Origin of the sequence: Commensalibacter communis, from assembly GCF_947179015.1 — a bacterium.
GTDB lineage: Bacteria > Pseudomonadota > Alphaproteobacteria > Acetobacterales > Acetobacteraceae > Commensalibacter > Commensalibacter communis.
Window position 1 is genome coordinate 1 of sequence record NZ_CAMXCM010000003.1, and the last position, 57,671, is coordinate 57,671.

General features: G+C 35.1%; 50 protein-coding genes and 1 other RNA gene (1 of these 51 running past the window's edge). 27 read left to right on the top strand and 24 right to left on the bottom strand.

The genetic code is table 11. The features are described from left to right. The first annotated feature begins 831 nt into the window (after positions 1-831). On the top strand, positions 832-1,449 hold the full coding sequence (locus PQG54_RS06740) for a hypothetical protein (RefSeq protein ID WP_271790272.1): 618 nt from the start codon (positions 832-834) through the stop codon (positions 1,447-1,449). Between the two features lie 77 nt (positions 1,450-1,526). Here the strand turns inward: PQG54_RS06740 and gluP are convergent, their stop codons facing one another. The 7 genes from gluP to queG all read right to left on the bottom strand — a co-directional run bounded on the left by gluP (position 1,527) and on the right by queG (position 8,098). Then, positions 1,527-3,215: a glucose/galactose MFS transporter gene (gene gluP, locus PQG54_RS06745; RefSeq protein ID WP_271790271.1), complete on the bottom strand. Its 1,689-nt coding sequence runs from the start codon at positions 3,213-3,215 to the stop codon at positions 1,527-1,529. A 168-nt stretch (positions 3,216-3,383) separates the two neighbouring features. Then, on the bottom strand, positions 3,384-4,022 hold the full coding sequence (bluB, locus tag PQG54_RS06750; RefSeq protein ID WP_271790270.1) for a 5,6-dimethylbenzimidazole synthase: 639 nt from the start codon (positions 4,020-4,022) through the stop codon (positions 3,384-3,386). Between the two features lie 99 nt (positions 4,023-4,121). Continuing rightward, a complete protein-coding gene (locus tag PQG54_RS06755) occupies positions 4,122-4,775 on the bottom strand; it encodes an MlaC/ttg2D family ABC transporter substrate-binding protein (protein WP_271790269.1) in 654 nt (217 codons plus the stop codon). A gap of 15 nt (positions 4,776-4,790) precedes the next feature. Continuing rightward, positions 4,791-5,552: an MlaA family lipoprotein gene (locus PQG54_RS06760; protein WP_271790273.1), complete on the bottom strand. Its 762-nt coding sequence runs from the start codon at positions 5,550-5,552 to the stop codon at positions 4,791-4,793. 366 nt (positions 5,553-5,918) lie between these two features. Beyond that, complete coding sequence (locus PQG54_RS06765; RefSeq protein WP_271790268.1) at positions 5,919-6,749, bottom strand: TerB family tellurite resistance protein; 831 nt, start codon at positions 6,747-6,749, stop codon at positions 5,919-5,921. Positions 6,750-6,815: 66 nt separating this feature from the next. Continuing rightward, on the bottom strand, positions 6,816-7,046 hold the full coding sequence (locus tag PQG54_RS06770; protein ID WP_271790267.1) for a ribbon-helix-helix domain-containing protein: 231 nt from the start codon (positions 7,044-7,046) through the stop codon (positions 6,816-6,818). Next, positions 7,043-8,098 (bottom strand): tRNA epoxyqueuosine(34) reductase QueG, encoded by a 1,056-nt coding sequence (gene queG / locus PQG54_RS06775; protein WP_271790266.1) that lies wholly within the window; start codon positions 8,096-8,098, stop codon positions 7,043-7,045. Before queG ends, PQG54_RS06770 begins: the two co-directional genes overlap by 4 nt. Before the next feature lie 225 nt (positions 8,099-8,323). Between queG and PQG54_RS06780 the strand changes: the two genes are divergently transcribed. Beyond that, positions 8,324-8,911 (top strand): CC0125/CC1285 family lipoprotein, encoded by a 588-nt coding sequence (locus PQG54_RS06780; protein WP_271790265.1) that lies wholly within the window; start codon positions 8,324-8,326, stop codon positions 8,909-8,911. A 48-nt stretch (positions 8,912-8,959) separates the two neighbouring features. Here the strand turns inward: PQG54_RS06780 and PQG54_RS06785 are convergent, their stop codons facing one another. From PQG54_RS06785 to metE, 3 genes are all read right to left on the bottom strand, one after another. After that, complete coding sequence (locus tag PQG54_RS06785; RefSeq protein WP_271790264.1) at positions 8,960-10,282, bottom strand: OprD family outer membrane porin; 1,323 nt, start codon at positions 10,280-10,282, stop codon at positions 8,960-8,962. Positions 10,283-10,300: 18 nt separating this feature from the next. After that, positions 10,301-11,473 carry a DUF1624 domain-containing protein gene (locus PQG54_RS06790; RefSeq protein ID WP_271790263.1) on the bottom strand — a complete coding sequence of 391 codons (1,173 nt, stop codon included), beginning with the start codon at positions 11,471-11,473 and terminating at the stop codon, positions 10,301-10,303. 123 nt (positions 11,474-11,596) lie between these two features. Next, the gene (gene metE / locus PQG54_RS06795; protein WP_271790262.1) at positions 11,597-13,912 is read right to left on the bottom strand and encodes a 5-methyltetrahydropteroyltriglutamate--homocysteine S-methyltransferase; all 2,316 of its coding nucleotides are present in this window, start codon (positions 13,910-13,912) and stop codon (positions 11,597-11,599) included. A 133-nt stretch (positions 13,913-14,045) separates the two neighbouring features. On the opposite strand from metE, the gene PQG54_RS06800 reads away from it, so the two are divergent. Further along, positions 14,046-14,939 carry a LysR family transcriptional regulator gene (locus PQG54_RS06800; RefSeq protein ID WP_271790261.1) on the top strand — a complete coding sequence of 298 codons (894 nt, stop codon included), beginning with the start codon at positions 14,046-14,048 and terminating at the stop codon, positions 14,937-14,939. A gap of 4 nt (positions 14,940-14,943) precedes the next feature. On the opposite strand, the gene PQG54_RS06805 is transcribed toward PQG54_RS06800, so the two are convergent. Both PQG54_RS06805 and PQG54_RS06810 read right to left on the bottom strand, forming a co-directional pair. Then, a complete protein-coding gene (locus tag PQG54_RS06805; protein ID WP_271790260.1) occupies positions 14,944-15,711 on the bottom strand; it encodes a Holliday junction resolvase-like protein in 768 nt (255 codons plus the stop codon). Between the two features lie 148 nt (positions 15,712-15,859). Then, positions 15,860-16,630: a Holliday junction resolvase-like protein gene (locus PQG54_RS06810; RefSeq protein ID WP_271790259.1), complete on the bottom strand. Its 771-nt coding sequence runs from the start codon at positions 16,628-16,630 to the stop codon at positions 15,860-15,862. A gap of 90 nt (positions 16,631-16,720) precedes the next feature. On the opposite strand from PQG54_RS06810, the gene PQG54_RS06815 reads away from it, so the two are divergent. Both PQG54_RS06815 and PQG54_RS06820 read left to right on the top strand, forming a co-directional pair. Further along, positions 16,721-17,200: a DUF2938 domain-containing protein gene (locus tag PQG54_RS06815; RefSeq protein ID WP_271790258.1), complete on the top strand. Its 480-nt coding sequence runs from the start codon at positions 16,721-16,723 to the stop codon at positions 17,198-17,200. Between the two features lie 116 nt (positions 17,201-17,316). Beyond that, positions 17,317-19,845 carry a tetratricopeptide repeat protein gene (locus PQG54_RS06820; protein ID WP_271790257.1) on the top strand — a complete coding sequence of 843 codons (2,529 nt, stop codon included), beginning with the start codon at positions 17,317-17,319 and terminating at the stop codon, positions 19,843-19,845. An 18-nt stretch (positions 19,846-19,863) separates the two neighbouring features. Here the strand turns inward: PQG54_RS06820 and PQG54_RS06825 are convergent, their stop codons facing one another. Continuing rightward, on the bottom strand, positions 19,864-21,258 hold the full coding sequence (locus tag PQG54_RS06825; protein WP_271790256.1) for an aminotransferase-like domain-containing protein: 1,395 nt from the start codon (positions 21,256-21,258) through the stop codon (positions 19,864-19,866). A gap of 72 nt (positions 21,259-21,330) precedes the next feature. On the opposite strand from PQG54_RS06825, the gene PQG54_RS06830 reads away from it, so the two are divergent. Beyond that, positions 21,331-22,230: a hypothetical protein gene (locus tag PQG54_RS06830; protein WP_271790255.1), complete on the top strand. Its 900-nt coding sequence runs from the start codon at positions 21,331-21,333 to the stop codon at positions 22,228-22,230. Positions 22,231-22,284: 54 nt separating this feature from the next. On the opposite strand, the gene PQG54_RS06835 is transcribed toward PQG54_RS06830, so the two are convergent. Further along, entirely contained in the window at positions 22,285-23,343 is a 1,059-nt protein-coding gene (locus PQG54_RS06835; protein ID WP_271790254.1) for an alpha/beta hydrolase, read from the bottom strand. Positions 23,344-24,353: 1,010 nt separating this feature from the next. Here PQG54_RS06835 and PQG54_RS06840 point away from each other — a divergent pair. The 3 genes from PQG54_RS06840 (at position 24,354) to pdxT (ending at position 26,596) form a co-directional block, all read left to right on the top strand. Continuing rightward, a complete protein-coding gene (locus PQG54_RS06840) occupies positions 24,354-25,028 on the top strand; it encodes a hypothetical protein (protein WP_271790253.1) in 675 nt (224 codons plus the stop codon). A gap of 103 nt (positions 25,029-25,131) precedes the next feature. Continuing rightward, positions 25,132-26,019, top strand: coding sequence for a pyridoxal 5'-phosphate synthase lyase subunit PdxS (gene pdxS / locus PQG54_RS06845; RefSeq protein WP_271790252.1), 888 nt, complete (start codon positions 25,132-25,134; stop codon positions 26,017-26,019). A gap of 1 nt (position 26,020) precedes the next feature. Beyond that, positions 26,021-26,596 carry a pyridoxal 5'-phosphate synthase glutaminase subunit PdxT gene (gene pdxT, locus PQG54_RS06850; protein WP_271790251.1) on the top strand — a complete coding sequence of 192 codons (576 nt, stop codon included), beginning with the start codon at positions 26,021-26,023 and terminating at the stop codon, positions 26,594-26,596. Between the two features lie 73 nt (positions 26,597-26,669). Here pdxT and PQG54_RS06855 read toward each other — a convergent pair whose 3' ends face one another. Then, positions 26,670-29,315 carry a glycosyltransferase gene (locus PQG54_RS06855; RefSeq protein ID WP_271790250.1) on the bottom strand — a complete coding sequence of 882 codons (2,646 nt, stop codon included), beginning with the start codon at positions 29,313-29,315 and terminating at the stop codon, positions 26,670-26,672. 120 nt (positions 29,316-29,435) lie between these two features. Between PQG54_RS06855 and PQG54_RS06860 the strand changes: the two genes are divergently transcribed. Next, entirely contained in the window at positions 29,436-30,242 is an 807-nt protein-coding gene (locus PQG54_RS06860; RefSeq protein ID WP_271790249.1) for a polysaccharide pyruvyl transferase family protein, read from the top strand. Between the two features lie 1,336 nt (positions 30,243-31,578). Here PQG54_RS06860 and PQG54_RS06865 read toward each other — a convergent pair. The 3 genes from PQG54_RS06865 to PQG54_RS06875 all read right to left on the bottom strand — a co-directional run bounded on the left by PQG54_RS06865 (position 31,579) and on the right by PQG54_RS06875 (position 33,945). Next, entirely contained in the window at positions 31,579-32,448 is an 870-nt protein-coding gene (locus PQG54_RS06865) for an arginase family protein (RefSeq protein ID WP_271790248.1), read from the bottom strand. A gap of 19 nt (positions 32,449-32,467) precedes the next feature. Beyond that, positions 32,468-33,067, bottom strand: coding sequence for a TetR/AcrR family transcriptional regulator (locus PQG54_RS06870; protein ID WP_271790247.1), 600 nt, complete (start codon positions 33,065-33,067; stop codon positions 32,468-32,470). Between the two features lie 65 nt (positions 33,068-33,132). Continuing rightward, the gene (locus PQG54_RS06875; protein WP_271790246.1) at positions 33,133-33,945 is read right to left on the bottom strand and encodes a tetratricopeptide repeat protein; all 813 of its coding nucleotides are present in this window, start codon (positions 33,943-33,945) and stop codon (positions 33,133-33,135) included. 250 nt (positions 33,946-34,195) lie between these two features. On the opposite strand from PQG54_RS06875, the gene tgt reads away from it, so the two are divergent. Together tgt and PQG54_RS06885 are read left to right on the top strand one after the other, a co-directional pair. Further along, positions 34,196-35,329, top strand: coding sequence for a tRNA guanosine(34) transglycosylase Tgt (gene tgt / locus PQG54_RS06880; RefSeq protein WP_271790245.1), 1,134 nt, complete (start codon positions 34,196-34,198; stop codon positions 35,327-35,329). A 165-nt stretch (positions 35,330-35,494) separates the two neighbouring features. Then, on the top strand, positions 35,495-36,109 hold the full coding sequence (locus tag PQG54_RS06885) for an ankyrin repeat domain-containing protein (protein WP_271790244.1): 615 nt from the start codon (positions 35,495-35,497) through the stop codon (positions 36,107-36,109). Between the two features lie 182 nt (positions 36,110-36,291). Here the strand turns inward: PQG54_RS06885 and PQG54_RS06890 are convergent, their stop codons facing one another. Continuing rightward, entirely contained in the window at positions 36,292-36,903 is a 612-nt protein-coding gene (locus tag PQG54_RS06890; protein WP_271790243.1) for an SMI1/KNR4 family protein, read from the bottom strand. A 249-nt stretch (positions 36,904-37,152) separates the two neighbouring features. Here PQG54_RS06890 and PQG54_RS06895 point away from each other — a divergent pair, with 249 nt between their 5' ends. The 3 genes from PQG54_RS06895 (at position 37,153) to PQG54_RS06905 (ending at position 38,439) form a co-directional block, all read left to right on the top strand. Continuing rightward, entirely contained in the window at positions 37,153-37,290 is a 138-nt protein-coding gene (locus tag PQG54_RS06895; protein WP_271790242.1) for a hypothetical protein, read from the top strand. 37 nt (positions 37,291-37,327) lie between these two features. Further along, a complete protein-coding gene (locus PQG54_RS06900) occupies positions 37,328-37,795 on the top strand; it encodes a hypothetical protein (protein ID WP_271790241.1) in 468 nt (155 codons plus the stop codon). Between the two features lie 179 nt (positions 37,796-37,974). Next, positions 37,975-38,439, top strand: coding sequence for a hypothetical protein (locus tag PQG54_RS06905; RefSeq protein WP_271790240.1), 465 nt, complete (start codon positions 37,975-37,977; stop codon positions 38,437-38,439). A gap of 6 nt (positions 38,440-38,445) precedes the next feature. Here PQG54_RS06905 and queA read toward each other — a convergent pair whose 3' ends face one another. Both queA and PQG54_RS06915 read right to left on the bottom strand, forming a co-directional pair. Then, entirely contained in the window at positions 38,446-39,495 is a 1,050-nt protein-coding gene (gene queA / locus PQG54_RS06910; protein WP_271790239.1) for a tRNA preQ1(34) S-adenosylmethionine ribosyltransferase-isomerase QueA, read from the bottom strand. 79 nt (positions 39,496-39,574) lie between these two features. Further along, the gene (locus PQG54_RS06915; RefSeq protein WP_271790238.1) at positions 39,575-40,051 is read right to left on the bottom strand and encodes a hypothetical protein; all 477 of its coding nucleotides are present in this window, start codon (positions 40,049-40,051) and stop codon (positions 39,575-39,577) included. Between the two features lie 133 nt (positions 40,052-40,184). Here PQG54_RS06915 and PQG54_RS06920 point away from each other — a divergent pair, with 133 nt between their 5' ends. Together PQG54_RS06920 and PQG54_RS06925 are read left to right on the top strand one after the other, a co-directional pair. Then, positions 40,185-40,721, top strand: a complete 537-nt coding sequence (locus PQG54_RS06920) for a hypothetical protein (protein ID WP_271790237.1) — start codon at positions 40,185-40,187, stop codon at positions 40,719-40,721. A 200-nt stretch (positions 40,722-40,921) separates the two neighbouring features. Then, positions 40,922-42,055: a tetratricopeptide repeat protein gene (locus PQG54_RS06925; protein ID WP_271790236.1), complete on the top strand. Its 1,134-nt coding sequence runs from the start codon at positions 40,922-40,924 to the stop codon at positions 42,053-42,055. 70 nt (positions 42,056-42,125) lie between these two features. Here PQG54_RS06925 and wrbA read toward each other — a convergent pair whose 3' ends face one another. The 3 genes from wrbA to ssrA form a co-directional block, all read right to left on the bottom strand. Continuing rightward, a complete protein-coding gene (wrbA, locus tag PQG54_RS06930; protein WP_271790235.1) occupies positions 42,126-42,728 on the bottom strand; it encodes an NAD(P)H:quinone oxidoreductase in 603 nt (200 codons plus the stop codon). Between the two features lie 185 nt (positions 42,729-42,913). Then, on the bottom strand, positions 42,914-43,462 hold the full coding sequence (locus PQG54_RS06935; RefSeq protein ID WP_271790234.1) for an SspB family protein: 549 nt from the start codon (positions 43,460-43,462) through the stop codon (positions 42,914-42,916). Positions 43,463-43,509: 47 nt separating this feature from the next. After that, positions 43,510-43,815, bottom strand: a transfer-messenger RNA (tmRNA) gene (gene ssrA / locus PQG54_RS06940). Positions 43,816-43,940: 125 nt separating this feature from the next. Here ssrA and PQG54_RS06945 point away from each other — a divergent pair. The 10 genes from PQG54_RS06945 to PQG54_RS06990 all read left to right on the top strand — a co-directional run. Continuing rightward, the gene (locus PQG54_RS06945; RefSeq protein ID WP_271790233.1) at positions 43,941-45,323 is read left to right on the top strand and encodes a hypothetical protein; all 1,383 of its coding nucleotides are present in this window, start codon (positions 43,941-43,943) and stop codon (positions 45,321-45,323) included. Between the two features lie 102 nt (positions 45,324-45,425). Next, a complete protein-coding gene (locus PQG54_RS06950; protein ID WP_271790232.1) occupies positions 45,426-47,477 on the top strand; it encodes a hypothetical protein in 2,052 nt (683 codons plus the stop codon). A 264-nt stretch (positions 47,478-47,741) separates the two neighbouring features. After that, on the top strand, positions 47,742-49,067 hold the full coding sequence (locus PQG54_RS06955; protein WP_271790231.1) for a hypothetical protein: 1,326 nt from the start codon (positions 47,742-47,744) through the stop codon (positions 49,065-49,067). A gap of 88 nt (positions 49,068-49,155) precedes the next feature. Then, positions 49,156-50,082 carry an FAD-dependent thymidylate synthase gene (gene thyX / locus PQG54_RS06960; protein ID WP_271790230.1) on the top strand — a complete coding sequence of 309 codons (927 nt, stop codon included), beginning with the start codon at positions 49,156-49,158 and terminating at the stop codon, positions 50,080-50,082. Positions 50,083-50,109: 27 nt separating this feature from the next. After that, entirely contained in the window at positions 50,110-50,250 is a 141-nt protein-coding gene (locus PQG54_RS06965) for a hypothetical protein (protein WP_271790229.1), read from the top strand. Positions 50,251-50,445: 195 nt separating this feature from the next. Next, on the top strand, positions 50,446-52,719 hold the full coding sequence (locus PQG54_RS06970) for a Hint domain-containing protein (RefSeq protein WP_271790228.1): 2,274 nt from the start codon (positions 50,446-50,448) through the stop codon (positions 52,717-52,719). A 175-nt stretch (positions 52,720-52,894) separates the two neighbouring features. Beyond that, the gene (locus PQG54_RS06975; protein WP_271790227.1) at positions 52,895-53,701 is read left to right on the top strand and encodes an SDR family oxidoreductase; all 807 of its coding nucleotides are present in this window, start codon (positions 52,895-52,897) and stop codon (positions 53,699-53,701) included. A 12-nt stretch (positions 53,702-53,713) separates the two neighbouring features. Beyond that, positions 53,714-54,118 (top strand): dihydroneopterin aldolase, encoded by a 405-nt coding sequence (folB, locus tag PQG54_RS06980; protein ID WP_271790226.1) that lies wholly within the window; start codon positions 53,714-53,716, stop codon positions 54,116-54,118. A 657-nt stretch (positions 54,119-54,775) separates the two neighbouring features. Then, positions 54,776-55,963, top strand: a complete 1,188-nt coding sequence (locus tag PQG54_RS06985) for a tyrosine-type recombinase/integrase (RefSeq protein ID WP_271790225.1) — start codon at positions 54,776-54,778, stop codon at positions 55,961-55,963. Between the two features lie 436 nt (positions 55,964-56,399). Next, on the top strand, positions 56,400-57,671 hold the 5' portion of the coding sequence (locus PQG54_RS06990) for a Hint domain-containing protein (RefSeq protein WP_271807711.1). Its footprint extends 717 nt past the window's final position; only the first 1,272 of its 1,989 coding nucleotides appear in the window; it begins with the start codon at positions 56,400-56,402; the stop codon falls past the right edge of the window.

The window sequence follows — 57,671 nt, forward strand, 5'->3', positions numbered from 1 at the left end:
GTGGGTAATGCATACGTGCTAATTCCAACAGATCTAGGTGCTATAAAACTCCTCGCTTGTATCGGTAAAATACCACCATCTTGTCCAAAATCATCCAAATCATCTGATAAATCCTCACCTTTTAATAAATCACTCATTTATTACTACCTTTAAGTAAATAAAATATAAGAATTTGTTAACTTTTATATTAGAAGTTTTCATTCTTTATTATTCGACTTAATTTATTTATATTTATTATTTATTATACTTTATTTGTAGTTTGTATCCTGAAATATAAAAACCTAACTACTCGTAATATATACATAATTATAATAGAGTCAAAACAAATTTAAAAATAATTAAATTTTATTTCCATTTTGATTCAAAAATAAAGAATATTTATAATATGTAAAATATATATATTATATTGATAGTGTATCGTTTTATTTTTCCAGCTCTCTAAGATTTTATTATAAAAAAAATAAGCTTTTTGATTGATTGTACATTTATTGTTAATTAATGATGAATTATATTTTAATTTTTTTAAATTTTTAAAAGAATTTTTTTTATATAGGTTATTAATTTTTTTTGAATCTATTAAATATGCTGTATAAAAGTTATTTATTAGTTGATAAGCTTTATATATTCAATAGGATATACGATATGAGTAGTTACCGTAATTTAGATATATTTTGCATAATAGAAATTAGCAGAAAAAAATAAAGTAAATTAAATGAGTGTTGCTCTTGTTATAGAACGTATATTTTTAAGTTTATATATAATGTTTTTTGTATTAATAATGATTTAATTATCAAATCAAATAAAAATTATAAAAAAAGATTGGAGGAGAGTATGGCTGGTATTATTTCTATGATAGAAAATAATGAACAAAATAAAAAAGAAACCGTTGCGACAACGATTCGTATGACTGAAGAGATTGCTTCTCAAATTGAAGGATTAGTCGATTACCTTGAAACTTCTAAAAATGAAGTAATGGTCAATCTATTAAAAACTGGATTAGAACAGGCATATCAATATATCAACACCATGGATGATGATATCATAGAGTCAGAAGATAATGTTATAAGATATTTTCTATTTAATACAAATAAAGGGAATAATGTAGCAGATCATGCGCGCATGATGGATGAGGAGCGCATTGAAGCCTTTAGCTCTCCGTGGAAAGAGAGTATTAAAAAAATTAAAAAAGATGATATTGTTTTTTTATATGCCAACGGAGAAGGAATTGTTGCTTATGGTAAGGCAAGTGGCATAGTACAAAATGGATATCGTTATGATGATCCCAAGCAAGACGGCAGTTGCTATCAAGAATTAATTGACTTTAAAAAACTTTCTAAACCAATAAAGGCTTCGGAGATATATAAAGTTTTGGGCAAGAAAGTACCTTTCTTAAAAACATTATATATTCTTAAACACGGTGAAAAATTGTGGAAAATTATAAAAAAATAGAAAGTTGTTATTTTTAATTGATGTTGATAGGGCTGGGTTTTACTGGGCAACAAAACATTGCCCAGTAAACGATAAATCTATGATTGCTCTATAACAGTTTTAGAAGGCTTTGCTCCGCTAACGCCATAGTATAAAATATATACATAACAAAGAAGTGGTAATAAGAAAGCGTGGTGTAATCCAATGCTATCAGCGATAAAACCCTGAGCAAATGGAATCACTGCCCCTCCGACAATAGCCATTACCACTAAACTTGATGCTTGTTCTGTTAAAATTCCCATTCCTGTAATAGCTAAAGAGAAAATCGTCGGGAACATAATAGAGTTAAATAAACCAATGGAGATAATAGAATATACAGCAACATTTCCAGAGGATAGCATGGTAATAACTAATAAACACAGATTAACAATTGCACAAAGAGACAATAATTTGCGTGGGGATATTTTCACCATTAATGCTGATCCTATGACACGTCCAACCATCGCACCTCCCCAGAAAAAAGCGACATATTGGGAGGCAACTTGTTCAGTCATCCGACCAATATCAGGTAATGTTAAATAGCTTATCATAAAACTGCCGACTGATACTTCGGCACCAACATAAAAGAAAATTCCTAATGCACCAAGAACAGCATGAGGATATTGAAATACATCTTTAAGAGAATGAGGTGTGTTTTTGCTTTCTTCTGCTTGATCTTTATTTTCGGGAAGCTTAAAGATGGCCACGAAACCAGCAAGTAATAAAAGAATAATACCCAAAATTGCATATGGTTTTTGAACTGATTTGGCTTGATTATTCCGATATTCTTGCATTTTTTGTTTAGCTGCGGGCGTTATTTCACTTTTTAACTTTTGCAGCATATTCGTTTGGTTAGGATCAAGTGAAGTTGTAACAAGACCATCCATTGATTGCACTAAAGCATCGGCAGGTAATTGCTCTAATTTTTCCGCTGGAATATTACTGAGAATATATAACTTTTGTTCAGTTGGTATATCGCTTAACACAGTTCCCAATATTTCAGGGGGAAGGCGATTAGCTTGTTCTAATAGTAATTCATTCGAAAGTTTGTTAAAAATGAAAGGTGGAATATTTTTTAAAGCATAGGCAACATTCTCAGGCTTTGCTTGATTGAATGCAGATTGAATATCCGTGGTTGGTTTATTTTCAAGTGTAGAAATTAATTGAATTGTTTCTGGAGCTGTTGCCACATCTTTTGGTAAAGTATAAGAAGCACCCACTAGAATAAGAATACCACCAAGATAGGGAGCTACAGTGGTTCCCAAAGCATTAAATGCTTGAGCCAAGTTTAGTCGGCTAGAGCTGGTTTTCTGAGAGCCTAATAAGGTAACATACGGATTGGCGGCAACTTGTAAGATTGTTATTCCAGTTGCGAGAATAAAAAGTGCAAGTAAGAAAATGTAATAATTAGAGGAAATAGCCGCAGGCCAAAACCCAAATGCGCCAATTGCCGCAATAATAAGACCAGTGACAATGCCTTTTTTATATCCGAGCGAGGAAACAATTTTCCCTCCTGGTATAGACATTAGAAAATATGCACCAAAGAATGTGAATTGGACCAACATGGCTTGGGCATAGTTTAATTCAAATACGGTCTTTAAATGTGGAATAAGAATATCATTTAGACACGTCAAAAATCCCCACATGAAGAAAACGGTTGTCATGACGCTTAATGCGACAGGATAGTACGTGAATGAATTTTGACGGGCTTCGAAATTGTCAGAAGCCCCTGATGAAGAATTGCTCATAATCGTCCTGTTTCTATATTTTTATAAAATTGGAGAATTAAATTCGCTCGTTATATATAAATTATAGTAAGCAAAATAATATACATATAGAAAAACATATAAATTGAAAAATCAAAAGATATTTATAAGATCAATTAGAGATTATTTATACGTGATGTTCTTACTAGTCTATTTAACGATCCATTGCTGTCGTTCAGGATTACGCTTTTCCCAACCTTTTTCCTCTAGTTCTGGAGTTATATTCTGAAATTGAGGATAGCCTACACATAAATAGGCAATAAAATTCCAATCCTCTGGAACCGTTAAAATAGACTTCACTTTTGCAGGAGGCAAAATAGAAACCCATCCAACCCCAATACCGTAAGCTCTGGCAGCCAACCAAAAACTAAAAATTGACATAACGGTTGAATAATTTGTCGTTTCTGGCATGGTCTGCCTTCCTAATCCCTTGCCCTGTGCGGGGTTTATTTCTGAAAAAACAGCAATATGATGTGGAGCATCATTCAGACCAGATAGTTTTAGATTTGAGTACATTTGTTGTTGTTCAGAAGCATATTCTTGCGCAGCTTGTTGATTACACTCTTGGAAAAGCGAGTAAATTTGCTCACGTAGGGCAGGGGTTTCAACCTTTATATATCGCCAAGGTTGGCTGAGTCCGACTGAAGGTGCTAATGAGGCAACGTATAATAGCTGGTTAAGGATATGATTATCAACGGGTTTTGATTGGAAGTGTCTGACATCTCTGCGCCAAGAAAAGAGTTGCTCAAGCTCTTGAATAAAATCATCTGAAAATTGAGGAGTAGGCATAAATTTATATCCTCTGTGCTTGTAAAGGTTGAAACGAAAAAAGCCAGGATAAGAAACTTCCTGGCTTTTGATTAAATATATAGCTTTGGAGCCAAGCTATTATGGGTGTTTTGAAATTTGACGTTTTAATGCATCAATTAATGCAGAGACATTATTACCGTGACGAGCAATAAAAGAAGTATAATCACCTCTTTGTGTCACTGATAAAGAGGCATTTTCGCCAATAATATCAACCACTCTTGGGGATCCGCTTTCTGTACTGATAACCCATTGTATCGAGACATTTGGCTGTTTTGGACGATGAAGAATGGTTTCAATTGAGAACCTACCACCTTCAACTGTAGAGACTTTGCCAATGTCAAAAGAAACGCCTTTATATTCGCCCAAACGGTCAGTGATAGAATTGATTAATACCTGGTGAAATAATTGAACATATTCTTTTTGTTGTTCTGGTGTTGCGATACGCCAAAAACGACCAAGGCAAAATTTAGCGATTGTGTCAACATCAACATCTTGATTTAAAATTGTTAAAAACTGTTCTTTCTTCTCTTTTGCGGATTTATTGCTATTCACAACAGAAACCATTTTATTACCTGTGGCTTCGAGCCATTGTCTTAATTCTGTGCCTGAATAAGATTTTTGTGCGTGTGCACCTGGAATAGCAAGAGGAGAATAAGGAACTATATTACTGGAAAATAATATACTTGAAACTGTGGCTATAGAAAAAAGAAAACGACAAGAGTAAATCTTCATTATATAATTCCTAACTTATTTTATATACCAAGCTGGCGTTGTGGCTCTGTGGTCATTGATGAGCTCTTTGATCTCAGCACTTTGTTGTTGTTGGTATGCGCTACGAATAGTTGCATAAGGATCCAACGAATCTCTTTGTAATTGATCCATTGCATCAAGATAGTCCGCTCTAGAGCTAATTACACCTAGGATATTATATGCCCAGTTAAAAGTAATCAAGCCATATCCTCTGGGGACATAGTTAAATGGCTGTAAACCAACAGCGATAATAGAGCCACCTGCTTCACGAAAGCTTGATGGTCCCATAAAGGGTACAAATAAATAAGGACCTGATTTGATTCCCCAAGAAGCCAAAGTCATGCCTGGGGTCGTATCATGATGTTCATACCCAACCATAGAGGCAACATCGATAAAACCACCAACACCAGCAACCATATTGATACACCAACGAGCAAAGGTATCGCCAGCACGTCTTGGTTTGCCAGCGCCAACATCAGAAAAGAACACAACAGGCTCATTCATTGTTGTAATCATATTGCTCAGAGATTTGCGAACTACTTTTGGCACAGCCCAAACATACGCTTTGGCAACAGGGCGAAGAGTATATTTATCAACTGTGGTCGTGAGATTATACATTTCACGGTTTGTAGGTTCGTATTTATCATTATTGCGTTTATATTCAGCCAAGGCTTCTGGATCTTTGGGAACTGGTGCCGTACATGCACTTGCGAAAAGAGATAAACCAACAGTCAAAGTAATATAAGAGAGACGACGCATTTTTTGTTTTTTCTTTGTTTGAGGCTGTAAAGAATGAGAAATATTACTGTTATTCAAATCCATTTTGCCTCTCAAGTGGTTTTATTAATTCCATAGACTATATCAAATATACCCAGTCATATCGTGCGATAGGCTTTGATTATATTGATATCTAATTTTTTGCACAGATTGCGTTTTGACCATAGCAGATTCATCTCTAAACAACAGAAAAAAGGTTGTGGGCAGAATAAAAAATAAACGTATCTTAACGAAATGTTGTACTATAATCACATTATTATTTTAGATTTTGTTGTAAAATATTGATATAAAACAAGAAGCGGTAAACAGAATCGTAGATATATTAACAATAAATAATCTGTTCAATAATTATAAACCACGATTTCGTTTGATATAATCCCAAGCAGCATTGATTTTAACAATTTTAATTGCTGATTCTGCCATCTCAGCTTCAGTTGCGCCTTTGGCAGCCATGACATCAGGGTGATGTTCGCGAACCAGCTTACGCCATTGATTGCGTATTTCTTCATCAGTGGCATTGCTGTGGATTTCAAGTGCTTCATATGGGTTTTGTTCTTCGGCTACACTGCGCAGAGAGCCACCGTTCATCATATAATCCCATGCCGACTGCGGCAATTCAAAGATTTTATAAACCTGACGTAAGAATTTTTCTTCTTCGGGATGTAATGGGGTTGAGGGATCTGAATCTGCCTTGGCAATGGCGAAAAGGAGGATCAGAAGATTTTCAAGTTTGCTTTTTTCATCTTTAAAAGCCACCGCCAGCTCTTCTGCAAATTTTGGATAATCGTCAACCCGTTGGCGTGCTTGGTCAAACAATTTTCCAATGGCGGGTTGCTGTTGAGCTGGTACTGCAAAGAAGCGTTTAAAAGCATCGATTTCTTTACGATTGACAGATCCATCACATTTGGCGATCTTTGCGGACAGAATAATCATACACAAGGCTAAGGCTTGGTCTTTTTTTCCTGTACTAACCGCCATTTTGACAGCAATATAACTTGCGGCACCCATAAAGTCAGGCGAGATTTTACGTTTCCATTGTTCTGTCCATCCACCAGCAGGGGGATCTAACAATGTATTTTTGTCTGCGGCATGTCCTAAGGCTGCACCCAGTAAGGCACCCATAGGTCCCCCCGCAGCAAAACCAGCAACAGTACCAAAAACTTTTCCAATAAACGCCATGTGCTTAACAATAAAAATTATAAAGAGAGTGTAAGTCTACTATTTTTGCAGCAAAAGGCAATATGTTTATCGTTCGCCTGTTGAAGACGCAAACGCCAATGCTGCCAATCGTAAAGCCGAAGAAAGAGGGCGATTTGGGTCTCGGTCTGTATCAATAGACATAATCAATGCAGACAAAGAGAGTTGTTGTTTTTGAGCAGATTGTTCCAATAGTTGCCAAAATTCTTTTTCCAAAGCCACACTGGTTTTATGACCAGAAAGGCGTAAGCTGCGTTTTTGTAAATAAGGATTGCTCATGATTTTAACTGTTCTATGGCCCATTGGGCGGTTTCTTGGATAATCGCATTGTCGTGGTTTGCCCATAATTGGGCATGGCATAGCAAGGATTGCTGTTGAGAATTGCCTAGTGCAATCAACACATTCCGAATAAAGCGTATATATCCAATTCGTTTGACGGGCGATCCAGAGAAAAATTGTCTGAATTCTTCTTCGGTAAAATGGGAAAATTCTTTTAATAGTGGTTTATTCAGCTCTTGGCGAGCTTGTAATTTGATATGGCGACTATGTTGAGCAAAATGATTCCAAGGGCAAACCGCTAAACAATCATCGCATCCATAAATACGATTACCAATGGATTTTCGAAATTCGATGGGAATAGCACCACTATATTCAATGGTTAAATATGAAATGCAGCGTGTCGCATCCAGTTGAAACGGTGCAGGGAAAGCATTGGTGGGACAGGCTTGTAAACATTGGTTGCAACTGCCGCAATGGTTTTTAGAAGTTTGAGAGGGCGGTAGTTCTAATGTCGTCAAAATCTCCCCTAAGAAAAGCCAGCTGCCAAATTGACGCGAAACTAAATTGGTATGCTTGCCTTGCCACCCCAGTCCAGCTTGTTGCGCCAAAGGTTTTTCCATAATGGGGGCGGTATCGACAAATACTTTGACTTGATCGGTTGGAGTTATAAATGGTTTAGCTTCTTTGATGATATATTGTGCCAAATGTTTTAACCATCCTTTAATCATGTCGTGATAATCTCTGTGTCGTGCATAAACAGAGATATTCCCTATTTCGGGATGGTTTAAGTTGGCTAATGGATCAATGTCGGGGCCATAATTAACACCTAAAACGATAGCAGATTTGACTTCTGGCCATAAATGGTCTGGGCTGGATCGCTGAAAGGAACGATCTTCTAACCATTGCATTTCTCCGTGGCGTTTCCTATCAATAAATTCGTTTAACTGTTGTGCTTTTTCTGGTGACAGTTGTGCTTTGCAAATACCAAACTGATCAAATCCCAGTTCAAATGCTTTATTTCGAATAAGTTGCGTTAAAGATACAGGTAACATAAGAAGGCATAAAATATCAGAAAGGTTTGAAAATGTAGGTATAATACGAAAGCTATAAACTATCAGAATTAAAGGCAAAGAAAAACAAAAGAGTTTATTGCGATTGTTGAAATAATTGAAAGAATAAATATATTGTAAAACAGCAAATAATATGAATACCTTATTATTTATTAGTATTTTTTTATAAGTGATAATTTTCCATTAAATGTAAAGGAATGATTAAGGATGAAGTTTTTTTCTTTTTTACCAGCACTCGCCGTGGTGGTGGCAATTTCTGGATGTGCATCGGACACTCCTTTACCTTTTAATCAGCTGGGGGATTTCAGTGCATATCCCTTAAACAAGCAAACGTTTCGTATTTCTTATACTGCAAATGATAATATTAGCTATGCTGCTGCGCAAAATATTACATTGATTAAAGCTGCTCAAACAACAATTCAAAATGGATACCAATATTTTATTGTTATGAATAGCTCTAGTAATGTTCATAAAAAACCACAAAGAGAAGTGACTTATGCAGGTGGTGGATATGGCGGTGGATATTGGGGCGGCGGTCCAGGATTTTGGGGACCAGGTGCTTGGGGGCCTGGCGCTTGGGGACCACCAGTGTGGAATGACCCATTTTATGGTGTGCCACAAGTGGTTACAACAGGACCCGCAGAGATCGCATATAACATAGAATGCTTTGCGAACGAACAGACCGCGCCACAAAATGCTTATAATGCAACATTAATTTTGACAACAATTGGTCAAAAATATGGTGTAAGCCCAACTGGTCAAGTGATTATTCAACAGCCAGAACAGCATAAATAAGATTATAACTTAAGGAGCAACTTGTTTAATATAAATAACAGTTGTTCCTTACCATACAACTGGATATTCCACGGCTACTCTGAATTGATTGGTATTAATTTCTGATTGAGCTTTGTTCGCTTGATGAATACTGTGTCTGGCAGTAATATTCAGCTTCTTCGCCCAGCCTTTTAGAACGACATATCTAGCCATCAGCTCATGCTCCCAATGTTTGCCGTTTTTGCCATATCCCAACCAATAATAGGCACTTTTTTGTGTCATCTTCGTGCCATCAATCCCTGTTCCTCTGATAAAAGCAGAGCTTATAGAAAGACCATGAATACCGATCAGGGATAAATCCAGCTCATAGCTGACTTGCCAAGATTGTTCATGTGGGCCGTTAAAATCAGATAATTGCGTTGCATTGGGCAGCCAGATTGCGCCTCTGGTGACATAATCAAAGGGTGTATTCCCGTGGACTTTTTGATAAGCAGCAGAGAATTTATGCACGCCGAGTTGATAAGTCGCAGCTAAACTGGCCGTATTATTATTAATTTTTCCCGCATAGGATTTGCCTGTATTATGACTGTGATAAAATTGCAGATCCAAGATAATCATTTGATGATGCGTTAAATGATGTTTGTAATTACCGTTTATATAATAAGTCATCCAGCTATTATGATACCGCCCGACATAAGATGTCAAAGAAAGTTCTTTAATTCCAGTATAAGTTCCACCCACAAAATCAAATGATTTTCCTTTTCTAAAGGATGGGTTTAAATAATTGACGATCAGATCATTATGATTTTTGGTCGCATTACGATCGGCATTAGCAGTAAAATGTCCTATTTGTAGGGTTAGTTTCTTAACTTCGTTACTGGTTACCAATAGTCCTGTAGATGTTTCTGGTAGTAACCTTGTGTCAGAAGAGCTAAATATCGGTGTTTTGGGACGCATTATACCGTATTTAGCAACTGTAGAATGCAGCCTTACTTTGGCGGCACCCCCTGTGCGATTGTAAAAATCTTGCACGCTGCCATCAGCATTTTTTCGTAATAATCGAATGCGCCCCGTGCGTCCTTTGGCTTGTAATTTTAATCCTGTATAGCTTTGAGCATCAATGCCGAACCCGACGAAGCCAGGGGTAAAGCCAGACTGAAAACTGGCCATTAATCCATAGCCCCATTCGGTTGCATAATTGGGGGAGGTCTTAACGTCTGGATATTTCCTCGTGTCGTAAACGGTGCGATTAACAATAGAAGTTACACTGTCGGCCCAGAAACCATGTTTCTTTTCTGCTTTTGTTTCGCTACAATATGCACAATTACATCCAATGGAATGTAAAATCAGAAAAGGAGGAACCAATATTTTTTTTGTATGTCTCTTAAGCATGTCTGGCTCTGTTCAACACTATAAATATTTTAGCCAATGAATATGTTTATGCGTCGCTTTATAGTTGGAAAAGAAACGCACGAATGGGTATAGTAAGAAAATTAAGGCAAGCCAACAAGCCCATAATTGCCAAACTTCATTAAACCCAAAATAATCCCCTTTGTTTTTACCAAATTGATATACAGTGCCAAGATACATAAATTTCAGAACGAATAAATGGAGGATATAGAAAAATAATGGAACGCTGCCAAAGATTGCTGCGTATTTCAATATAAAAGCATGTTGAAAACGTTCAAGGAAAGACAGTAAGAAGAAACCAATACTTAACGTGATTAACAGAAATAAGAAAGAAGGTGGGTATTTAGTAATATTAAAAAAACTCATGAGGGTTTCAGTCGTCGAGCTGCCATAAATCCATGGATGATCTCCGTAAATATTTGTCATTCTGATAATGATAAAAGACGATAAGAGTAACAATGCGCTAAGTTGTAGATTCTTTTGGCGTTGCTGTGCAGGAAAAGTGGATTTAAACCATGATCCACAATAATATCCAATGGAAATAACACCAATCCACGGTAAGACAGGATAAGTGGTACGAAACGTCAGTATATCCCCAATATTTACCCAAACACGATCATGAATGATTGCCCATGGTATATATAAGGCAGACTCATTCGAAAAATGAATATGATCCAAAAGATTATGTCCAGCAATAATGATGATTGCTAGGGTAAGCAATATGGTTCTTGGCAGCCAGATGAGTGCGGATAAAGCGATCATACTTAACCCAATTGCCCAAATGACTTGTAAAAACAGTCGATGGGGTGGGAATTCAAACGTCCAAGCAAAATTAATCACAGTGATTTCTAATACAACCAGAAACAATCCACGAATAAGCAAAAAACGACTGACATCGCTTTTATGCTGTTGTTTTTGTCCATATAAATAAGCCGATAAACCCGTCAGAAACACAAAAATAGGGGCACATATATGGGCAAGCGATCGGCTGAGATATAAATCCAGAGGCGTTATCGAAACATCCATCGGGTCAGAGACTTGCAAATGCAAGAAAAAAGTCTCTCTGACATGATCGATAATCATGATGAGAATAACGATCCCTCGTAACATATCAACAGATTTTAAGCGTTGTGATATCGGTTGAGAAGATTGCTCTATTTTATTATTTAACATACCCAAACTATTTTCTTCTTAAAATCAATCATTGATAGGGACTCAAATTTTAGTTTTAATATACTATTTCTTTGCTTTTATACGAAAAAGCAAAGAAATAGAAACCATAGAATAATTTAACGATTAATGTGTCGTAATCGATGCATAAAATTGGTCATTAATGGTGTTTTTTCGTAGATGTTTCGCTGCACTTACCATATGTTCAAGGGCAGGAATGACCTCTTTCCACTGACGTGTCTTCAACCCACAGTCTGGATTAATCCATAAATGTTGCACAGGGATTAATTGTTTGGCCTTGTCCATTAATTGAATGATTTGCTCGGTTGAAGGAATATTGGGGGAATGAATATCATAGACGCCTGGGCCAATGCTGTTTGGATATTTAAATTGTTCAAAGACTTCCAGTAGCTCCATATTAGAACGAGAGGTTTCAATGGTAATCACATCCGCATCCATAGATGCAATTGCGGCAATAATATCATTGAACTCAGAGTAACACATATGCGTATGAATTTGTGTTTCATCTTGCACACCATTGGCCGTAACACGAAAAGAGTCAATCGCCCAATTCAGATACTCATTCCATTGTGAACGACGTAAAGGCAGACCTTCACGTAATGCAGCTTCATCAATTTGAATGATTTGAACACCCGCTTTTTCAAGATCCAAGACTTCAGCTCTGATCGCCATGGCGAGTTGATAGCAACTTTCTGATCTGGGTTGATCGTCTCTGACGAAAGACCAATTCAAGATGGTAACGGGGCCAGTCAGCATTCCTTTGACGGGTTTATTGGTCAGGGATTGTGCGTATTTAATCCATTCGACGGTCATTGGAATTGGACGGGAAATGTCTCCGTATAAAATAGGAGGTTTGACACAGCGTGATCCATATGATTGCACCCAACCATGTTGGCTGATGGCATATCCGTTCAGTTGCTCGCCGAAATATTCAACCATGTCATTGCGTTCTGCTTCGCCATGAACAAAGACATCAAGCTCTAATTTGGTTTGTTGTTCAATACAAAAGGCAATTTCTTTGTGCATTGCTGCTTCATAGGTTTTGAAGTCAATCAATCCTTTTTTGAACTGATTTCTAGCTTTACGAATATCAGCAGTTTGAGGAAAAGATCCAATGGTGGTGGTCGGAAAGTGTGGAAGATTTAAAATGGCTTGTTGTTTTTTAAATCGTTCAGCATAATTGCTTTTGCGTTGTCCTAATTCTGGGGTAATTAAAGAGCGAACATGACGCACGGCTGGATTATGAGTGCGATCAGAATTTTTACGACTATTGATTGCAGATTGATTGTCATCTAGGGCTTGTTGGACAGAGGCTTTTCCTTGATTTAAGGCGGTGGCAAGAATATTGATTTCCTCTAGTTTTTGTAATGCAAACGCCATCCAAGATTGGAGTTCTGAATCTAATTTTTGTTCATTGTTTAAATCAACAGGGACGTGTAGCAAAGAACAAGAAGGCGCAATCCATAAACGATCGCCTAATTGTAGAGAAATGGGTTCCAGCCATTGTAAAATAGCATTTAAATCACTTTTCCAAATATTACGTCCATTAATAACCCCCAAAGAGATTATTTTATTATCTGTAATGGCGTTAATGAGGGGGTTAATTTCGTCAAAGCCATTGATGGTATCTAAATGAACGGCTTGTACAGATAGAGATGCCAATAAAGGAAGGTTCTCTTTTAACTGTCCAAAATAAGTGGCGATTAGGATATTGATGTTGGGCGTATTTAACACTTGATAGGTCGAAACAAACGCGTTTTTCCAAGCCTCAGAGAGTTCAGTGACTAAGATCGGCTCGTCGAGTTGTATCCATTGCACATCATGTTCAGCAAGCGTTTTTAAAAGTTGTTGATAGATTTCGATTAGTTGAGGCAAGAGGCTAATTTTATCGCGATTACCATAGGTTTTGCCAATATATAAATAACTGACAGGTCCAATCAGAACAGGTTTAACATGAGGGTTAATCTGTTGGGCCTCTTTAATTTGTTGTAATAAATGTTCTGGATTTAGCGAAAATTTTGTGTCGTTGGTAAATTCAGGGACAATATAATGATAATTCGTATCAAACCATTTTGTCATTTCCCCTGCAAAACTATGATTATCGTCTGTAATATCATTGACAGAACGCCCTCTGGCAACGCGGAAATATTGATCTAAGATTGTATCATTTTGTTTAACTGAACGGGTTGGGATATTTCCTAATAAAAAGCTGGCATCCAGAATATGGTCGTAAAAAGAAAAATCACCTACTGGGATATGATTTAAATGATTTTGATGCTGCCAGTGGGTTTGTCTTAATGCTTTACCTGTTTTGATGAGGGCTTCTTGAGGTTCAGAACCATTCCAATAGGCTTCCAAAGCGAATTTGAGTTCTCTTTTAACACCGATCCGCGGGAAGCCAAGATTATGTGTGGTCACCATGAGTTTATTTTCCTGTATAACGTGAATTACAGGCATGATAGGCAAGGTAAACTAGAAATAAAAATGATATTAATTCATTGAACTATGCATTATATTCATAGTATGGTTCGTGATAATCAACAGGGATAAAAATATGCTGGAAATTATTCATTTAGAAATTATTCAAGAGCTCGATAAACAAAAATCTTTGACCAAAGCTGCTGAAACATTATGCCTCAGCCAATCTGCATTAAGCCATACGATAAAAAAACTAGAACAACAATTGGGTGTGGCATTGTGGGTCAGGGATGGTCGATATTTGCGGTTAACTCAAGCAGGGCTGTATTTATTATCGTTATCCAGTCGTATTTTGCCACAGCTTAATCATGCGGAAATGATGATCCAGCAATATGCCGAGGGTAAAGCGGGCAATTTACGAATTGGATTGGAATGTTATCCTTGTTATCAATGGTTGTTAAAGGTCGTTTCCCCTTATTTAGAAGCATGGCCAAATATCGATATTGATGTAAAGCAAAAATTTAAATTTGGTGGGTTGGATGCGCTGGAAAATTATGAAATAGATTTGTTAGTAACGCCTGATCCTATTTTTAAAGAGGATTTATTGTTCCAGCCTGTTTTTGATTATGAACAGATTTTAGTTGTCGGTAAAAATCATCCTTTAAAGGATAAGAAATATATTCAACCTACGGATTTATTGAACGAAATCTTAATTACATATCCTGTGCCAGCCGATCGTTTAGATATTTACAGCCAATTTCTGATTCCTGCGGGAATAGTGCCGCATCAACATAAAACGATTGAGACAACCGATATTATCTTGCAAATGGTTGAAAGCCATCGTGGTGTAACAGCTTTGCCTTTGTGGTTGGTCAAAGAAAATATGAAGCAATTCAAGATTGCACCCGTTCGTTTAGGGAAACATGGCATATCCAAGCATATTCATGTGGGAATACGTAAAAAGGATCAAGAGTTGTCTTATATTCAATCTTTTATAGATCAAGCAATGGCGGTGGAGTTATACGGATAATTGCTTATATATCTTGTATATCGACCCCTAAGGCATTTAATTTAATGGTTAATGCGGTGCAAGATCGTCCAAACAAAATAGATAAATTATTTAAGTTAAAACCTTCGGTAATTTTGTTTATCATCATGTTCTCTTCCTCTTTTGACCAAGTTTTAGAATGTCGAGGATATTCTCTTCTTCTTGCCATTATTTCTGATGTTGCTTCACTTTTATCATATTTTTTATCTAACTCGGACAAGTCTAGTGGCTTAACAACATCTATATTTGTTTCAATCTGATTGACTGCTATTTTGCTTTGTTGAATTGTAAGCTCATCATATTTATAGGTTTCAAACTTGACTTTGCCTTTTTGAACTGCCTTTTGGATGGCATCTTGCACTTTGGATAGGGATGCTTGATGGTTCGATTTGACTTCAACAAAAATGATTTCTATATCATCAATTGTTTTTTGACCTTCACGATATGCTTCTAAATTATTAAAGATAATAAAATCAATGGGCTTTCCTACAAATGTACAATCAGCAGCCATATATGGAAACCCTTTGTGAAAGGGGCAAAATATTTCGCTGATATTACCTTTGAGTGTATATCGAGATCGATCAAGTGCTTGTTTAGTTTTGATTTTAAGTTCATTATCATATGCTATTTTTAATTCATATATTTTTTGTTCATAATCTCGTTGGATCTCTGATACATTGTTAGCAATTTGAGCTTTCTTTTGTATTAAAATAATAATTGATATCAATAAAATAATAATAATTATACTCAACATATTTTGTAATATTCCTTTTATTTATATAAACTTATTGTTGCAACTGTGTATATAATTTTATAGGAATATAAACAATTCATTATTTTTATATAACGATTTATTTAAAACGATATTTAGTTTGTATGGACAGTCAAAATTAATGGTTACCTTATAAATAATTGTAGTATTTATCAATCAATGTTGCTTTGGCTTTACTTACAATGTTATCGTCATATTTATAGACTTTAAATCTGATTCTTTTGTTGGCAATAGCGTGCTGAATAGCATTTTGGACTTTGGATAAATCAGGTGAGTTATTTGGTTTAATACCAACAAGAATAATTTCTATATCATCTACGCTTTTTTGACCGTCACGATAGGCTTGTAGATTATTGAACACAATATAGTCAATAGAATTGCCCACAAAACGACAATCCCGTGGATTATAAGGAAAATCGCTTTGAAAAGGGCAGAAATGTTCACTTTGTTCTTTTGTAAAACGATCGCGGGAATGATTTGAATCTGAATAAAGTTGAAATTGAACTTTTTTAGCCAAGGCAGTATGCTCTATTGCAGTTTGCACCTTAGACAGATTTGCCGAATAGGTTGCTTTGACTTCAAAGAAAACGATTTCTATCTCGTCAATTTCCTTTTGACCTGCACGATATGCCTCTAAATTATTAAATATAATATAGTCGATAGGATTTCCAATGAATATGCAGTCTCGCGCTTTATAGGGAAATCCCTTTTGGAAAGGGCAAAAGAGTTCGCCCAATTCTCTTTTAAAACTATTTCTGGAGCTGGTTAAGGCTTGTTTGGTTGCTTTTACTGTTTTATCTTTATGCTTTATTTTTAGATACTTAATTGTATCTAATTGCCCTTTATATCGTATCAATAAAACAATGATGACGATTAAAGCGATCATGATAATAATGTTCATGTGATATTCACTCTTTTTTTATATCTATTTTTAACAAGATGACGATATAGTTTTCTGAAAATTAAAACAATTTGTTAATGAGTGAAATATATGATGAGCTTAATAATAGACGGCATTATAATTGGAATTGGTGCGACCATTGTCTTGGATATTTGGGATGTGATATTTGGGTCTTTACCAGGACAGTCCAGAGCCAACTGGGCACCCATAGGGCGATGGGTTTGGAATCTAAAAGACGGTAAATTATTCAATGATACGATTGATGAGTTAACGCCTTATCAACATGAACTGGCATTAGGTTGGATTTTTCATTATGCGGTAGGGATTATCTATGGCGTTATTTTCGCGCTTTATGGCGGCCATGAATGGTTTGCCAATCCAACTTTCCTTCCAGTATGGATTTGGGGGATTATCACATTGGGCGCAGGCTGGTTTATCCTTCAACCAGGCCTAGGACTTGGCTTTGCAGCGTCTAAGTTACCCAATGCCTGGACTGTCCGTGTTCTTGGGCTGGTCGCACATACATTTTTTGCTGTGGGAATGTATGCAACGGCATTGTTGTTGGAATAGTTTATGATTGAATATGAAGTTATAAATTATTTCGATTATTTAAATCTTTTTTAAATTTATAGCATATCCAGCATGCAGTATGCATTTTAAATTTTGTAAAGGATAAAGTGAGCTCTATGAACGATCAAGATAATACAAGCGGTTATGCTTTGAAGCAATTAAATATTGGGAATTCTTGGTATGGAAGAGGAGATTTAGAACAAGCTTGTATATATTGGCAAAATGTTCATAGAGAAGACAGTATAGAAGCATATGCGAATGCAAGATTAAATCTGGGGATTGCGTTTCTTGAAATGGGAGACACACAGAGTGCTGAAGTTTATTTAAATCAAGTTCTAGAACAAGATGGCTTAAAGTTTTATATGGCTGCCCAAGTTACTCTCGGTCCACTATTTTCAGAGAAAGGGGATATAAAGCAAGCTTGTAAGTATTGGCAGAATGTGCCTCGAGAAGATAGTGTAGAAGCATATGCTACGGCTCGATTAAATCTGGGGATTGTTTCTCTTGAAAAAGGAGACATGCAGAATGCTGAAGTTTATTTAAATCAAGTTCTTAAAGAAGATGATGTAAAAATTTATGCAGATGCACAAGTTGCTTTAGGTAAGCTATTTGATGATAAAGAAGATGTAGGGCAAGCACGTATTTATTGGGGCAATGTTAATCCAGAGGATAATAAAGAAGCATATGTTAGAGCTCAATATAATTTAGGAAATTCGTTTTTAAAAGAGAACAATATAAAACAAGCGCGTGTTTATTGGAACAACATTGAACGTATTGATAAACGTATCTATGCCCAAGCGCAATTTAATCTAGCGAATTCTTACAGTGGAGAAAATGATCTAGAACAAGCTAGTCTTTATTTGAAAAGGATTAACCCTGAAGATGACGCGAAAATATATACTAAAGCTCAATATAATTTAGGTAGTTTTTATTCTATAGAAGGAAATTTAGAACAGGCTTGTGTTCATTGGAAAAACGTCTTTAAAAAGGGAAATGCAACTGCTTATGCTTATGCACAATATAACTTAGGTAGTTTTTATTCTCGAAATGGGGATATGCAAAAAGCACGTGAATATTGGAATAATGTTTGTTTGGAAGATGATAAAAAAACATATATGCAAGCGCAATATGCATTAGGGTATTCTTTTTGGATTGAAAAAAAAAGAGAAAAGGTAATTGAGTATTTTCAGAAAATTGGTCCTGAAGTTGATAAGAAAATATATGCCCAAGCACAATATGGTTTAGGTCAGTTATTTTTAGATAAAGAGGATATTAAACAAGCACGTATTCATTGGAGCAATGTTAATCGAGAAGATCATGAAGTAGTATATGCTAATGCTCAGTACGAGCTAGCTCTATCTTCGCAAGATATAAATCTTACAATTGTTTATTGGGATAATTTTTTAGAGTGCCAGAACTTATTTCAAAGTGATACTTATATTAATGGTTTAGGTGTTTATATTAAACAAAAAATTGTTATCTGCCTGAAAAATAATCGATTACACCTTAATAAAAAGAATATAGAAAAAATATTTATTCTATTTGATTATCTTTGTAAATATACGATAGATATTCAACAAAAGTTACATATTAATTTTAAAGATTTTAAAGATAAAGAAAATTGTTTTGCTCACTATACTAGAGTTGAGGTTGCAGAGAAAATTATCCAAAATGGTAGCTTTCACTTAGGTATTGCAAATTATATGAATGATCCAACCGAAGGGAAAATTCTTCTTAATGAATGGAAAATACCGCTTGATTACAATGACAATAGCATGGCTTTTTTAACCAGTTTTACTTTTAACGAAAATTCATTAAATCAATTTAGATTATATGGGAAACAAGATGGAAAAGATGGTTCTGGGCTTTGCTTAGTGATGAATCATCAGTTTTTTGATTCTGCTTTTGATCCACAGAGGAGTTCTTTTAGTAATATGAGCTTACTAGCCGATAGTGCATCCTCAACGGCTAATAATTTTATCACAAAGGAAAAAGAAAATAATGCATTGTCAAATAATGACCTTAAAAAGCAAAGCACTCGTAAAAAATTACAACTATTTCGTTGTATTTATATGAATCCAGAAACAGATTACATTAGTATAGCGCATCGTAGTGAACTCTCATTTTATTTTGATGATACAATCAAAAAACCTGACACAATTTGGAACGAGTATATTCAAACAATCAACCAGATAACAACTGATATTAAAGAATTGTTTGTTCAAATAAAAGATAAGGTTGAACAAATTAAGAACGTAATGGAAGAAGAGAAAATTTCTAATCCAGATGAAATTTACAAAGCAATAGCGACAGTTTTACTTCCTATCATTTATTTAACCAAACATGCTGCTTTTGAAGAGGAGGCTGAATGTCGTATTTTATATGTGACATCTATTTTGGACGATGTCATAAAAAAGGGTGGAGATAGAGTTTACGTTGAATATGGAACAAATCTTGCCGATCAATATTCACAAGATGGGCAATCTCAAAACTATTTAGAGAGAATATATCTAGGTCCAAAAGCAGATCCAAGAGCTGAATTGAATCTAAAGAAATGCTGGATTGATAAAATGCGAGAAAAAGGAATGGCGAATAATGATATTAAAATTCCAACTATTAAGAAATCAGATATGCCCTTAGCATAGGATTCGATTATATCATCCTTAAAACTGTGAGAAATTAAACCGAATTTCCCCAGCTTTTCCACCGAATTCTTCACCTTTGGCGATGGTGATTTTTTGAGTTAACCAGCTTTGCAAAATCTTTGGTATTTTTTTAAGTTTATCCTCATGAAACTTTGCATAACAATATAATCCGCCTTGCGGTGGGGTAAAGGATAGATCATTATGATGATTGGTTTGCAACCACTCACATAATAGCTTTGCTTTTAAAGCAAGTTGTTGTTGTAAATGGCTACAATGTTGATCCTGTTGATGTCGTAAATAATGCTCGGCTAACAATTGAGGCAAAACACTTAATCCACCATCAATTTGCTGGCGAATATGTGCCAGTTGAGCAATAATGGATTTCGGGGCAATGACCCAACCTGCACGAATATTCTTGCCCATATATTTTGACAAAGACCCCATATAAATAACCTGTTGATGCGTGTCAAAAGCCTTGATAGGCGTGATATTCACATTCGATGAAAAAGACAACATGCTACACGCATCATCTTCGATTAGTGGGATCTGATAGTGATGACAATATTCTAGTATTTGTTGCTTCCGTTTTTGATCCATACAAGACCCCGTGGGATTTTGGAACAAAGGATTTAAAAACACCATTTTAATTGGATGTTTTTGAACCAACGCTTTTAAGCCTTGTAAAGTTACGCCATTTTCATCCATAGGCAACGCACAAATTCGCAACCCAGCAGCTTGAAAGATTGGTAGGCGATAAAAAGAAGAGGGAGCCTCTACACCAATGCGATCTCCAGGCTTTAATAGGGTTTGAGAGATCAAAAATAATGCTTGTTGTGTGCCAGTAGTGATTAATATTTCAGATAAATCAACTTTTAATCCCAATCGTTTGTGCATATGGTTTTGCACTGCTTGACGAAAAGAATAAAGCCCAAGCTGCGCTGTCTCATCATCTTGTTCCAACGACAAAAGGTCTTTGATGGGTAAATTTGTTAAGTTCAAATCAGGCAGTAAATTTGGTGAAAGATCCCCCGTTGCCATATCTTGGATTGATTTTTGTTGTTCGATGCATTCTTTGCGCAAATGTTGAACTTGTAAAACATAATCATCTTTGGGAAATTGTGTATAAGCCGACTTTAAAGGTTGCCAATTCATTAAAGGATGTGTTTGTAAACCCCATTTATCTGGATTAACAAAAGAGCCACTTCCAATCTTACGAATAATCACGCCTCGATCGGTTAATTCATTCAAGGCATGAATGATCGTTGAACGATTAACTTGTAATAACACACTCATTTTTCGTTCAGAAGGCAATTGTTCCCCTGGCGATAATTGCCCATTTACAATCGCTTGTTCGATTAAATCAATGACTTGTTTATATAAGGGGTGGGTGGAAGATACAGGAAGATGCCACATGGTATTTGTCTATCATATAAAAATAGTATAGGTAAAATGAATCTCTTTAATTAAAGTTATAACATTTTTCAAATGACTGGAAATTTGGTGACTTATCAACCCGATAAAAGAACATCAATTATACTAAATTTTATTATTGTTGGTGCGGTTCTCTATTTCTGTGGTGACTTGATTTTCGATATGGTGCGTGACGTATTTTATCCTATAGCTTACCCTGAAGAAGCACAGTTTTACAAGACTAACATATTGTCACCAAAAGATGAGAAAAATCTGATTTTAATAATCAATCGGGGTTCAGAAATTGTTTCTAGCCGTTTAGTTGGAAAAGAAAGTTTTTTTGAAGATATTATTCCTTTGGATAGTCGTGATGATCTAATAGTTAATCATTCAGGTGAAAAATTAGAAATTCGTTCTGTTCGTTATAAAAAAGGATCACTTAATTTAGATATATCATATGATTCATTTATTAAAGAACGAATAGGAAAAGAAAAATGGAATCATGCTCTAATTACATTTTTTGATGATGGTAAATATCCAACAACACATGATGGTTATAACGATCAAATTGGTTACAATACGGTAAAAATTTTATGGAATAAGAAAATATATGAACATGCTTTGCATTTAGTATTCGTACAAAAAGAGGATATTCAATATCAATATGGTAAACATGGACGTGGTGGTGGTGCCGGTATTGCCAAGAAATACTATTTTACATCCTCAAAAGATCCCAAAATTCATGTTAATTTTATTACTGAGGTTATTGCTGCGGATAAAGTGAAGAGTAGTTCGGATTATCCTAAATTTTTTGCCAGTATAGAGATTTACAAAGAGGATGATGAAAAAAACCGGATTTTAGCTGATGATCGTCGAAAAAAAGAACAAGCAGAGCAACAACGTCAAGATGAAGAAAAAAGAAAACAACAAGAGCGCAAAGCAGAAGCGTTAAAGCAATTAGGTATTCAAGAGTAACTTGAATTTACACAACATCATATCTTCTTAAGATGCTGTGTAATATTATTTATTCTATTTCAAATAATGATTGAAAAAATCGGTTAATTTTTGAAAAGGAATTAACCCAACACGATCATATAAATCCACATGCCCAGCATCAGGAACGATATAAAGTTCTTTTGGTTCTGCAGCTTTTTTATAGGCATCTTCACTGAATTCTTTCGAATGAGCATGATCGCCAGTAATGAACAAAAGAGGGCGAGGGGAAATGGTTTCAATATCATTAAATGGATAGAAATTCATAAATTTGATATTGCTGGTCAGGGTAGGGTGCGTATTAGTTGCTGGATCCTGACCTTTGGGAATAAACTCACCTCTTGGGGTTCTGTAAAAATCATAGAATTCCTTTTCAATCGGATTAGAATGCTCATTGATTTTTTCAGGCGTTCCACTGGTATATTCAGTTTTCCCGCCCTGAAACTCAACATAACGTTGGTCAGCAGTCCGTTGTAATATTTGCTTTCTTTGCTCCAAAGTCAAAGAATGGTTTAATCCGTGACGATTAGCAGCCCCCATATCATACATGCTGACGGTTGCAATAGCTTTTAAGCGAGGATCAATTTTAGCTGCACTGATCGCAAAACTACCGCTGCCACAAATCCCTATAACGCCGATTTTATCTTTATTTACAAAAGATTCATTACCAAGGAAATCAACGGCGGCACTGAAATCTTCGGCATAAATATCTGGGGACACAGCATTGCGTGGTGTACCAGCACTTTCCCCCCAAAAAGAAAGGTCTAAGGATAAAGTTACGAATCCTTGTTCTGCCATTTTTATCGCATATAAATTGGCACTTTGTTCTTTGACCGCACCCATTGGGTGTCCAACAATAATGGCCGGATGTTTGATGGTTTTATCAAGGTTTTTAGGTAAGAATAAATTACCAACAACATTCATATGATATTGATTTTGAAAAGTCACTTTTTGGCTAGTGACTTCATGGCTTTGATAAAAATTATTGGCTTGATTGGACATGTCTGCACCTTTGACGGATAAAAAAGGATAGAGGCACAATATGCTGAATAGACTGATAAAAAGTAAGTTTCTGAGTGAATATCGCGCCATCATTGACGATCCTTTTGAATGGTAAAAACTAGATTCTGTTACCATCCTAGAATTGAGAGTATACTCTCAGTCAATAGGTGTCGTAGAGAATTAGGAAAAACAATAGAATTGTATATATTTTGAAATGTTTAAAATATATGCTAAAAATTTAATAAAATATAGAGATTATTATCAGAGTTTCAGTAACAATCTATTTGTCTACAAAATTTTATCCGTATGATAACAGTCTTATGAATCCTGTTCTGCTGGCTTCATGGTGATTTGTACCAGTGTTTATAATGATTAATTAGCACATGTGAAGACAATGTTTCGTTCGATTATGAAACAATAGTTCAGTTTTGCAATGATATAAATAAACCAAATTGTATTCGAGAGTAGGAGGTGGCAAAGACATGTCACTAGAAGCCATAGTAAACTCAAGCAGAAAAACTGATAGTCTCAGCTTTTCCTAACACTAAGTTGATAATATCTAAAATATAAGAAATTCTTGAATGTTATTAGGCTAATAATAATTTCATAGCATTTTAATAATAATTTTATATCAAAATAGCTTACATAACATTTATTCATTTTAAAATATGTTTTGGTAAGTGATTAATATTATATTATTTACTCATTAAAATATATTTCTTTAATTGTTCATTTTAATTTTTATAAATAGAGTCCTGAATATTTCATTGTGACTGAGTAAGTTCATTTATTGATTTAGATCGACTATAAAATGACTTATAGCATTGGTAAAATTCAGTTTAAATTAAATCATCAAAACAATATGTAAATTAATGATTTTTCGCATATTTTTTTATATAAATATGAAGTTATAAACATTTATATAACAAGTGGTATTTGCAGAAAAAAATAGATTTTTTAGTAATTATCTATATTAAGGTGAATATACTCAATAATCATAAGATTTTGATGATACTTTAAAAGTGTTCCAAATAGAATATTCAAAAAAAAATAGTTTTTGGGATATAGAGGATTAGCTATATTTTCTAGGTAGGAATAATTTTATGGCATTTTTAAAAAGATTAACGGCTTCAGAAAAAAAGATAATCACATCCGATTGGAAGAGTGTGTTAAAGAATTATCAAAATTACAAAACATTACATCTTATTAAAAGAAACGGTCCTATTTTAATAGGGGTTTATTTACAACCAGTTTATGCTGGAGAACATTATGTTCCTGTTTTTCATACACATTCTTTGATGACTGTTGCTCCTACTATTGGGCTTAGTTCTCTTATTTGTTTAAAAGGGAAAAAAGGAGCCAATGAGTCAATAAGTGTTTTAAGACACGCCTCTGAATTTGAAAAGCTTGTTTCAGCGTTTAAGAAACAAGTGCCGTTGGCTTTTGTAAGAGAACTTTATTGCCAAGCATTAGACCAATATTATCAACATTTTATTACTATAGATAAAGGGTATTCAATTCATGTAATGACAGAAAATATATTGCTCTTATTTTGGTGTCAATATGATAGGCAGGCTATTGAGCAGAGAATTAATAAATATAAATCTATTATTCAACAATGGCCTGATGCTGCAAAAATTCGTTTTTCTAGCGAACAGGGATGGGAAAAATCTATACATTCATTAATGTCATTGGATAGGTTACAAGAAACCGTTCAAAAAGAGTTGTTAAAGTTTAAACTAGATCAGATTGAAGATAACGGGTTGATTATTGATTAATGTAAATACACCAAATTGGATGGGTAAAAAACAATCCAATTGGTTGTTGTCATTTCTCTCTTTTTTCTGCATGATAGGGTCAATTCTATTATTGGAGAGAAAAATGAATAAAAAGATTGGTTCTGATACCGTAAAACGCGGCATGGCTCAAATGCAAAAAGGCGGCGTGATTATGGATGTTGTGAATGCTGAACAAGCAAAAATTGCTGAAGCAGCAGGCGCAGTTGCGGTTATGGCATTGGAACGTGTTCCTTCTGATATTCGTGCTGCCGGTGGAGTGGCTCGTATGGCTGATCCAACTATTGTTGAACAAGTCATGAAAGCAGTAACCATTCCTGTGATGGCAAAGGCTCGTATTGGTCATATTGCCGAAGCACGTATTTTAGAAGCAATGGGCGTTGATTATATTGACGAAAGTGAAGTCTTAACCCCAGCAGATGATGAATTTCATTTATTAAAAAGCCAATATACAGTGCCATTTGTTTGTGGTTGTCGTGATCTTGGCGAAGCACTCCGTCGTATTGGTGAAGGTGCTTCTATGCTTCGTACCAAAGGTGAACCAGGCACAGGAAATATTGTTGAAGCCGTTCGTCACATGCGTATGGTACAAGCTCAAGTCAGAGACGTTGTTGCGACCTCTGATGATGAATTAATGGTTGTTGCCAGAGATATGGGGGCGCCTTATGAACTCTTAAAACAAATCAAAGATTTAGGTAAACTTCCAGTTGTGAATTTTGCAGCAGGTGGGATTGCAACTCCAGCAGATGCAGCATTAATGATGTCTTTGGGTGCGGATGGTGTGTTTGTTGGTTCAGGTATTTTTAAATCTAACAGCCCAGAGAAATTCGCTCGTGCAATCGTTCAAGCAACAACGCATTTCGAAGATTATAAAATGATCGTAGAACTTTCAAAAGGTTTAGGTGAGCCTATGAGGGGAATTGAAATGAAGAACCTAAGCGGTTCAGACCGTATGCAAGATAGAAGCCAATAAAATGAAAAAGAAAGTTGGAGTTTTAGCCCTGCAAGGGGCGGTCAGTGAACATATCAGTCAGATCAATCAACTGGGTGGACAAGGCATTGCCGTTAAAACTCCAGCTGATTTGGCACAGGTTCAAGGGCTAATTATTCCTGGTGGTGAATCAACAGCGATCAGTCGTTTGATCCAACAAGTCAATTTATATGAAGCAATCCAAGAATTTGCAAAAACCAATCCAGTATTTGGAACGTGCGCAGGATTAATCCTGTGTGGTTCTGGCATTACCGATGGTGGAGAGAAATTGAAACCACTAAACCTGATTGATATTGCCGTAACACGCAATGGTTTTGGTCGTCAGGTCGATAGCTTCGAGGTTGATTTAGATATCGAGAACGTTGGCAAAGCTATTCCATCTGTTTTTATTCGTGCGCCTTTTATTGACTCTGTTGGGCAAGGGGTAAAAACTTTGGCGACTTACGAGGATAAAATTGTCATGGCAGAGCAAGGCAATATTTTGGTATGCTCATTCCATCCAGAACTGACCGATAATAACCAAGTTACGGGATATTTTATGTCCAAAATTATCCCATAATATTTTGTTTCACATCTAAAATGATTTAAATGGTTAATAGTTGTATTACTATTAACCAAATACGATAACAATTTTATTTCTTTAAATACTTTTTAAGTAAATTTTGTTTACTATTCTGTTCAATAGTTTCCAAGATACTATTAAGTTTACTATCGAGGGCTTTAAATTTTTCCTCGGCACAATTGGCTCTTTGTTGGGATGTCAGAGCTTCGATTTTTTCATTCAGCACATTGAAACGGTCATTAGCCCAACCCTCTCTTTGTTGGGACGTTAGAGCTTCGATTTTTTCATTCAGTACATTGAAACGGTCATTAGCCCAACCCTCTCTTTGTTGCGATGTCAGAGCTTCGATTTTTTCATTCAGCATGTTTAGGCTATCAATAGTTACGCTCTCTTTGCGTTCAGATAAGAGGGTATCGATTTTTTCATTTAATATATTAAAGCGATCATTAGCCCAACCTTCTTTTTGTTGTGAAAATAAATTATTTAATTGCCGTTTAATAGCATAAATTTCATTGTATTGAGACTGGGGCTTACAGCGGTTTAATTCATTTTCCAAATAAACAATTTTGTCGTATAAGGCTGGTACTAGTCCCAATACATAGGACGTTTTTCCATCTGGATCAATAAAGGGGCGGTAACTACGAAAAAGGTTTTTTGAGTTATCTCCACTTAAGAACATTCCAGTACTTAATACACGATAATAAAATAAAGATTCTGGAACAACTTCTAAATGATATCCTTTGGATACTGCTTTGGCAAAGAATTCCCAGTCCTCATGTCCAACACCATAATCTTCAGTAAATCCTTCTAGATCATCAAATACTTGTTTTTTAATGAATGCATTTGCATCTCCAAAACAGTTTAGAATACTTCCTGTATTCAGATCCCCACCCATCGGTAGCCAATATGTTGTCGTCTCTTCTAGATCAGATGGATATTGCGTTGAGTAAAAAATTTCACTTGGTGTCGTGAGGATATCGCATTTAGAATTCAAAGCTGCTCGCACAAAAGTGGTTATTTCATGAGGTTTAGCAACATTATCATCATCCATAAATAGTAAATATTCACCCTGAGCATGTCGTGCAGCAAGGTTACGCGCTGCACCAAGATAATTATTGGTGCTTTTGATTATTTTCCAGCCTTTTTTGTTAAAATAAGGTTGAATTGAGTCTAAATACTGGTGTGTTTCTTTACCTCTACTACCATCATCAACCAGAATAACTTCGAAATTTTCATAAGTTTGATTTTGCAAAGATGTGATGGCTTGTTTTAATAATTTAGGACGGTTGTAATGGGTTAAACAAACACTTACTTTTGGGGTTTGTGTAGGCATATTTAGTGAAGGTAAAGCAGTAACTGGTTTATTTAATTCCTTTAGCCAAGTTTGATGAATTGCGTTTAAATCCTGAACCAGTTCCGATTTAACCCGTAAGGATATTAATCTATAAGAAAGCTTTTTATAGAGTTCTACAGGCGTTGTTTTAAATAAGATGTTTTCACGTTGATCTTGTTTTATTAATTCAGGAATCCCACCAACATCAGCAGCAATAAAATTAATTTTATGCAATAAGCACTCGTAAATTGTGTAAGGAGAGTTTTCAACTAAAGAAGGGATAACCACAAGTACATTCTTCTTTTGGATATAGTCATATGCTTGTATTCGATTGTAGGTATTGAGAATGTTGATTTTTTTTGTTAAATCAAGTTTAAGAACTTTCGATCCGGTTGAGTTCTTAATTTTATCTGCTCTTTGTGTGGTACTCCTTTTCTTTTCGTTCAATAGAAATTGCTTGAGCTGTGTGGGATTAATGTTTTCAGAAATTTGGGTTTGTATATGTTTGATTTTATCATTGATATAAGAAACAGAGTCAACACCTTGGATGCCAACATTTTTTCCAAGGAAAGTAATTCTAGAAATTGCTTCAAGTTGTTCCAAAGTCAGTAATTCTAATGATTTTAAGAAAATATCCAAGCCTTTTGCGGTTTCTAAATGACCAAAGAAAACAATTTCAACTTTTTTAGTATTATTTTCCTGTAAATCTTTTTTTGATTGCAAATAGGATTCTTTGCTAAGTTTATTTTCCGGTACATTGGGTTTTTCTGGTAAAAACGGTTCACAGTTTAAGATGACTTGGCTTTTTTTGGGAAGCTTCCACTTTCTATTAGTCATCCAATTAAGTAAATATTGTGAAGAGCTAATGACTTCATCTGCCATCTCTACAACTTTTTGTTCCATGAAGTAGAGTTCAATATGATCTCTCTCAGACGGAAGCTGATAATTCCCTTCATTAGTCCATAACGTTGAACCTTGTGTATTAATAACGAAGCTCGTATTAAGAAAGTTTAATCCATGTTTTTTAGCCAGTAAGCTATAGTAAAGTTGAGCCTGCCGTTCACAGCTGATAATAGTTTGATAATTATTATTTTTCTTTAACCAAAGATAGACAAGATAACTAATATTTCTAAAGTGTGGACTTATAAAATTTATATCATTTGGCAAATCAAGCGGAATAAAATTAATATTATTTTTTTTATAAATTTCCCCCCAATATTCAATTGGTTTATTATCCATTTCTGAAGCTGGTGTTACATATAATATATCGATTAAATGCTCTGCTGAGACAAGCATGTGTGACAACGAGGTAAACGCAGTTCCAATGTCGCCATTGTGAATGGAATCATCTATATTAGGGGTAATTATTAAGGTTTTGTTCATGACTTACATTACTTTTATCTAATATTGGTCTTATTGTGATTTTCATAGAGACATTTTATGAGATCGTTTATACTATGAATAGGTAAATAAAATAGCTTTTTTGTGTCAGGAGTTCGCCATATGATTTATAATGATACTTTATCTAAGATACTAAATGAATTGCAATATAAATATCGCTTTATATACAAATCTAATCCTGGAAATGCTGGTGACAGTGTGATCGCAGCAGCCACTTATGATTATTTTGAAAAAAACCGATTACTTTTTAGTTTTTGGAGCGATAAAGAAACTTATAATTCTCAGCGTGATATTTTAATATATGCTGGTGGAGGAAATTTGATTGAAGGATTATATATGGATGGATATAATTTTATAAATCAACAGTATAAATCATTCTATAAAACAATAATCTTACCCCATACGATTCTTGGCTATGATGACTTATTTGTGAATAATCAAGATCGTTTCATTATTTGCTGTCGAGAGGAAATTACATATAATAAAATAGTCAGTTTAGGGTATATAGATAATAAATCAGTTTTATTAACGCATGATATGGCTTTTGGGTTAATCTTAAGAAAATATTTAGATAAAAAAACACCTATTTCTCTTAAAGGAGAAGTAAACTGTTTTAGAACTGATGATGAATCTAATTTTAATTCGAAGCATGAAAATAATCATGATATTTCATTATCTTGGAATGGAGATTATTGGGCAAATATCAGTTTAGCAAGAAACTCTACACGTTCTTTAATCAGCTTTTTAAGAGAGTTTAAAGTGGTTAATACTGATCGATTACATATAGCTATTTTGGGGTCTTTATTAAATATGAATGTTAAATTCTATCCGAACTCTTATTATAAAAACGAAGCTGTTTTTAACCGTTCTATTCTAAATATGTTTCCAAATACTATATTTATTAAATAACATAATGCTTCATCTCATTATTCTTGAAGCAGAGCTATATCAAGTGATGGAGAAGGAAGACTATTGAGCCAATATCAAAGACAAGTTAGCAAGAATTGATGGTTGAAACTAGGCTAATTAAGCGTGGTCTTGTCCATGCTATTTTCTTTTTGTTCGCCTTATATGAAAAATCATAAATTGGACAATGAGTGTTTGATCTGTATAAAAAATTGCTAAAAAAGGGAACTTGAGCGATTTGGGTAATCTTATGCAAGACTATGAAACCTATGAAGAAACTCCACTCAAATCACGATATTGTAGAGCCGATAAATCAATAAACCAAATGGGACTATTAAGTTTTCAAACTGTTATTATTAATTTGATTTTTTCTAATTAAATGAAATCAATATATATATATGCTTCTACAAAATTCGCCAAAAGTAAATATAAGATTTTTTTTACTATTTAACATTTTTTATAATGATCGTGATATTGACAATTTTATTCCTCACTTTCTTATTACAAGAAAAATAGAGCATTTAAATGTCCATAAAATAGACAAAAAAAGATTAACGAAATGTCTTAATTTTACGAAGAATTCTAAAAAAATTATCTACTAAAATTCATTCGTTTTTCTGATAGTGTTCAAGAGGATAGAGAACTGAACCGTCTTTATGCTGTTCCACTTCAGCAGCCAAGTAAACTCAATGCTTTCAAATAAAAAGAAGAATGTGAAATCATTTTTCAATCTTACTTACTTTGATATAACTGATTTTATAATATCAGTGCTTAATAAACAAAACATATTAGCTTCGAGAATTGATACCTATTCTATAGAGGACGTAAAACTTGGCGATGAGTTGTCATGAATATAAAACATCTGGTTTTTTTATTATCATAAAGGACAGTTAAGAACTCAATTTATAGAACCGTTTTTTCTTAAAATATATATTTTATATAGTCTGATTATCCACGCTAATTTATTAAAAGGAAAAATATGCCAGTTGTCAGTATTGAACGAATACAAAGGCAAGCTGAATAAAGAACTAAGTGCTGGTAGTTTTATCAAAAAATTGAAGAAACTTTATCCTGATTTAAAATATCAAGAAAATGGATTTTTTCTATATTTCTACTTTAGACAATATACCCTTTTTAAGAAGATTCATATCTTATAAATGATAAAGATAATCCAATAGAGGAAATAACATTAAGTGATTATAATTTGATGATATATTAATCATGAAACTATATATATTCATATAATTATTTTTCTTATCAAGTAATATCGCATTAATTTTGTTGAGAAAATTAGTCATAACTTATCGCTAATTTTCTCAACGATTTTGATCCTAGAATATCAATCACTTAACAAAGGGAAATCCTTTAACATATTTTGTAAATGGATTGCGTCCCACGGCATATGCTCTGTTATCCCTAATCCAACAATATTCGTGACCAAAGTCGTATCTTGCACAACTCTCGCTAATTGCGACAAATTCATTTCACCCTGAGGAAAATGATAAAAAGCACTGGGATCTTTGGTAGGGTCTGCGAATAACAATGATCTAAATAAACTTGCATCCAAGACATCAAGATCAATATGAATAAATAGCTTCGTGATTTTCTCTTCTTTGATCCAACCTAAGATTGCTGAACTGTCATGGGCTAAATCAGCAGGGCTGGCATGACGCATTCCTAATCTTTGAATGATTTCTATTTCTTGCTCTGTTGTTTTTTGTAAACCGCCAAACATGACTTTGTTTGGGTTCAATTTAACAGGCACTTTGGCAGCAAATACAGGATCGCCTTCGCCTAATAAATTTCCTAAAACCATCGCATGTTCATGATGGAATTCTTTTGGAGTGGTCACATCAGGATGTGCATCCATCCATAAAACTCCTAAATTACCATCATAAAGTTGATTCAGATAACTGATAGGTGTCTGTTCAACCATACAATCTCCGCCGAAAACCACAATTTTTTTCGGTTTATGGTGCTTTATAATTTTTTCACACTCTTGGAGTTGAGCTAACAAAGCATTTTGCTCAACAATGCCATTTTCTCTTAAGGGAGAGGGTGCCTTACAGGGTTTCACTGGCACTTCAACGGTTGGACTATTGCCTTTTGGCGCTAACCATTCCAACAATCGTGCACCCAATGGATAAGCATGATGATTGCCCCCTTGCCATTGTGGCATTAACAGACGTAAGGTTTGATTAGATGACATGATATTCTTCCTTTCATCGTTAAATTTTATTGGCTCCAAGAGCCCGACGAATAAGTTTTTCAAAAATTGGCATTTGTGTATCTAGATCAATATTAGGATCATAAGCCGTCCTTGCGATAAGCCCATCAACCATCGAATAAACCCAGATTGAAACTGTTTCTAAATCTTCTTGAGGGTCAACTTGCCCCAGCTCGATAGCTTTTTTAAATAAGTTGATAAAGGCTTCTCTCATGATTTTATCACTCGCCAAAAAAGCCGAACGAACTGCAGGATTTCGCGTTGCTTGTGCAAGGATCTCTGTCCATAATCGATGATCGATTGGATAAGAAACATCGCGAATACATTCAAGTAAAGTTGCAAGTAATGCATCAAAAGAAGGCGCTGTTACCAAAGCATTTTGTAATTTTTTAGTTGCACTCATGTGATCTTCGATAATGATATAAAGGAATAATTCTTCTTTATTTGTAAAATGCACATAGATGCTGCCTTGGCTAATTTTGGCCGCTTTTGAAATATCAGAGATAGAGCATCCCTCATACCCTTTTTCGGCAAAGCATTTCGCTGCACTGACAATCAATTTTTGCCTTGTATCCGCTTTTTTTTCTTGATGATTAACCATAATCTTTTTTAACTTTTACTGAATGAACGATCACTCATTAAATAATGGGATTAAATGGATGGATGTCAATCATTTAATTTTTCATAGGCTTTACAAGCTCTTAAAAATTTATTTAAACAAGCCTGCTTAAAATATTCTTTTGCTTGATTTTTGTCTTGAGGAATACCTTGACCATTCAAATGCATAAACCCAAGATTAAGCTGAGCCTTTGCCTTTCCTTGATTAGCTGCTTTTGTATACCACTCTATAGCTTTTTTATAGTCTCTAATACTTTCTTGACCCTGAGAATAAATAACCCCAAGATTATATTGAGCATCAATATCGCCTTGATTAGCTGCCTTTGTATACCACTCTATAGCCTTGCGATCATCTTCAGGAACACCTTGACCATTTTGATACATAACCCCAAGATTATACTGAGCCGTTGCCTTTCCTTGATTGGCTGCTTTTGTATACCACTCTATAGCTTTACTATCATCCTGGGAAACACCTTGACCGTTTTGATACCTAACCCCAAGATTATACTGAGCTTTTATATATCCTAGATTAGCTGCTTTTGTAAACCAGTCTATAGCTTTACTATAATCTTTAGAGACACCCTGACCATTCAAATATATAATACCAAGATTATACAATGCATTAGTATCCTCTTGATCCCCAGCTTTAATAAAATACTCTATGGCTTTATTATAATCCTGAGAAACACCCTTCCCTTGGTAATATTTAGAACCAAGTTCAAACTGAGCATCAGCATCACCATTATTAGCTTGTTGTTCTAATGCTGAAATTTCTGATTGTTTTGTATCAATAGCAAAAGAATAAGGTATAAAACCCATAAAAACAAAAAATATTAAAAAGATATACTTAGATAAATTCATATAATTTTATACCTTACTAAAGTTTTATCTAGCCCCTATATCTGTTTGATAAGTACGATGTTGTATTACAGGGCTATCTCCTCGCTGAAATATAAATGTATTTTTATGAAAAGAATATTATTTTTCTGAAACTTTATTTAATTAATTTTAAAGTGTAGACATTCCTTATAAAATATTAATCTTTTCTTTCTTTTCAGCGCATAAATTTATATAAAGACGTTATCCATTCAATTTTATGCAAATCACAGATATGACCGAACCAAAATTTCACTGGACTAAACAAGCACAACATCACAATGCTCGTGCAGGAACTTTACATACTGCACATGGAGACGTGCAAACCCCGACCTTTATGCCTGTTGGCACAGTTGGCACTGTCAAAGCTATGACCATGGATGCTGTGCGCTCGACAGGTGCTGGGATTGTACTGGGGAACACGTATCATTTAATGTTACGCCCAGGCGCCGAATTAGTGCATGAATTGGGGGGGCTGCATAAATTTATGGATTGGTCGGGCCCAATCTTGACTGATTCAGGCGGGTTCCAGGTCATGTCCTTGGGAGACTTGCGTAAATTAGATGAAGACGGTGTGACATTTCGTTCCCATATTGATGGATCGGCACATCGGTTAACGCCTGAAAGCTCTACGGACATTCAGTATCTTTTGGATGCCACCATTACCATGTGCTTTGATGAGTGTCCTGCGCTGCCTGCCACGTATGAAACGATCGCTAAATCTATGCGCCTGTCGATGCGTTGGGCAGAGCGTTCTCGGAAACAATTTAAAAACCGACCTGGTTACGCACAATTCGGAATTGTGCAGGGAGGGATTGAACCTGATTTACGTGCAGAAAGTGTCGAAGCATTAACCAATATCGGCTTTGAAGGCTATGCAATCGGTGGATTAGCGGTCGGTGAACCCCAAGAACAAATGTTCTCTACGCTTGATTTCACAACCCATTTAATGCCAATCGATAAACCCCGTTATTTAATGGGTGTAGGCACGCCTGATGATATGTTAGGTGCCATTGAACGTGGTGTGGATATGTTTGACTGTGTGATGCCAACTCGTGCAGGGCGTACTGGGCGAGCTTATACCAGTCATGGCACTCTGAATATGAAAAATGCGTGTCACATTCATGATCCTAATCCTATTGATCCAGAATGTGACTGCCTTGCTTGTTCGAAACATAGCCGTGCCTATATTCACCATCTATTCCGCAGCAAAGAAATCCTTGGGGCGATGTTACTAACATGGCATAATATTGCTTATTATCAGCGTTTAATGCGCATTATTCGTCAAGCGATTATAGAAGATAATTTAACCCAAACAGCTGCTACGTTACGGTCGAATTGGACGCATCATAATCAACCTAAATTATAAGTGATATGAAATTAATTCTTACCATTATCGAATAATATTTAGTATAATTTACGAATAAAATGTAATATTTTACTTTTGATAGGGAATATCATGGTTTTAAGTCATAAATTATACGTTAAATTATGGTATTTGTTGATAACAATCTTTATGATGATAGGAGTTTTAATGATGACTGCTAATAGTAACGCACAATCTACCCCTTTGCACGAAGCGGTGCGCAATCATGACGTTAAACAAGTTATGGCGCTTGTTAAAACCGAAGCATTAGAAGCTCGTGATAATGAGGGTAGAACCGCACTAATGATTGCAACTCAGCAAAACCACGCCAAGATTGCAAAAATCTTGATCTATGCTGGTGCTGATGTAAATGCCAAAAATAATATCCAAGACACGCCTTATTTATTAGCTGGTGCACAAGGGTATAATGATATTTTAAAACTGACCTTGGAATATGGTGCAAATATCAAAGATACTAATCGCTTTGGAGGCAATACCATCATCCCCGCAGCAGAAAAGGGTCATCCAGAAACGGTTAAAATCTTGTTAAAAGCGGGTGTTGATCCTAATCATATTAATAAATTGGGATGGACGGCATTACTAGAAACCATTATTCTAGGCAATGGATCGCCCTTATATACTGAAATTGCAGAGATTTTAATTCAGGGAGGTGCAGACGTTAATATCCCTGATGGCGAAGGTGTCAGCGCATTACACCATGCCAAACAAAAAGGATATCAAGATATGGTTGACCTTTTGATTAAATCTGGTGCGAAAGAGTAATCTTGCTTTTAGTTAACCAAGGATTAGACAGCTAAAGTTAGACACCTTAGTGAAGAGGATGTTAACAGATTAATGCTAATTTATTTCGAAATGTAAATTTATTATTTAAATATCGTAACATTATATTAAACTAAATAGCTTACTAAATGTCATTTTATAAATCGATGGAAAATAATGAAAACTTACTCATCCTCTTCAATCATAAACTCAAAATCATTATTGATGATTTCTTGTAAGTAATTATCAAAGCTATTTGCAATGATAACATAACTATCGGGATCATGGAGATATCGAATAATTTGCCCGACTTTGCCCGCTTTGGTTGGATTAAAATCAATATATAATTTGGAGGTCCCTCCATTATTCATGCAATGAGAAAAGCATAAATGCTTGTTAAAGGGCACACGGGTATTAATTCTGGGGTCAACTTCTACGAATTCTTCTAAAACATCTTCAGATTCTTCATCATTACCTAGATATATTTCACGAATGCTGCGATCTTTTTTTTTGCGTTCTTGCAGCATATCTTTCACAGATAATAAATAATAGGGGTATTCATAGACATCAGATCCCAGCATATAAACACAGACGGTATCTCCATCACCATAATCACGATGATATGTGCCATCTACAATACTCAAAAAATCAATTAAACTATCAGGACATAAAGGATAGGCTGCTTTGAGTTTGTTTATATTGTCAATTGATGCACTGCGGACTTTATGAAAAGATTTTGTGTCTTCAGCGGTGAAATGTTCTTTCAATCCATTTATATAATCTGTTACCAATGACATAATGTGCCTTTAAATATAATCAATTATTGGAATTTAATCTTAATAGAAATGAATTGATTATTCCATAAGCATTATTGTTAATTTCAATCTAAAATTATATAATCACGCTATCAGGTTGGAAATATTCTATAGGTTTGTTTGTTATTTACTCGTCATCATTCTTTTCAGTCATAAAACTAAAATCTTGATCGATCAGAAACTGCAAGTATCCATCAAAATTATTCGCACCTCTATAGTATTCAGCGGCAATTGACAAAGTATAGAAACTCATATTCATACGATAATAAAGCATCAGCAATCATGCGTAAAAAACCTTATAATGATACGATGCGCGTTGCCCTTGCATTACATAAAGATGGCTGCTTTAATCCAGATGAAATCCATTAAGTTATAATTTTTAATAGATAAAAATATGGAGTATAAAATGAAGAAAATTGCGATTGTCTTATCCCTGGCGTTGTTTCCCTTTACAGCGCATGCGCAAGTGCAAATTTCTGATGAAGTTATTCAAAACGCAGCAAATGATTTAAAGCCTGCTTTTTGTGCGAATGATCTGAAACAAGCAACCCAAATTGTTGAGGGTTGTTATGCAAAAGTGGATGAAGATAGAGAGCATGAAAATATCAATCAATGCGTGGTAGAAGATATATTTCTGATGAGTATATTTGTAATAAAGGAAAAGCAATATCTTGATAAAGCTCAGACTGATCCATATGCTGATTTAGAGTTTATAAAAATGAAAAATTATGTTGGCAGAATAACAAAATATCCTAGTTTGATGACAAATATTACAGGGTTCTCAGGAATGAAACAAGTAGGTGAAATGGTAGGTGGAAAAGTCGCAAAAATTTTACTATATGAAAATTGTTTGAATCTTAATAAATTAAAATAATTTCTTATACAGACACATCCTTAGTTAAGTATATATTGTCATAGGAAAAACCATAACCACTTCATATGGATAACAGACGCCGTAATTGCATTATATCAAGAGAAATATTTTCATATTGATAAAATTCACTAAAATTAATAATGTAATGAATAAATATATAGAATAGAAAAGAGAATAAAATGAAAAAAATTGCTATGGCTTTGTCACTGGTGTTGTTCCCATTAACAGCACAGGCTCAATCTGGTAGGGAGCAAGTTGTCCAAGCAGTAACAAATGATTTAAAACCTGCGTTTTGTGCGAATGATCTAAAGCAAGCCATGCAGATCGTTGAAGGATGTTATGCTAAAGTAGATCAAGATAGCGAAAAATATAATATGAATCAATGTGTTCTGGAGGATATAATGGTTATTGGTGCTATTAAAAAGAAACAGAAACAATATTTAACGAATTATATGCCAGATCCTTATGCCCATTTAGATTTTATTCAACCTGTAAATGTTGGATTAAGAGTCGGAAAACATCCTAATTCTTTTACTGATGCAGGCAGTTCAGAAGAGATGAAAAAAACTTTTATAGAAGATGTGTCAACAATAATAGATAATATGAAACAAGAAAATTGCTTTGACCTTGATAAACTAAAATAATCTTCCTTATACAGATCTACCCTCAATCAAACACGCATCGCCATAAGAATAAAAACGATATCCACTTTGAATGGCGTGTTGATAAGCATGCCGCATTTTTTCTATTCCTCCAAATGCACAGACCAGCATAAATAATGTCGATCTAGGCAAGTGAAAATTAGTCATCAGCATATCAACGGCTTTGAAACGATAACCTGGACGAATAAAGATCGAGGTTTCTTTGTGAAATGGGTGCATAATCCCATGCTCATCCACTGCGCTTTCCAGTAAACGCAACGAGGTTGTTCCCACCGCAATAATACGACGCTTTTCAGCTTTGGCTTGATTTAACTGTTCAGCTACTTCAGGAGTAATAATTCCATATTCTGCATGCATGTGATGGTCACTAATATTATCACTACGCACAGGTAAAAAAGTTCCAGCCCCTACATGCAACGTCAACGTCAATCGTTCAACACCAATAGTATCAAGTTGTGTTAAAAGATCGTCTGTAAAATGCAATCCTGCGGTGGGGGCTGCTACCGCACCAGGGTGATGAGAAAATATAGTGTGATAATCCTGCTCATCTTGTTCAGTTGGTCCTGTAGGACGTTCAATATAAGGGGGTAGGGCAAGTTGACCAATAGCGCGCAACCACTCGTCAAACGCATCCCCTTCAACACTGAAACGAATAAAACCACTGCCACCAATTTCTAATTCTTCAACCGTTGCATAGATTTTGCCATCAGGAAAATCTAATTTATCGCCGACTTTTAATCTTTTGCTGTTTTTAATTAAAACATGCCAGCGTCCGTCCCCCATTGGACGATCCAACGTGATTCCTATATGTGCTGCCCCTCGCATGGCGGATAGTTTTGCATGAATAACTTTGGTATCATTGGCAATAAGGATATCGCCTTTGCGGAAAAAAGAAGGTAGGTCACGGATGATTTTATCTTCTGGACCATGCTGAGCAGGGATATAGAGTAATTTTGCCAAATCTTTGGGACGCATAGGGTGATGCGCAATACAATTTTCTGGTAAGTCAAAATCAAAATCAACAGTTTGGTCAGTCATTTTAAATCATCCATTATCGTCTGGCAGCGAGTAATTATGGTTATAGATAACGGATGATTGAAATTAATCAAGAGCGATCTTATTTTTTACAGTGTTGTGCAAGACTTTGTAATGGATGATTATCATCAATATAAGGTGCCAAACCATCGCCAATATAATAAAATAATCCAACTCCTTTATCGGTTGCGTGCTGTGCAGGTTGCCCACCAAAGAAATAAGGAGAGTCAGCCACTTTTTTAATTCGTTCTTCAAAAGCACGTTCATTGATAAAAGATTTATCAAGATCAGGAGGGAGTTGTCGACCATCAATCGCCATGACAAGGATTAAATCCCCAGCAACGCAGATTTCAATGTCAGAACTATTAATATTGGTTTTTTTATAACATTTTTGCACATCAATAATCAGACCGCTTAAACCTTTTTTGCAAACAATGGGTGCATATCGATCGATAACTCTTTGTGCTGTTTGTGCAGACATTTGTTTCGAAGATATTTGTGCTTTGGCTGATATTGGTAATAATAGAACGGTCAATGCTAAAAGAAATTGCTTCATCATGGCTTCTCAATCAAAAATTATAAGATATTTGAGATTATAGTACCATGCTCTTATGCACGAGATTTATCTTTATTTTATAATGATAAGTGAATATTTAAGTAATATCTTTAAATTTACTCATTGAGATTACATTATGCCAATTCCAACATATTTAGAAAAATTTGCAATTGAATATAAACATAAAGATGAAGTTACAACGATGACTTTATGTTCCAGCAAAGGGAACAAACAGTTAGAAGTTTGGTTTTATGGGAACACAGATAAAATACCAGGTGAAAAACAGCTCTACATAACGGATACCAAGGATGCACCGGAAAAAATAGTTGTTAAAGATCCTGCAACCGACGAAGAAATATTGGTATTTGACGGTGCATTTCACGGATATGACAGCATGTTTTGTGATGAGTTTGATCGAGATCGTTTGGTAAACAGACCCTTGAAACGATATGATTTGTCAGCCTCTGAACTCATATTAGAAATATATTATAATATTCCTTATGAAGAAGAAAAAGAGGAATATGACTTTGATGAAAAGGGTGATGTTATTTTAATTAACGAACAAACCATGTCATGGGAGGATGTTAAACGAAATGGGTTCGATGCCATTACGCTATCTTATATAAATGATAAAGGCGAGAGAATTTGTTTTTTTGATAAAGAGCTGGCTTGATATTATATCGTATGTGATGATTGTTATTGTGATTAACTCATCTTTTATCCTCCTGGGTTTGGACAGGGGTAATTATTTACATTTGTTGCAACTGATTTTATCGTTATACAAATAATTGTGTTATAAATGCTTTTTATTTCAATAATTATCTATTAAAAATGAATTTTATTTATAAGTTTTTGTAAAAGATAGGTAATTTAATGAAATTTAAATATGTATTGCTTGTAACGGTTGGGTTGCTTGGTGGTGTAAATGATGGGTTTGCACAAGATAGCACAGATATAACAACAATCGAACACAAAGCAGCCACGGGTGATGCCCAGGCTCAATATAATTTTGGTATGATTTATTATAATGGGGATAAAGTTCCTCAAGATTATCCAAAAGCTGCAGAATGGTTTCAGAAATCTGCGGGTCAAGGTAATGTTGCCGCTCAATATCATTTAGGGTTGTTGTATGAACAAGGGAAGGGTGTTTCCAAAGATCAGGTTAAAGCAAAAGAATTGATTGAAAAAGCAGCGGCTCAAGGGAATGTAGATGCGCAGCTAAATCTTGGGTTATCTTATTCTAAGGGTAAGAACAAAGATTATACGAAAGCAAAAGACTGGTTTGAAAAAGCTGCATCACAAGGAAATATCACAGCGGAATATAACCTTGGGTTGCTGTATTATAATGGTAACGCTGTTCCCAAAGATAAGACAAAAGGAAAGGCTCTTATCGAAAAAGCAGCCAATCAGAATAATGTAGATGCTCAAACAAAAATGGGCGATATATGCAAAGATGAAGGAATATTATTGATGAACAGTGGGCGCTATAAACCAGCAGATATAGCTAATCCACAGTTGAGAGATAAGGCAATGACGGAATTGGATGAGATTGAATCGAAAATAGAACCGCTAAGAAAAAAAGCTAAAGATTGGTATGAGAAAGCCGCAAATCAAAATGGGGCAGAAGCACAATATAAACTCGCAGACTGTTATCGTCATGGGATTGGTGTAGAAAAAAATAAACAATTAGAAGAGCATTGGTTACAAGAATCAGCTTTTCACGGATATTTAGAGGCGGAAAAAGAATATGCTTCTGCGGTTCGAGATGGTGATTTTGGCTCTAAAAAAGCTGGTGTTGCTATATTCTTTTATGAAAAAGCTGCTAAAAAAGGTGATGGTGAATCACAATATGAGCTTGGGTATATGTATAAATATGGTCTGAAGCGACATTCCGATGGTGTGGATCTGCCACAAGATAAAGTAAAAGCCAAAGAATATTTTAAACAAGCATGTATCAATAAATATGAACTCGCTTGTAGTCAGTATAAACAAATGAATAATGAATAATTCATTTTCAAATTCTAGGTTTAGAATATATTTTTAATTCCAAACCTAGAAAATAAGTTATATCAATTTATTAAGAAGCTAATTTTTTGGTAATCTCAGCAACATGCTTGCCATAGAATTCAGCACCATCTAATTCATTTTTAGATACAGCGCGGGATCCATCAGGTCCAGCAATTGTTGATGCACCATAAGGTGTTCCACCAGTAATTTCGTTGATTTCTGCTAAACCAGGGAAAGAGAACGGGAAACTAGCAACAGTCATACCATAATGCATTAAATTAGTAATTAATGACATTAAGGTCAATTCTTGACCAGCATGTTGTGTTCCTGTGCTGGTGAATACGCCACCTACTTTACCAATTAGTGCGCCTTTAGCCCATAGCCCGCCTGTTTGATCCAAGAAGCTTGCCATTTGAGAGGAGATACGACCGAAACGTGTGCCAGTACCGACAATGATTCCATCATATTCAGCAAGCTCTTGTGGAGACGCAATCGGAGCAGCTTGATCTAATTTGAAATGATTGGCCTTTGCGGCTTCCTCTGGAACTGTTTCTGGAACGCGTTTGACGACAGCTGTTGCGCCAGTAGCTTCGATCCCTTTGGCAATAGCATATGCCATTGTTTCAATATGGCCATATGTGGAATAGTATAGAACTAAGATACGTGCAGACATTATATTGATCCTTTATATTATGTGTTGTCTTAATAATTAATCTTAATGAATATTCTCAAAAAGATAATAGGTCATTTAATTAAAACATCTTAAACTAAGAGTAGGAGGTCTTAAAAGGAAATATAATGAATGCAGATTTATATTGTGATATCAATATAAAAAAAGGTGACTTATAAAGTACTTCACTAATCGTGTTTTTTACGAAAAGCATCTAGGCTGATAACTGGGGTTTCTTCTGTATCACCAGCGTCTGGTGTGGGCAATGTTTCGACATTGGCTTTTGTTTGTTCATTGGTCAAAGCGTTCGGTATTGCAGAAACAGGTGAAGGTAAAGGGGAGAACGTAAATAATAATTTTGCTTCTGGGTCAGAAAAAGCAGTAATTGCACCCAATGGGATGATGAGTGTCGAAGATACCCCGCCAAAAGATAAACCCACTGATATAATGTTTTTATGTTCATCAATCATTAAATCCCAAAATTGATGTTGTAAAACAATTGTAATTTCTTCGGGGTATTGTGCTTTTAATCGTGCAGGAATGGAAACACCGGAATAAGTGGTAAGAAAAGTTACGTAAAAGCTGTGATTACCAGGCATTCCATTTTTGGCAATATGTTTTAATGCATTGATTGTTACTTGGCGATAAGCTGATTCAATCCATTCGTGATAAGGTAACAAGTTTGTGGGTGGGTTTTCACCAAAGCCATTATTGTCATAACCATCAGAATGCGTCATATGTTATAGTCTCTTTAGAATTTTAAATATTTAATACATGTATTTATAATGAGGGGCTTCTGTTGCCCGGCGCACCCTCAGCCGCGCTTGTTACATTGGCTTATTAGGCCGCAACAGCGTGTGCCTCGAAATTATCGTTGGCATTTGTAAAATATAGCCCGATAACGGCGGAACCATGCCGAGTAAAAAATATATCTTTACTACGCGTGTCGAGCCTGTTTCATCCCCATAATTTGGTGGAGATGCCGGGTACTGCCCCCGGGTCCACTACGCTTATTCCATATACCGTTTATTACCATAGTTAACGAATTAACATGCCGATCATAACTTAAATTTCAGAATAAAAAAAGGGGGATAATAAAATAAATAAAACTATAGATTATAAGTAACGATTTTCTTTTTTTTTAAAAGAGGAATTGTATAAAGTTGAACTATATTTATAATGACCGTAATTTAGTTTTAGTGAAGGGATAGTTTTATGAGTAAAGCTGCGGTTATTGGTATTGTTATTGTTGGTCTTGGCGTTGTTGGTGGGGGTGGTTATTATTATGCCTCTAACAAAGCAAACGATGAATTACATAAAACAATCTCATTAATTGAAAAATCAATACCTGGATCTTCATTAAAATATGAAAGCTCCAGTGTCAGTCCATTTTCACAATCTGCTACTTTGCATAAAGTTGTTTTCAAGGATGACAAAGGGCACGAATATACCGCCGACACATTGGTAGCTAGTGGTGTTTCTCAAGATAAGCTGGGTGAGGTTTCTTTGGATAAATTTCATACAGTGATTGATGGTGGTACTATTGATGTTAATCATATTGACATCAAGAACGCAGTTGCTTCCAAAGATGCTGTAGTTATAGAAGATGGTAAAATTAAGAAATTTTATCCTTCAAAGGTCAGTTTTGATTTGTTAAACCTTCAAGACATCAAAGCCGTTGGGCCTAATGCACATGAAACCATTACCGTTGCACAATATGAATTGAAAAATTATGGTTTGGATCGTAAATCTGATCAGACAATGAAACAGTTCGAGATAAAATCAAGCTATAGCAAAGATAATTCAGAAGGTCTGAAAATCAACCAAATGCAGATTGATGGTTTGGATTTTGCCAAAATCGTTGCAACTGTCGAACAAGGGAAAACACCTCAAGTATTACCAGGCCAACCTCAAAAGGGTACCTTGGATGGTCTAGAATATAACGCTAAAGGTCAGATTTGGTCTCTTGCGAAAATTGACACTGAAAATTCTATCGCTGAAAACGGCGATCAAAAAAGCACAGCAACTTTTTCTGGTTTAAAAATCGACACAGCGCATAATCCTCAATTATTTGCACTTAAAGAAATGGGGTATAACCAACTGGATGCATTTGGTAAAATCTCTGCAAGCTATAATAAGGCAAAACAACAATGGTCTTTTGTCCCTGTTGAAATGACTATTAAAGATATGGGTAATTTAAATGCAGATTTGCAATTTAATGGTCCAGCAGCACTTTCAAATGCTAATCCACAATCCGTCATGACAGATTACAAATTAATTTCATTAAAAGTCATTTTACAAAATCAAGGTTTACTTGAAAAAGCCATTGATCAAGAGGCAAAAAAACAATCTTTACCAGCTGATAAAGTCAAAGAAAATATGATTAATGAGCTGAAACAAGATGAAGCTAACGCAACGATGCCCGTTCAAAAACAGGCAGATGAAGCGGTTATTGACTTGATTAACAATCCTAAGAAATCAATGGTCATTGCAATGAATCCTAAAGCACCATTGAATGCTATGGAGCTTGTTGGAAATTCTCCGTTCTCAATGATCGAAAAATTGAATCTAAGTGTTAAAACAGAAGCAGGGAAATAATTTATTCTATAAGTTAGAATAAATTTTTTGCGTGTTAAAAGCTGTAGAAGTTTAAAACTCTACAGCTTTTTTTGAATATAGCGAATAATATTGGTGGTGGATATGAGTAAAGTCGCGGTTATTGGTGCGGTTGTTGTGATTGGTCTTGGCGTTGTTGGTGGGGGTGGGTATTATTATGCTTCTCAACAAGCAGAAAAGAAATTCCAACAAAAGATTGAATTGATTAAAAATACTTTTCCTGGAGCAACAATTACTTACGCAAACCATAATATTGGTATTTTTTCACAAGAAGCAACTATGGATAAAGTTGTTATTAAATACAAAGATGGTGAAGTCTACACCGCTGACAAAGTCAGTGCTGTTATGGGTTCTGATGATGACATTAAAAATTTAAAGATTGATCAATTAGCTGTCAAAGAAAAAGAAACTGCTACTGAACAGCTTTTTACGGTTGAGCATACTGAGATTGCAAATGCCAAAGCAGACGCAGGATGGATTGTTATTGAAAGTGGCAAAATAAAAAAAATTGTTCCTTCCAAAATTAGTTTTGGATTGTTAAATTTTCAGAATCTTGAATTTAAACCAGATACCAACACCAATATCAAAGTGGCTCAATATCAAATTAAAAATTATGGATTGAGTCAGAAAAGTGACATGCTTCTGAATAATTTATCTGCAACAGGTCGCAGTGATTTTTCAATTAAATCTTTTAAAATCGATCAAGTAAATTTAGCGGATATTTCAAAAAGACAAGAAGCGTTTTTTGCAGATAGGAAAAATTACAGATCATCAGAGGCGCTCAACAAAGGCTTGCTTCAGAATTTATCAATGATGCAGTTTGGTTTGTTAAATATCGAAGATTTGCAATTTAAGGATAAATATGGTCCTGCATTTCAAATAGCACGTTATCATACCAAAGATTATGGACTGGATAAAAAGACAGATATCTTGCTGCAAAATTTAACGGTTAAAGATTCCAGACAAAATTTATCAATTGGGTCTTTTAAGATTGATCAAATCAATCTGGCAAATATGTTGAAAATTCAATCAGAGTTTGTTGCTAATGAGAACGATCGTAAATCCATAAACGACAAAGCCAAAGAAATATTTCAATTGCTATCCAAAATGCAATTTAGTTTGTTAAGTATTGATAAGGTGATTGTGGAGGAATACAAGTCTGCGTTTAAATTAGCGCATTATCAAATGAAAGACTATGGCGTGGATCGTAAAACCAGCCAATCTTTGAAAGATTTTTCTGTTGTCATTCCTTATTTTAGTAAAATAGTCGTATCGCTTGCATCTTTTGAAAGCTCTGGGGTAGATGCAGCGACATTTATAGGTATGTTGGAATCAATTGATTTAAATAATCTTGATAATTTTGGCAAAAATTATACGAATATATTGCAAGACTATGCCAAAAAGGTTGGTGGAATTGTAAACACAGGCAGTGTTTCTGGCCTCAAAATCTCTTTTGGTAAAGAGTTTATTTCACTAGGAACACTGACGACCAAGTCAGACATGACGAAAGAAGGAAACTCTAATGAAACTTATGCACTGGATGGGTTAGAATTTTCTGTTCCTGATGTCAGTGGTAGTGATTTATTAAATGCATTGAAACAGATGGGATATCGTCAAGTTTCTGTTTCTGGTCGCTTAACGATGCAATATCAAATGAATACAAATTTCTTGTCTGTATCACTAAAAGAGTTAACATTTAAAGATATTGGAGCAATTAGCGCAACACTCCAAGCAAATGCTCCGCTATCCATCTCTTACGATTCGCCAGAGACCATTTTAACAAACCCAGAGGTAAAATTAAAAGAATTAAGTGTCGTTATGCAAAATAATGGTGTTGTCGAGAGACTACTAAAATCTGCTAGTCAAGAACAAGGCACAACTGAAGCAGAAGTGAAAGAATCAATTATTGCATCTGTGAAAGAGGTGGCTCAAAAGGATAAAGATATTCCTGCATCATTTACAGAAGATTTAGTGAAAACGCTTAAGGCTTTTCTTCAAAATCCACAAGTAACAAAAATTAAATTATCATCCATGCCAACTTCACCTATCTCAGGAGCGGTTCTTGATGATAAAAGCTCAGAAGAGCAGTTTAATTTATTAAATATTAAAATCCAAGCCGTTCCCATAAAACACTAATATTCTGCACTAAGTCATGGAAATTATTCCATGGCTTAATTTTATTAAGTGCGAATGCTGAATTGATCAAACTTCGAAAAACCGATGAACAGAGTTGATAATTTTGTTTCTTTGTTTCTCAATTATGCTTTATAGATAAATTGAATTAGATCATAACACGGTTTTATTAACATTGTGAATTTTACCAGCAGCATGAAAAAGAAATTATTATTAATATTGGTGATATGCTCGCTCTTTATATGGGTAGGGATCAAAATTTACCAAGTGGCTCATACACACGCACAAAGCGCATTGATGCATGTGCAAAGCAGGCTGCGACAGCTTGTTGGTGCAAATGGGCAGTATTCTTATTCAGAAGCACATATTAATTGGTTTACGCAATCGGTTGTAATTACCAATGTTAAGCTGACATTTCCTCAAAATATAAAAGTTACAATGAGGAAAATATCAGCAGTCCCAAAAGATACGCACAGTGTTAGTAATTTAAACATTAAAGATCTTCAAATCAATTCGCCATCATTATCAGCATCTATTGCTTCATTGGCGTTTGATAATCTAAACATTCCAGCTTTTGCACAATCTGACCTAAAAACAGGTTTGTCTTGGGCTGTTATTCGCAATATTTCTTTTGAACAAGGAAATATAAAAGGGGCTTATTTTAACTCAGAATGGGGAAATTTACGCTTAGGGAGTTGGCAGATTACCAGACAAGGTTCAGCCAAAAAACGCCCATATTTATTTTATAATGTTGATGTTGCCCCTATCAATAAAACGGGTCGATCTGCATCTTTGGATGCTTTGCATTTCGATCAATTTATTTTAGAAATGTCTAATGAGCGTAAATTTAATGAAATAGAAACGATTGCTTCTTTTTTAACCAACACAGACTTCTTTTTTAAAGCGTATGGCGTGGTGGGGTATCGTTCACATCAAAAACGATTGTCAATCGGACAGTTAAATATCCATCTCGCCCGTCAAGAAACAGTGTGGGATGGTGAGATTTTAGCAGACAAATTCGATTATGATTTGATCTCTTCTTATAGTTTGTTCGCAGAATATCTGAAAAGATTAGGATATACTCGTATTAACGGAGCGTTTCATTCTAATTTTACGTATTATCTCAAAGATTCGTTATTTTCTTTGCATAAAATGAATTATTTCGGGTATGATTTTATGGGGTTATACTTACAAAGTCGTTTTTATGTGGATCAAAAAGTGTTCGATCCTTATATTCTTAATTGGTCAGATAGCGTTTTATTAAAAGCAATGAATTTATCCCTATATGATGCTGGGTTAAAAAATAGAATTTTTTTAATTCTCGCTCATAATACACAACAAACGGAGAAACAAGTTTATACGGATACACTTAATAAATTTATAGAGTTTTCTAAAGGGAAAGATTTTGAACTTGATCGGCAGCTTTATACAGCGCTTGCTGATATTCTACAGCATCGTAATCATATGATGCAGCTATCAATTGTTTTTGAAACGCCAGAGCGCGTTAACAGTTTATTGAATATGAATTTTCTGGATTTCTTTAAATTAATCAATCAGAATAATATGACGATAACAGCGATCCCCAAAAATTAGTTGCCGTGTGGGTGTTCAGCGCTGTGTTTGTGGTTTATAAAGAAATGCACTTTTTGCATATTTATTATTTCATCAGAGTGGGATTATCATGCCTCTTACAGCAGAACAACAAGCAGAAATAGACTCTCAATCCAATCTTCAAATTCCAACCAAACGACCTGTTTCGCCAGGGTTGGAGGCCATGTTATTTAAGGCTTTGCCAGTCCTAGATCATGGGTTTGTTCGTGTGGTGGATTATATGGGGGACGATTCTTCTATTGTTCAAGCTGCGCGCGTTTCTTATGGTGTAGGGACGAAGAAAGTTTCCGAAGATCGTGGACTAATTCGATATCTAATGCGCCATCACCACACAACACCATTTGAAATGTGTGAGATTAAGTATCACATCCGTTTACCTATTTTTGTTGCACGTCAATGGATCCGTCATCGTACTGCCAGTGTAAATGAATATTCAGCACGCTATTCTATTATGGATCGTGAGTTTTATATTCCAGAGCCAGAAGTATTGGCAGCACAAAGTAAAATTAATAATCAAGGGAGAGGGGATGTTTTATCCTCTGAGCAAGCAGCAGCGGTTATTCATTTATTAAAACAAGATGCACAACAATGTTATGATAATTATGAAACTATGTTGAAACCAGCTGAAGAAGATGGGTATGGGTTGGCACGTGAACTTGCCAGAATGAATTTAACATTAAATAGTTATAGTCAATGGTATTGGAAGATTAACCTACATAACTTATTTCACTTTTTACAATTACGTATTGATCCACATGCTCAATATGAGATCAGAGTTTATGCCGAAGCCATGTTAAAAACCTTGCAAGCATGGGTTCCAATTGCTTGTGAAGCCTTTGAAGATTATCGCCGTGGTGCGGTGACTTTTTCAGCTTCTATGATGCAAGTGTTGGGTAAAATGTTAAATGGTGAAACTGTTGAGCAGGATAATAGCGGTTTAACAAAACGTGAATGGACTGAAATGATGCAAATGTTGGCTCCTTATCAAACTAAATAACGATTTAACTAAACGGGGAAAAACGAAGTGCAAAAATTAATTTACGTATCAGCCATCGGATTATTATTCATTTTTGTTATGGTTGGCATGTGGTTTTTTCCTGTTGGTCGTGACCTTGATGCGGATCGAAACTATCTGCGTCAAGCAACAGCACCAGCATCAAAATAATAGCTTTTTTATTAATTTTTATTAATCTTTTTAAGGGTTTATTAACGATTACTGTTACATAAATCACATAAATTTGTAAATTAAGTATAAAATATACATAATTTATTGAAATCTAAAATTATACTTACATATCAGTTATTAGCTTTAAATTTTATTCGATATCAAAACGAATATTAAAAATAAAGGTAATGCTAGATGTCAAATAATATCAATCAAGACACCAATTTTAGTAATGTAACCATCACAAATGAGTATCCTTGTTTAATTGGGGGAACATGGACAGCCCAATTAAAGGATGATAAAACGGTGTATGTCAGTTCCGATGGTTCACAAACTATAGAAGGACCTGTAAATTTAATTGGTGCCAATTTGACAATAGCATCTGGTGCAATTGTCAGCTATGCCGTAATTGTTGGAAATTCAAGTAACTCATCACCTAAAATAACGGTTCAAGCTGGCGGTACTATTGAAAATTCTGACATATTTAATGGGGCTATTACCATTGCTGACGGGGGAACGTCTTCTTCCAATAACTACGTGGGCGAAGCAATAACATTTAACTCTGGATCGGCATCTTTAAATGATACATTCTATAATCCAGGGAATGCAGGAACTTCGAGTGGTACATTAAATTTATCGCAGCTCCCTGCAGGAACGTCCACAAGTTTTACAACTTCTAGTAAAAATGGAAGCATTAAAACTGCAGCAAATGTTAAAGTTTTAAATTTTAGCGCTCCTAATCTTACTGCAAATAATGCCAATGCTTCAAAAACGGGAACGTTATCATTTCGTGTTAACCATAGCTCTGAATATGGCTCAGCAAATATTTCGCAAGAGCCACATGCTGACTATAGTAATAATCAATTTACATTAACGAATGATTATCCTTCTTATGTTGGGGGAACTTGGACGGCAAGCCTTGTTGATGGTAAAACAGTTTATTCCAATGGAACATTAAATAATATTGAAGGCCCAATTAATTTAATCAATATTAGAGGGATGACGATTAATAGCGGTGCAGTGGTAGATGGTATTACGATGACTGGCACAACTACTCCTACTATTTATAATAATGGAACAATACAAAATTCTTTCGTGGCGAATGGTTATTTGCAGAATGGTTCTAATACGACGACGGGCATTTCTCGAAATAATACATATATTTCTCAAATAACTTATATTTATAATGGTAGTGTAACTGAAAATGATTATTTCTATGAACCAGGTAGTTCTTATGGGAAATATAATTTAACCAATACGCCTAGTGGTACGCCAGCAACCTTTCATCTGGGCGATGGTAAAGGCAATATATATTTATATCAAGGTGCAAGCTTTCAGGATAGCTATGTTGGAACAGGAAGCGGCGCTATAATTGATGTGTATCAGTATAATGGTGCTGCCGTTTCAAACTATTCAAATAGTGATGTTTGTTTCTTAGGGGGGACATTAATCGATACACCAAACGGTGCAGTTGCTGTTGAAAACTTACAAATTGGCGATAAGGTTGTTTCATACAGTATGGACGGTGTAAAAAATAGTCTTATCACATGGGTCGGTCATAAAAAAGTTAACGTTCGTAAGCAACTATCTGAAGATCAGGCTGGTTATCCAGTTAGGATTTTAAAAGATGCAATTTCGGATGGCGTTCCCTTTAAAGATCTTTTGATTACTGCTGAACATTGCTTATTTTTAAATGATCAGTTTATTCCTGCACGTATGCTAGTCAATAATAGTTCAATTTTTTATGATGTTTCTTTTACTGAATATACTTATTACCATATTGAAACGGAAGATCACTCTGTCATTACGGCTGATGGGATGCAAACGGAAAGTTATTTGGATACTGGTAATAGATCCAGTTTCCAAGACAACAGTAACGTTATTCCTCTTTATCCCAAAGCCAAACAATGGAATATCGATTCAGCATATCCATTGGTTGTTACCCGTGAAATCGTCGAGCCAATTTATCAGCAACTCGTAGGACGTGCAGCATCCCTTGGTTTACAATCTAAATCTATTGAGCTTCCTGTCACGCAAGATGCGGGATTGCATCTTGTGACTAATAATGGTGAAGTTATTCATAAAGCACATGAATCAAAAGGTCGTTTTTCTTTTGTTATTCCCCGGAACACATCAAGTGTTCGATTGGTCTCAAGAACGAGTAAGCCCAGCCACATTATTGGACCATTTGTAGATGATCGTCGTCATTTAGGAGTCTTGGTAGGAAATATAACATTATTAACGAATAGCATAATATATCCTATTGAAGATCATATAGAATATCCACGTTTGCAAGGATGGGATGTGAAAGAGCAGGGGCCACATCGCTGGACAAATGGTAACGCGGTATTAAACCTAGCTAATCATGGCGGTGAAGAATCTTCTGTAATTGTTATTCATGTTCTTGCAGGGGGTCCCTATATTGCCCAAGATCATGAAATGTCAGAAAAGATAGCCATTAACCAGTGAAACCATTGTTAATGTTAATTGTTCTAAAGAAATAATAAAATACGAATAATTAATATTCATCTATCCAAGTCAATCATTATCATTTTTGAAATAATAAATTAAAAATTTTAGATGGTTAATTATAAAAATATACGTATACTGATAACACTTCTTATTATTCAAACTGAGGTTAAGAATGGGTGGTGGTTTATTGTTAAACGATTTTTTTATGGTTCCGACCACAATTCCAAGAGTTGCGTTAATTACGGGTGCAACTATTCGTCTAGGTCGCGAGATTGCTTTAACACTAGCCAAAGTTGGCTTTGATATCGCGGTTCATGCACGTACTCGTACGCCTCAGGCTGATCAAGTTCTAACAGAAATCAGAGCCTTGGGGCGTTCTGCTGTTTTATTGACCGCAGAGCTGTCCAATCCTGAAGAAGTGACCTCATTAGTAGAACAAGCAACTCAACAGTTAGGGCGTATTGGCGTATTGGTTAATAATGCCAGCGTTTTTGACCGCGATGAGTGGGACAGTGTAACGCTTGAGACATGGCAACAACACCAAAATCCCAATCTGTGGGCGCCTTTTCAACTTATTCAAGATTTCGCCAAAGCGCTGCCAACGGGTGCCGAAGGGTGTGTGATTAATATGTTGGATCAACGTGTTTGGTCTTTAACGCCTCATTTTGTAAGTTATACGGTTTCCAAAGCAGCATTATGGACATTGACGCAAACCATGGCCTTGGCGTTGGCGCCAAAATCGATACGCGTGAATGCAATTGGCCCTGGTCCAGCCATGGCGCATAAACGTCAAAGCGATGAGCAATTCGATCGTCAATGTAAATCGACACCTTTGGGACAAGGAACGACTTCACAAGAAGTCGCAAGAGCGGTATTAGGGTTACTTTGTTTACCATCTGTTACTGGGCAAATGTTGGCATTGGATGGTGGACAGCATTTACAATGGTCCCCTGCAGTGGGGACATATAATGATGAGTAATAGAATTTAAAAATGAGCTTTTTCCCTGCATGGTCAAATAGACCACCCTTAAGACGTATTTTTATTAAGAATTTGATTTTACAAGCCCGAATTGGCGTTTATGATTTCGAACAAGAAACAACCCAACGGTTGCAAATAAATATTTCTGTGGGGGTTATCGAGGATAAAGGAATTGGTATCGATGATCTCGCTCGGACAGTATCTTATGAAGATATTACCAATCAAGTTAAGACAATTGTTAGCCATACCCATTTTCATTTAGTTGAGACTTTGGCAGAAACAATTATTGAAACGATTTTAGAAGATAAACGTATCCATGTGGCGCGTGTCACGCTTGAAAAGCTGGATATCATTCCTGAGGCTCAAGGGGTTGGAGTGGAAATTGAGCGTTGGAATAAAAAAATAGTTTTTTCATGACTATAATTAACTGGAAATTAATCGTCCTTTGTGATGAAATGTGCCGAAAATTTTCATTTATTTTCAAGTAAATAGTCTTCTTTATAATTTCCGTATTAAAATATAGTTTTACTAGCTTAAGTAAATACTCATAGAATAATATATCCTACGAATTTTTAAGAAACATATCTATATTAATCATATATACATTTTTTGATATATAAATACAATACGTTATTATTGCATTTATTATTGTAAGTTTTGACTGTCATATTCTAAACAATTCATTAATATCATTTATTTATTTTTGAACGACTAATTGCCGTGCAACATATTATCAAATAACAATCTTTTTCTTTTCAATATAAAATAATATATATTTGAGAACGCGTAGATTCTCAAATATATAATGAACGTTTTTAACAGTAATTTATTGGTGTATATATATATTATTGAAACACCTTACCCTACGAGCAGTATCTATATTTAATTAGTAAGTAAATATTTATTGAAAAAAGATTCTTTATAAATAATATGAATTTTAATTCAAATCAGAATCTAACTATTTTATTGTAAGAATAGTTCTCTTCGTTAATTTACTCTTTAAAATCATATTTTATGTAATACATATATATAAAAAATAAACATCTATTTTAACACATAAACAGAATATAAGAAATGCCCCGCTTACTTATTAATCAGTTATCAGAAAAAAAAATTAACCAACTAAAAAATGGTACACATTCAGATGGAAGAAATCTATACTTAAATATTCGTGGAAATTCTAAAATATGGGTTTTTCGTTTTAAAAGTCCAATTACTGGTAAGATTAGAATGCAAGGATTGGGTCCTTTTCCAATTATATCCTTATCTGAAGCTAGAAATTTGGCAAATAAAAACAAAGAAATGCTAATCAATCGATTAGACCCTTTAGAGGAAAAACGTAATCGCAAGCTAGCCATACAAAAAAGAAATAAATTATTTATTGAGGTAGCTAAAGAATATACTAAAAATCGTTCTAAACAATGGCGTAGTAAAAAAACACAACAAGAAACTGAAAGCTTACTTCGAAATTATATTAATTCTAATTTTGAAGGACGATTAATTTGCTCTATAACATCTAATGAAATTTTGGCCTTGTTAAAACCAATATGGTATAAGCACACGACTACAGCGGTAAAATTACAAGGTTTATTAACGCGTATTTTCCAATATGCAATCGCTTATGGTTGGTATGAAGGTAACAATCCTGCTAAATGGAACGGCTTTCTAGAAAATTTATTACCTAAACCATCGTTAATTACTAAAGTTACCCATTATAAAGCTTATGACTGGAAACAAATTAATAAACTTTATAAACGTTTAAGATCTATTAATACAATTCCTAATCTTGCCATATGTTTTATTTGTTTAACAGCTTGTCGTTCAGCGGAAGCTCGAGAAATGCAAGTAAAAGAAATTAATTTTTCAGATAAACTTTGGACACTACCTGCTTCACGGAGCAAGACAAATAAATGCCATCGTATCCCGTTATCTGATGAAGCTTTAGTTATTATTCAATGTGCTTTGAAACTTAATAATAATGAAGGTGTTTATGTTTTTCAACATAATAAAAAACCGATTTACGATAAAGCTCTTTTATTTGCTGTAAAGAAAGCTGCTAATGATAAAGAAATGACTTTACATGGATTCAGGTCATCGTTTAGAGACTGGGGAAGTGAGGCAACCAATATACAATCAGAAATACTTGAAATGGCTTTGGGTCATTCTATCAGGTCAAAAGTGGAGGCTGCATATAGACGAGGAGATATGTTGGATAAAAGAAGACAACTGATGAATAAGTGGGCAGAATATTGTACTAACTAAAATTACTCTCAAATAGTTTTACTTTTAAGTCATATTTTAGATAATACATATAGATTTACAATATTAAATTATTCATAGAATTCATAAACTTAACAACATTATTCGTAGGATATATTATTCTACGAAAATAATGAATAGTTAAGGTATTGAAATCGTGGTAGATAATAATCAGCTAACAAGTCTAGGTTCAGATACAAATTATAACAATTTTGTGATTAAAAATGATTGGCCTATCATAGGACCAAATATTCGCGCAGGCGACGAAAGTTATTATGCGAGACTCGATCCGACTACCGGTAACACTTATTTTTATGATTCAAGTAATAAATTAGTTACAGATAACAATGGAAATCCAATAACACAACCTGTTAATATAATAGCTAAAAGATTATATGTTGAAGCTGGTGCGACGGTTGAAGGGAATGAAATTATTGCTTTGAATCGTAACCCGGAAATTTATGTTCAGAAGGGTGGAACGTTAGTCGGCAATAATATCTATAATTCGACTGTTGCGCTTGCTGATGGAGCAGTTTCGGAAAGAAATTACAACGTATCGACGAAGTACAATATTGCTGCTGGTGGCGTGTCTATGAATGACAGTTTTGTTGAGCCAGGAGGCACGGTTCGTACTCCTTTTGACAATCCCAACAACACGATTGGTTTAACTGTTTTGGCAGGAGATGGAGGTGCAGACATAAGTATCGCTTCGGGTGGTGTGATGGAAGATGCAAGTTTCCCAAAACTGAATGCTGCTTCAAATCCAAGCGCTTCAGCTGTGAATGTGGGCTTGTATAGTGGCAGTCAGTATAATTTGCCAGCTGGCTATAGCGCTGATCAATTTAAGGGGATGAATGTATCCAATGACAACCCAGTCCTTTGGGGCGGAAGCTGGACAGCTAGGCTGGTTGACGGAAAAACGGTCTATATAAATGGAACGCAGACACTTGATGGACCCGTGAACCTGCTGAATGGTGCAACATTGACTATTGAAAACGGAGCTGTTGTTGAGGGGCTTAATTCTTTCCCTGGTTCAAGAATTATTGTCAACAATGGTGGAACTATTAAAGATTCAAACATTTACAGCAATAATATTACGGTTCAATCTGGTGGGATTTCACAAGATAATACTTATGTATCTAGTCAAATAAGTTTAGCAAATGGCGCAACCTCTGATTCTGATGGGTTTTATAATGTACCTAGGCAAACTGACTTGTCAAATACTTTCACTAATCCAAATTTAAATCAGTACTTATCTTCTAATAGCACTAATTTTAATGCATCAACTCAAGCAGGCTCTTTCAGTAGTGGTGGTATAAATAGTAATTTACTCAATCCTACATTTGACAATCAATCTGGCCCTGGGTTTTGGATTTATCCTTATGGTGGTGAAAATAATTACCCTTGTTTCCTAGCAGGTTCATTGATTAGTACTCCTATGGGTGACGTCAAAATTGAGGCATTGCGTCTCGGGGATGAAATTTATACATTGACCCCGCAGGGTAAAAAATTGCAAGTAATTACTTCTATTGTTTGCGACACATACTACGTCAAAAATATATCTTTTGACGATATTGCTGGCTATCCTGTCTGTATTACTAAAGACGCGATTGCTCCAAGCGTACCTTATAAAGATTTATTCGTTACAGCAGAGCATTGCGTATTCCTTGATGATAAATTCATTCCCGTGCGTATGTTGGTTAATGGACGT

Coding starts and splice junctions, on each gene's coding strand:
- PQG54_RS06970 (WP_271790228.1), top strand. CDS start 50,446: ATGTCAAATAATATCAATCAAGACACCAATTTTAGTAATGTAACCATC.
- PQG54_RS06915 (WP_271790238.1), bottom strand. CDS start 40,051: ATGATGAAGCAATTTCTTTTAGCATTGACCGTTCTATTATTACCAATA.
- PQG54_RS06830 (WP_271790255.1), top strand. CDS start 21,331: ATGACTGGAAATTTGGTGACTTATCAACCCGATAAAAGAACATCAATT.
- PQG54_RS06740 (WP_271790272.1), top strand. CDS start 832: ATGGCTGGTATTATTTCTATGATAGAAAATAATGAACAAAATAAAAAA.
- queA (WP_271790239.1), bottom strand. CDS start 39,495: ATGACTGACCAAACTGTTGATTTTGATTTTGACTTACCAGAAAATTGT.
- gluP (WP_271790271.1), bottom strand. CDS start 3,215: ATGAGCAATTCTTCATCAGGGGCTTCTGACAATTTCGAAGCCCGTCAA.
- PQG54_RS06900 (WP_271790241.1), top strand. CDS start 37,328: ATGAAGAAAATTGCGATTGTCTTATCCCTGGCGTTGTTTCCCTTTACA.
- PQG54_RS06875 (WP_271790246.1), bottom strand. CDS start 33,945: ATGAATTTATCTAAGTATATCTTTTTAATATTTTTTGTTTTTATGGGT.
- wrbA (WP_271790235.1), bottom strand. CDS start 42,728: ATGTCTGCACGTATCTTAGTTCTATACTATTCCACATATGGCCATATT.
- pdxS (WP_271790252.1), top strand. CDS start 25,132: ATGAATAAAAAGATTGGTTCTGATACCGTAAAACGCGGCATGGCTCAA.
- PQG54_RS06790 (WP_271790263.1), bottom strand. CDS start 11,473: ATGTTAAATAATAAAATAGAGCAATCTTCTCAACCGATATCACAACGC.
- PQG54_RS06920 (WP_271790237.1), top strand. CDS start 40,185: ATGCCAATTCCAACATATTTAGAAAAATTTGCAATTGAATATAAACAT.
- PQG54_RS06885 (WP_271790244.1), top strand. CDS start 35,495: ATGATGACTGCTAATAGTAACGCACAATCTACCCCTTTGCACGAAGCG.
- PQG54_RS06810 (WP_271790259.1), bottom strand. CDS start 16,630: ATGAACATTATTATCATGATCGCTTTAATCGTCATCATTGTTTTATTG.
- PQG54_RS06905 (WP_271790240.1), top strand. CDS start 37,975: ATGAAAAAAATTGCTATGGCTTTGTCACTGGTGTTGTTCCCATTAACA.
- PQG54_RS06780 (WP_271790265.1), top strand. CDS start 8,324: ATGAAGTTTTTTTCTTTTTTACCAGCACTCGCCGTGGTGGTGGCAATT.
- folB (WP_271790226.1), top strand. CDS start 53,714: ATGAGCTTTTTCCCTGCATGGTCAAATAGACCACCCTTAAGACGTATT.
- PQG54_RS06840 (WP_271790253.1), top strand. CDS start 24,354: ATGGCATTTTTAAAAAGATTAACGGCTTCAGAAAAAAAGATAATCACA.
- PQG54_RS06765 (WP_271790268.1), bottom strand. CDS start 6,749: ATGGCGTTTATTGGAAAAGTTTTTGGTACTGTTGCTGGTTTTGCTGCG.
- PQG54_RS06820 (WP_271790257.1), top strand. CDS start 17,317: ATGAACGATCAAGATAATACAAGCGGTTATGCTTTGAAGCAATTAAAT.
- pdxT (WP_271790251.1), top strand. CDS start 26,021: ATGAAAAAGAAAGTTGGAGTTTTAGCCCTGCAAGGGGCGGTCAGTGAA.
- PQG54_RS06805 (WP_271790260.1), bottom strand. CDS start 15,711: ATGTTGAGTATAATTATTATTATTTTATTGATATCAATTATTATTTTA.
- PQG54_RS06925 (WP_271790236.1), top strand. CDS start 40,922: ATGAAATTTAAATATGTATTGCTTGTAACGGTTGGGTTGCTTGGTGGT.
- PQG54_RS06835 (WP_271790254.1), bottom strand. CDS start 23,343: ATGATGGCGCGATATTCACTCAGAAACTTACTTTTTATCAGTCTATTC.
- PQG54_RS06935 (WP_271790234.1), bottom strand. CDS start 43,462: ATGACGCATTCTGATGGTTATGACAATAATGGCTTTGGTGAAAACCCA.
- bluB (WP_271790270.1), bottom strand. CDS start 4,022: ATGCCTACTCCTCAATTTTCAGATGATTTTATTCAAGAGCTTGAGCAA.
- PQG54_RS06975 (WP_271790227.1), top strand. CDS start 52,895: ATGGGTGGTGGTTTATTGTTAAACGATTTTTTTATGGTTCCGACCACA.
- PQG54_RS06770 (WP_271790267.1), bottom strand. CDS start 7,046: ATGAGCAATCCTTATTTACAAAAACGCAGCTTACGCCTTTCTGGTCAT.
- PQG54_RS06815 (WP_271790258.1), top strand. CDS start 16,721: ATGATGAGCTTAATAATAGACGGCATTATAATTGGAATTGGTGCGACC.
- PQG54_RS06825 (WP_271790256.1), bottom strand. CDS start 21,258: ATGTGGCATCTTCCTGTATCTTCCACCCACCCCTTATATAAACAAGTC.
- PQG54_RS06950 (WP_271790232.1), top strand. CDS start 45,426: ATGAGTAAAGTCGCGGTTATTGGTGCGGTTGTTGTGATTGGTCTTGGC.
- tgt (WP_271790245.1), top strand. CDS start 34,196: ATGACCGAACCAAAATTTCACTGGACTAAACAAGCACAACATCACAAT.
- PQG54_RS06860 (WP_271790249.1), top strand. CDS start 29,436: ATGATTTATAATGATACTTTATCTAAGATACTAAATGAATTGCAATAT.
- PQG54_RS06870 (WP_271790247.1), bottom strand. CDS start 33,067: ATGGTTAATCATCAAGAAAAAAAAGCGGATACAAGGCAAAAATTGATT.
- thyX (WP_271790230.1), top strand. CDS start 49,156: ATGCCTCTTACAGCAGAACAACAAGCAGAAATAGACTCTCAATCCAAT.
- PQG54_RS06785 (WP_271790264.1), bottom strand. CDS start 10,282: ATGCTTAAGAGACATACAAAAAAAATATTGGTTCCTCCTTTTCTGATT.
- PQG54_RS06855 (WP_271790250.1), bottom strand. CDS start 29,315: ATGAACAAAACCTTAATAATTACCCCTAATATAGATGATTCCATTCAC.
- PQG54_RS06800 (WP_271790261.1), top strand. CDS start 14,046: ATGCTGGAAATTATTCATTTAGAAATTATTCAAGAGCTCGATAAACAA.
- PQG54_RS06945 (WP_271790233.1), top strand. CDS start 43,941: ATGAGTAAAGCTGCGGTTATTGGTATTGTTATTGTTGGTCTTGGCGTT.
- PQG54_RS06760 (WP_271790273.1), bottom strand. CDS start 5,552: ATGCGTCGTCTCTCTTATATTACTTTGACTGTTGGTTTATCTCTTTTC.
- PQG54_RS06985 (WP_271790225.1), top strand. CDS start 54,776: ATGCCCCGCTTACTTATTAATCAGTTATCAGAAAAAAAAATTAACCAA.
- PQG54_RS06865 (WP_271790248.1), bottom strand. CDS start 32,448: ATGTCATCTAATCAAACCTTACGTCTGTTAATGCCACAATGGCAAGGG.
- PQG54_RS06890 (WP_271790243.1), bottom strand. CDS start 36,903: ATGTCATTGGTAACAGATTATATAAATGGATTGAAAGAACATTTCACC.
- queG (WP_271790266.1), bottom strand. CDS start 8,098: ATGTTACCTGTATCTTTAACGCAACTTATTCGAAATAAAGCATTTGAA.
- metE (WP_271790262.1), bottom strand. CDS start 13,912: ATGGTGACCACACATAATCTTGGCTTCCCGCGGATCGGTGTTAAAAGA.
- PQG54_RS06755 (WP_271790269.1), bottom strand. CDS start 4,775: ATGAAGATTTACTCTTGTCGTTTTCTTTTTTCTATAGCCACAGTTTCA.